At 58.5% G+C, this 57,671-nt stretch carries 51 protein-coding genes and 1 pseudogene (2 of these 52 cut by a window edge); 30 read left to right on the forward strand and 22 right to left on the reverse strand.

Features of this window, described 5'->3' with window-relative positions; genetic code table 11:
• On the reverse strand, nucleotides 1–1,262 hold the 5' portion of the coding sequence (locus D0B32_RS27730; protein WP_259295197.1) for a LuxR C-terminal-related transcriptional regulator. The gene continues 274 nt to the left of window position 1, outside the view; 1,262 of the gene's 1,536 nt are visible here — the first part of the coding sequence; it begins with the start codon at nucleotides 1,260–1,262; the stop codon falls past the left edge of the window.
• An 815-nt stretch (nucleotides 1,263–2,077) separates the two neighbouring features.
• Here D0B32_RS27730 and D0B32_RS27735 point away from each other — a divergent pair.
• From D0B32_RS27735 to D0B32_RS27750, 3 genes are all read left to right on the forward strand, one after another.
• Nucleotides 2,078–3,883 carry an arylsulfatase gene (locus tag D0B32_RS27735; RefSeq protein ID WP_259295180.1) on the forward strand — a complete coding sequence of 602 codons (1,806 nt, stop codon included), beginning with the start codon at nucleotides 2,078–2,080 and terminating at the stop codon, nucleotides 3,881–3,883.
• 170 nt (nucleotides 3,884–4,053) lie between these two features.
• Nucleotides 4,054–5,340, forward strand: coding sequence for an anaerobic sulfatase maturase (locus D0B32_RS27740; protein ID WP_117337533.1), 1,287 nt, complete (start codon nucleotides 4,054–4,056; stop codon nucleotides 5,338–5,340).
• A gap of 775 nt (nucleotides 5,341–6,115) precedes the next feature.
• Complete coding sequence (locus D0B32_RS27750) at nucleotides 6,116–6,526, forward strand: hypothetical protein (protein WP_147329573.1); 411 nt, start codon at nucleotides 6,116–6,118, stop codon at nucleotides 6,524–6,526.
• A 275-nt stretch (nucleotides 6,527–6,801) separates the two neighbouring features.
• Here the strand turns inward: D0B32_RS27750 and tpiA are convergent, their stop codons facing one another.
• The 9 genes from tpiA to D0B32_RS27795 form a co-directional block, all read right to left on the reverse strand.
• Nucleotides 6,802–7,575 (reverse strand): triose-phosphate isomerase, encoded by a 774-nt coding sequence (gene tpiA / locus D0B32_RS27755; RefSeq protein ID WP_117337536.1) that lies wholly within the window; start codon nucleotides 7,573–7,575, stop codon nucleotides 6,802–6,804.
• A gap of 109 nt (nucleotides 7,576–7,684) precedes the next feature.
• Nucleotides 7,685–9,403: a dihydroxyacetone kinase family protein gene (locus D0B32_RS27760; protein WP_117337537.1), complete on the reverse strand. Its 1,719-nt coding sequence runs from the start codon at nucleotides 9,401–9,403 to the stop codon at nucleotides 7,685–7,687.
• Nucleotides 9,404–9,457: 54 nt separating this feature from the next.
• The gene (locus tag D0B32_RS27765) at nucleotides 9,458–10,603 is read right to left on the reverse strand and encodes an ABC transporter ATP-binding protein (RefSeq protein ID WP_117337538.1); all 1,146 of its coding nucleotides are present in this window, start codon (nucleotides 10,601–10,603) and stop codon (nucleotides 9,458–9,460) included.
• 66 nt (nucleotides 10,604–10,669) lie between these two features.
• Nucleotides 10,670–12,085, reverse strand: coding sequence for an L-fuculokinase (locus D0B32_RS27770; protein ID WP_117337539.1), 1,416 nt, complete (start codon nucleotides 12,083–12,085; stop codon nucleotides 10,670–10,672).
• A gap of 65 nt (nucleotides 12,086–12,150) precedes the next feature.
• Entirely contained in the window at nucleotides 12,151–13,110 is a 960-nt protein-coding gene (locus D0B32_RS27775) for an alcohol dehydrogenase catalytic domain-containing protein (protein ID WP_259295181.1), read from the reverse strand.
• A 65-nt stretch (nucleotides 13,111–13,175) separates the two neighbouring features.
• Nucleotides 13,176–14,000 carry a carbohydrate ABC transporter permease gene (locus D0B32_RS27780; protein ID WP_181969930.1) on the reverse strand — a complete coding sequence of 275 codons (825 nt, stop codon included), beginning with the start codon at nucleotides 13,998–14,000 and terminating at the stop codon, nucleotides 13,176–13,178.
• Nucleotides 13,997–14,830, reverse strand: coding sequence for a carbohydrate ABC transporter permease (locus D0B32_RS27785; RefSeq protein WP_259295182.1), 834 nt, complete (start codon nucleotides 14,828–14,830; stop codon nucleotides 13,997–13,999). Before D0B32_RS27785 ends, D0B32_RS27780 begins: the two co-directional genes overlap by 4 nt.
• A gap of 187 nt (nucleotides 14,831–15,017) precedes the next feature.
• Complete coding sequence (locus D0B32_RS27790) at nucleotides 15,018–16,367, reverse strand: sugar ABC transporter substrate-binding protein (protein ID WP_117337541.1); 1,350 nt, start codon at nucleotides 16,365–16,367, stop codon at nucleotides 15,018–15,020.
• A gap of 63 nt (nucleotides 16,368–16,430) precedes the next feature.
• A complete protein-coding gene (locus D0B32_RS27795) occupies nucleotides 16,431–17,207 on the reverse strand; it encodes a GntR family transcriptional regulator (RefSeq protein WP_117337542.1) in 777 nt (258 codons plus the stop codon).
• 210 nt (nucleotides 17,208–17,417) lie between these two features.
• Between D0B32_RS27795 and D0B32_RS27800 the strand changes: the two genes are divergently transcribed.
• Nucleotides 17,418–18,200 carry a class I fructose-bisphosphate aldolase gene (locus D0B32_RS27800; protein WP_117337543.1) on the forward strand — a complete coding sequence of 261 codons (783 nt, stop codon included), beginning with the start codon at nucleotides 17,418–17,420 and terminating at the stop codon, nucleotides 18,198–18,200.
• A gap of 435 nt (nucleotides 18,201–18,635) precedes the next feature.
• On the opposite strand, the gene D0B32_RS27805 is transcribed toward D0B32_RS27800, so the two are convergent.
• Nucleotides 18,636–19,763: a LacI family DNA-binding transcriptional regulator gene (locus D0B32_RS27805; RefSeq protein WP_117337544.1), complete on the reverse strand. Its 1,128-nt coding sequence runs from the start codon at nucleotides 19,761–19,763 to the stop codon at nucleotides 18,636–18,638.
• Between the two features lie 74 nt (nucleotides 19,764–19,837).
• Here D0B32_RS27805 and D0B32_RS27810 point away from each other — a divergent pair, with 74 nt between their 5' ends.
• The 12 genes from D0B32_RS27810 (at nucleotide 19,838) to D0B32_RS27865 (ending at nucleotide 34,244) form a co-directional block, all read left to right on the forward strand.
• Nucleotides 19,838–20,866, forward strand: a complete 1,029-nt coding sequence (locus D0B32_RS27810; RefSeq protein ID WP_117337545.1) for a Gfo/Idh/MocA family protein — start codon at nucleotides 19,838–19,840, stop codon at nucleotides 20,864–20,866.
• Between the two features lie 10 nt (nucleotides 20,867–20,876).
• A complete protein-coding gene (locus D0B32_RS27815; protein ID WP_117337669.1) occupies nucleotides 20,877–22,469 on the forward strand; it encodes an acyl CoA:acetate/3-ketoacid CoA transferase in 1,593 nt (530 codons plus the stop codon).
• Nucleotides 22,462–23,244, forward strand: coding sequence for an enoyl-CoA hydratase/isomerase family protein (locus D0B32_RS27820; RefSeq protein ID WP_117337546.1), 783 nt, complete (start codon nucleotides 22,462–22,464; stop codon nucleotides 23,242–23,244). Before D0B32_RS27815 ends, D0B32_RS27820 begins: the two co-directional genes overlap by 8 nt.
• A gap of 1 nt (nucleotide 23,245) precedes the next feature.
• Nucleotides 23,246–24,787: an aldehyde dehydrogenase family protein gene (locus tag D0B32_RS27825; protein ID WP_117337547.1), complete on the forward strand. Its 1,542-nt coding sequence runs from the start codon at nucleotides 23,246–23,248 to the stop codon at nucleotides 24,785–24,787.
• A gap of 103 nt (nucleotides 24,788–24,890) precedes the next feature.
• A complete protein-coding gene (locus tag D0B32_RS27830; protein WP_117337548.1) occupies nucleotides 24,891–26,147 on the forward strand; it encodes an ABC transporter substrate-binding protein in 1,257 nt (418 codons plus the stop codon).
• 74 nt (nucleotides 26,148–26,221) lie between these two features.
• Nucleotides 26,222–27,190 (forward strand): carbohydrate ABC transporter permease, encoded by a 969-nt coding sequence (locus D0B32_RS27835; RefSeq protein WP_117337549.1) that lies wholly within the window; start codon nucleotides 26,222–26,224, stop codon nucleotides 27,188–27,190.
• A gap of 59 nt (nucleotides 27,191–27,249) precedes the next feature.
• Entirely contained in the window at nucleotides 27,250–28,113 is an 864-nt protein-coding gene (locus D0B32_RS27840; RefSeq protein WP_181969940.1) for a carbohydrate ABC transporter permease, read from the forward strand.
• Between the two features lie 3 nt (nucleotides 28,114–28,116).
• Complete coding sequence (locus tag D0B32_RS27845; protein ID WP_117337551.1) at nucleotides 28,117–29,223, forward strand: ABC transporter ATP-binding protein; 1,107 nt, start codon at nucleotides 28,117–28,119, stop codon at nucleotides 29,221–29,223.
• A gap of 48 nt (nucleotides 29,224–29,271) precedes the next feature.
• Nucleotides 29,272–30,051: a 3-ketoacyl-ACP reductase gene (locus D0B32_RS27850; RefSeq protein WP_117337552.1), complete on the forward strand. Its 780-nt coding sequence runs from the start codon at nucleotides 29,272–29,274 to the stop codon at nucleotides 30,049–30,051.
• Nucleotides 30,052–30,062: 11 nt separating this feature from the next.
• The gene (locus D0B32_RS27855) at nucleotides 30,063–31,685 is read left to right on the forward strand and encodes a GMC family oxidoreductase (protein WP_117337553.1); all 1,623 of its coding nucleotides are present in this window, start codon (nucleotides 30,063–30,065) and stop codon (nucleotides 31,683–31,685) included.
• A 12-nt stretch (nucleotides 31,686–31,697) separates the two neighbouring features.
• The gene (locus D0B32_RS27860; protein WP_117337554.1) at nucleotides 31,698–32,879 is read left to right on the forward strand and encodes a dihydrodipicolinate synthase family protein; all 1,182 of its coding nucleotides are present in this window, start codon (nucleotides 31,698–31,700) and stop codon (nucleotides 32,877–32,879) included.
• Nucleotides 32,880–32,912: 33 nt separating this feature from the next.
• On the forward strand, nucleotides 32,913–34,244 hold the full coding sequence (locus tag D0B32_RS27865) for an MFS transporter (RefSeq protein ID WP_117337555.1): 1,332 nt from the start codon (nucleotides 32,913–32,915) through the stop codon (nucleotides 34,242–34,244).
• A 355-nt stretch (nucleotides 34,245–34,599) separates the two neighbouring features.
• On the opposite strand, the gene D0B32_RS27870 is transcribed toward D0B32_RS27865, so the two are convergent.
• Nucleotides 34,600–38,385: a CheR family methyltransferase gene (locus D0B32_RS27870; protein WP_181969931.1), complete on the reverse strand. Its 3,786-nt coding sequence runs from the start codon at nucleotides 38,383–38,385 to the stop codon at nucleotides 34,600–34,602.
• Nucleotides 38,386–39,203: 818 nt separating this feature from the next.
• On the reverse strand, nucleotides 39,204–39,941 hold the full coding sequence (locus tag D0B32_RS27880; protein WP_259295185.1) for an alpha/beta hydrolase: 738 nt from the start codon (nucleotides 39,939–39,941) through the stop codon (nucleotides 39,204–39,206).
• Between the two features lie 237 nt (nucleotides 39,942–40,178).
• Here D0B32_RS27880 and D0B32_RS32370 point away from each other — a divergent pair, with 237 nt between their 5' ends.
• Together D0B32_RS32370 and D0B32_RS27885 are read left to right on the forward strand one after the other, a co-directional pair.
• On the forward strand, nucleotides 40,179–40,406 hold the full coding sequence (locus D0B32_RS32370) for a hypothetical protein (protein WP_147329574.1): 228 nt from the start codon (nucleotides 40,179–40,181) through the stop codon (nucleotides 40,404–40,406).
• Between the two features lie 84 nt (nucleotides 40,407–40,490).
• Nucleotides 40,491–42,431, forward strand: a complete 1,941-nt coding sequence (locus tag D0B32_RS27885) for a PAS domain-containing sensor histidine kinase (RefSeq protein ID WP_117337558.1) — start codon at nucleotides 40,491–40,493, stop codon at nucleotides 42,429–42,431.
• Between the two features lie 79 nt (nucleotides 42,432–42,510).
• Here the strand turns inward: D0B32_RS27885 and D0B32_RS27890 are convergent, their stop codons facing one another.
• Nucleotides 42,511–43,020, reverse strand: a complete 510-nt coding sequence (locus D0B32_RS27890; protein WP_117337559.1) for a low affinity iron permease family protein — start codon at nucleotides 43,018–43,020, stop codon at nucleotides 42,511–42,513.
• A 205-nt stretch (nucleotides 43,021–43,225) separates the two neighbouring features.
• On the opposite strand from D0B32_RS27890, the pseudogene D0B32_RS27895 reads away from it, so the two are divergent.
• A pseudogene (locus D0B32_RS27895) lies at nucleotides 43,226–43,384 on the forward strand (FAD-dependent oxidoreductase); the annotation flags it as partial.
• A 48-nt stretch (nucleotides 43,385–43,432) separates the two neighbouring features.
• On the opposite strand, the gene D0B32_RS27900 reads toward D0B32_RS27895, so the two are convergent.
• Both D0B32_RS27900 and D0B32_RS27905 read right to left on the reverse strand, forming a co-directional pair.
• The gene (locus D0B32_RS27900) at nucleotides 43,433–44,512 is read right to left on the reverse strand and encodes a catalase family protein (protein ID WP_117337560.1); all 1,080 of its coding nucleotides are present in this window, start codon (nucleotides 44,510–44,512) and stop codon (nucleotides 43,433–43,435) included.
• A 192-nt stretch (nucleotides 44,513–44,704) separates the two neighbouring features.
• Entirely contained in the window at nucleotides 44,705–45,262 is a 558-nt protein-coding gene (locus D0B32_RS27905) for a response regulator (RefSeq protein ID WP_259295186.1), read from the reverse strand.
• Between the two features lie 422 nt (nucleotides 45,263–45,684).
• On the opposite strand from D0B32_RS27905, the gene D0B32_RS27910 reads away from it, so the two are divergent.
• The 8 genes from D0B32_RS27910 (at nucleotide 45,685) to D0B32_RS27945 (ending at nucleotide 50,417) form a co-directional block, all read left to right on the forward strand.
• On the forward strand, nucleotides 45,685–46,017 hold the full coding sequence (locus D0B32_RS27910) for a helix-turn-helix transcriptional regulator (protein WP_117337561.1): 333 nt from the start codon (nucleotides 45,685–45,687) through the stop codon (nucleotides 46,015–46,017).
• Nucleotides 46,014–46,475, forward strand: coding sequence for an ArsI/CadI family heavy metal resistance metalloenzyme (locus D0B32_RS27915; RefSeq protein ID WP_117337562.1), 462 nt, complete (start codon nucleotides 46,014–46,016; stop codon nucleotides 46,473–46,475). The genes D0B32_RS27910 and D0B32_RS27915 overlap by 4 nt, the downstream gene beginning before the upstream one ends.
• Entirely contained in the window at nucleotides 46,472–46,987 is a 516-nt protein-coding gene (locus D0B32_RS27920; protein WP_117337563.1) for an arsenate reductase ArsC, read from the forward strand. The genes D0B32_RS27915 and D0B32_RS27920 overlap by 4 nt, the downstream gene beginning before the upstream one ends.
• Entirely contained in the window at nucleotides 46,980–48,050 is a 1,071-nt protein-coding gene (gene arsB / locus D0B32_RS27925) for an ACR3 family arsenite efflux transporter (protein WP_117337564.1), read from the forward strand. The genes D0B32_RS27920 and arsB overlap by 8 nt, the downstream gene beginning before the upstream one ends.
• Before the next feature lie 11 nt (nucleotides 48,051–48,061).
• Nucleotides 48,062–48,487 carry an arsenate reductase (glutaredoxin) gene (gene arsC / locus D0B32_RS27930; RefSeq protein ID WP_117337565.1) on the forward strand — a complete coding sequence of 142 codons (426 nt, stop codon included), beginning with the start codon at nucleotides 48,062–48,064 and terminating at the stop codon, nucleotides 48,485–48,487.
• Nucleotides 48,484–49,248: an arsenical resistance protein ArsH gene (gene arsH, locus D0B32_RS27935; protein WP_117337566.1), complete on the forward strand. Its 765-nt coding sequence runs from the start codon at nucleotides 48,484–48,486 to the stop codon at nucleotides 49,246–49,248. The genes arsC and arsH overlap by 4 nt, the downstream gene beginning before the upstream one ends.
• Before the next feature lie 108 nt (nucleotides 49,249–49,356).
• Nucleotides 49,357–49,803 carry an arsenic resistance N-acetyltransferase ArsN2 gene (arsN2, locus tag D0B32_RS27940; RefSeq protein ID WP_117337567.1) on the forward strand — a complete coding sequence of 149 codons (447 nt, stop codon included), beginning with the start codon at nucleotides 49,357–49,359 and terminating at the stop codon, nucleotides 49,801–49,803.
• A 332-nt stretch (nucleotides 49,804–50,135) separates the two neighbouring features.
• Nucleotides 50,136–50,417 carry a hypothetical protein gene (locus D0B32_RS27945; protein WP_147329575.1) on the forward strand — a complete coding sequence of 94 codons (282 nt, stop codon included), beginning with the start codon at nucleotides 50,136–50,138 and terminating at the stop codon, nucleotides 50,415–50,417.
• 113 nt (nucleotides 50,418–50,530) lie between these two features.
• On the opposite strand, the gene D0B32_RS27950 is transcribed toward D0B32_RS27945, so the two are convergent.
• The 5 genes from D0B32_RS27950 to D0B32_RS27975 all read right to left on the reverse strand — a co-directional run bounded on the left by D0B32_RS27950 (nucleotide 50,531) and on the right by D0B32_RS27975 (nucleotide 54,478).
• Nucleotides 50,531–50,839, reverse strand: a complete 309-nt coding sequence (locus tag D0B32_RS27950; RefSeq protein ID WP_117337569.1) for a hypothetical protein — start codon at nucleotides 50,837–50,839, stop codon at nucleotides 50,531–50,533.
• A gap of 287 nt (nucleotides 50,840–51,126) precedes the next feature.
• Nucleotides 51,127–51,339, reverse strand: a complete 213-nt coding sequence (locus D0B32_RS27955) for a hypothetical protein (RefSeq protein ID WP_117337570.1) — start codon at nucleotides 51,337–51,339, stop codon at nucleotides 51,127–51,129.
• Nucleotides 51,340–51,950: 611 nt separating this feature from the next.
• Complete coding sequence (locus D0B32_RS27965; RefSeq protein ID WP_117337572.1) at nucleotides 51,951–53,612, reverse strand: ABC-F family ATP-binding cassette domain-containing protein; 1,662 nt, start codon at nucleotides 53,610–53,612, stop codon at nucleotides 51,951–51,953.
• A 308-nt stretch (nucleotides 53,613–53,920) separates the two neighbouring features.
• Nucleotides 53,921–54,145 carry a hypothetical protein gene (locus D0B32_RS27970; RefSeq protein WP_117337573.1) on the reverse strand — a complete coding sequence of 75 codons (225 nt, stop codon included), beginning with the start codon at nucleotides 54,143–54,145 and terminating at the stop codon, nucleotides 53,921–53,923.
• Nucleotides 54,146–54,193: 48 nt separating this feature from the next.
• Entirely contained in the window at nucleotides 54,194–54,478 is a 285-nt protein-coding gene (locus D0B32_RS27975; RefSeq protein ID WP_117337574.1) for a hypothetical protein, read from the reverse strand.
• Between the two features lie 130 nt (nucleotides 54,479–54,608).
• Here D0B32_RS27975 and D0B32_RS33035 point away from each other — a divergent pair, with 130 nt between their 5' ends.
• On the forward strand, nucleotides 54,609–54,920 hold the full coding sequence (locus D0B32_RS33035; RefSeq protein WP_259295187.1) for an SOS response-associated peptidase: 312 nt from the start codon (nucleotides 54,609–54,611) through the stop codon (nucleotides 54,918–54,920).
• Entirely contained in the window at nucleotides 54,826–55,314 is a 489-nt protein-coding gene (locus tag D0B32_RS27980; protein WP_259295188.1) for an SOS response-associated peptidase, read from the forward strand. Before D0B32_RS33035 ends, D0B32_RS27980 begins: the two co-directional genes overlap by 95 nt.
• A 63-nt stretch (nucleotides 55,315–55,377) precedes the next feature.
• Here D0B32_RS27980 and D0B32_RS27985 read toward each other — a convergent pair whose 3' ends face one another.
• Nucleotides 55,378–55,986, reverse strand: a complete 609-nt coding sequence (locus D0B32_RS27985; RefSeq protein ID WP_117337575.1) for a rhomboid family intramembrane serine protease — start codon at nucleotides 55,984–55,986, stop codon at nucleotides 55,378–55,380.
• Nucleotides 55,987–56,324: 338 nt separating this feature from the next.
• Here D0B32_RS27985 and D0B32_RS27990 point away from each other — a divergent pair, with 338 nt between their 5' ends.
• On the forward strand, nucleotides 56,325–57,671 hold the 5' portion of the coding sequence (locus tag D0B32_RS27990) for a recombinase family protein (protein WP_117337576.1). The gene runs 243 nt beyond the window's last position; 1,347 of the gene's 1,590 nt are visible here — the first part of the coding sequence; the start codon lies at nucleotides 56,325–56,327; its stop codon lies off the right edge, out of view.

The following is a 57,671-nucleotide window of genomic DNA, read 5'->3' on the forward strand; positions in this document are numbered from 1 at the left end:
GGTCGCGGCAACAGACGTCTGAGATAGGGCAGCAACTCACGCGCTTCAGCATTGCCGGGAAAGTCGCCACGGTGAATCTGCCTCATCAATTTCCCAACTCGTGGACCGCTATCGACAAAGGTCTGATGAAGTCCCACGTCCGCGCCAAGGTTCAGGGTCCGCAACAGCATGCAGGCAGCGTCCTGCTGCTCGCCGATGGCAAGGAGCGCATCGATCAGGCGCACCGAAACCTGCACCGCGAGATACAGGTCATGCCGGCAGACGGCTTCGTGATGCAATTGGCGCAATGCAGAAACATCGCTGACGCTTGCGCGCGATACGACACCTACTCTGGCGCGAGCAGACACGACGTAGCGCGAAATCCATCCACCCCCGCGGTTGGGCGCCGAACCGTTTGCATGATCCAACGCAGCGAGCCGCGCGAGAAGGATATTTGCTGCACGGATCGCGCGACGCTCGACAAGCAGAGCGATCTGCCCGTCCAGGCTTGCTGCTACCAGCCTTGTCCAGCCGTGCCGCCACCCGAGCGCTTCCGCTTCCTCCAGAAGCAGGCGTGCAGCATCTCTCTCGCCACGCGACGCCGCGATTTTGGCGAGCGTCGGATAAGCGCGCACGGCACTCTCGATACTTCCACTGTTACGAATTTGAGCGAGACGCTGGGAAAGCCACCCATACGCCTCGTCGATAGAGCCTTCTTCATAAAGAAGCTGTCCGATGATCGCGCCCGACAGTGTCGCCGCTGACAGTGCAAGCCCCTCTCCTGCCTCGCACAGGTTGATGGCATCGTCGGCCAGGACACGGGACGAGGAGAAACGCAACTGGTCCATTTCCACGGCAGCCACCAACGACAGATCCAGCACGGTCGCTATTTTTTGCAGGTGTGTTGGCGGGACGCTGGCAGTAGCTATTCCGACCGACATGGATTGCTCCAGATCACCGAGCTTCCAGTACGCATATCGGCAGATTGTGCGGGCAATATTGGCGAGCGATTCGTCCAGGCAGTGGCGCATCGCGGATATGACGAGCGGCAACGCGCCCGCGCAATCGTCCCTTAGAACCATGCTGCCAGCTTGCAATATCGCGATCTCCCAGCGCTTCTGGCAGCGTTCGTCAAACGGCAGGTCGCCGAGTGAAAATGCAAGTTCTTCCGTGGGCGCTCGCGCCCCTCCTCGATCGGAACACAGTAAAGCACGCCACGCACGCGTCATCATCATGGACAAACGCGCCGTACTGATTTCGGTCAGCGCACGGCTCACCCTCACAAGTTGCAAGACTTCTTCGGCTGGGCCGATGTATCCGTAAGCTGTCGTAAGCGGGGATGCGCCGACTCCGCTGTCTCTCCTCGATTGAGCTACTGTATGTAACGAGCTTTCGCTCGCAGACGACCCGGAAACCGCGAATTCATTTGAAGCAGCCGCTTTTACGTTTGTACAACCCATTACCCAGCTCTAATGAAAAAGATTCGCACCCTGTGAAGTAGGGCGCACTTATTCTTCAGGATAAATCGATCAATATTGCAGGGCGTGAAATCGAGGTGATGTCTTCGTAATGGAAACGCTCCGATCCGCGTTACCTTTGCGGGCCGCCGTCCCGGGTCATGCGCGTGTGTCAGACACTCCGACCCTTCCGTTCTCCGGGCTCTTCGATACATGCTCGCATATGTGATCTCGCGAAAAGTCCCCCGACAAAGACAGGCTTCGAAACGAATGAGTACGACGCAACACTGAGGTCAGGCTTTATGGCCGGTAACCGGTGCCCAGTAGTCGCACCAATGTCGAAACGATGATCGCAGCCAGCGCCCCTTCTTGCGCGAGTTTCGTCCGATGCTACTGCCCGGAGTCGACCCATACCGGTCGGCCGCACCCATGCGGGCTTACGTCGGCTTCTAAACTCATTGCGGTCATTCCCAATTTGCTCGCCGATGGAACTCTTAAGTCTCACGCCGCTAGAATCATCATCACGCAAGACACTATCAAATTAAATGGGGACAAATATTTCCCCAAGGGGCAATCGATTTGCACCTAACCCCAATAGTCTCTGGAACGTTTTCGGAGAAAACTATTCACGAGTCACTTTGATGGGAAGGATTGCGCATGACGCGGATTCGATCCCCTCTCGTGTCGAAGTCCTGACCGGTGCGCCACGTTGCTCACGAGATGAGGTCGGGCCAACGTTCAAAGATTTTCAGGGGAATCGTATGCCGCGTTTGCATCGCCTTGTCCAAATTGCGAAACCTGTCGCGCGGGCTCCGTTCACCCTTGCAGCGGTGGGGCTGCTTGCATTGGCCGTGAACGGTCAGGCGCAGACCAATACGCAGCAATCCGCGCATCCAAACATCGTTCTGATCGTCGCCGACGACGTGGGGTGGGGTGACCTGGGCGCCTATGGCGGTGGTGAGGGCCGCGGTGCCCCTACTCCCAATCTCGACCGCATGGCTGACGAGGGCATTACCTTCTTCGACTTTTACGGTCAGCCAAGTTGCACTCCGGGGCGAGCCGCCATACAGACGGGACGGAATCCAAACCGTAGCGGCATGACGACAGTCGCATTCCAGGGCCAGGGTGGTGGCCTTCCGGCGGCGGAATGGACCATCGCATCTGTTCTGAAGACCGCTCACTACAACACCTACTTCACCGGGAAATGGCACCTCGGTGAAGCGGACTATGCGCTGCCCAATGCTCAAGGTTACGACGACATGAAATACGTCGGCCTTTATCACCTGAATGCCTATACATACTCCGATCCCAAGTGGTTCCCAGACATGGACCAGCAGACCCGAGAGATGTTTGCGAAGGTAACCACGGGAATGCTTTCGGGCAAAGCCGGCGAGAAGGCGCACGAGGAGTTCAAGGTAAATGGCGAGTACGTCGATACGCCACAGCAGGGCGTGGTCGGAATCCCGTTTCTCGACAAGTACATCGAAAAAGCGTCACTTGATGATATTGATGAAGCTGCGGCCAAGGGGCAACCCTTTCTGTTGAACGTCAATTTCATGAAGCTTCACCAGCCAAACCTCCCCGAGCCTGACTATGTTGGCAAGTCTCTGGCCAAGACCAAGTTCGCGGACTCGCTTGTCGAGCTTGACGCACGTGTTGGACGCATCCTCGACAAGTTGCGGGAGAAAGGACTCGACAAGAACACGCTCGTGATCTTCACAACGGATAACGGTGCCTGGCAGGACGTGTATCCGGATGCCGGTTACACGCCGTTCCGTGGCACCAAAGGCACCGACCGCGAAGGCGGCTCCCGCGTGCCATGCATTGCGTGGTGGCCCGGCACGATCAAGCCCCAGCAGCGCAACTTCGACATTCTGGGCGGCCTCGATTTCATGTCGACGTTCGCGAAGCTCGCCGGTGTTTCGCTACCGAAGAACGATCGTGAAGGCAAACCAATCGTTTTCGACAGCTACGACATGACACCGGTGCTGTTTGGAACTGGCAAGTCCGGCCGCAACGAATGGTTTTATTTCACAGAGAACGAACTCACTCCAGGTGCCGTCCGCCTCGGCCGCTTCAAGGCAGAATTCAATCTACGCGGCGACGACGGGCAGACGACCGGCGGCCTTGCTGTCGACTCGAATCTCGGCTGGAAGGGACCGGAGAGTTATGTTGCGACAGTTCCTCAGATCTTCGACCTCTATCAGGATCCTCAGGAGCGTTACGACATCTTCATGAACAACTTCACGGAACACTCCTGGACACTTGTGGCATTCAACGCAGCCATTAAGGACCTGATGAGCACATACGTAAAATATCCGCCGCGCAAGATGCAGGGCGAGGGGTATGCCGGACCTATCACGCTCACGCAGTACCAGCGATTCCAGTATGTCCGTGATCAGCTCGGCAAAAACGGCTTCAATATCCCCCTGCCAACAGGGAACTGACGGCTCGATCGATACGGGCAAGCGGTCGCCATGTGCGGCCGCTGCTCCTATCTTTTCGCCTGCCTGAATCGGGAGAGGATCAAAGATGCCACCGTGGTATGAAGCGAATGACGGCACGCAAGGCTGCCATTTGCGGATCGGAAACCGGAAACTGAGGATACGAGAGAGCCATGCGCGAATTCGGCGAAACGACGGTTGAAGTACCTGTCACCTTCTTCGCGGAGCGTCCGGCTGGACCTGAGCCTGTCGCGCCGGCGCAGAAAGGCCGCTTTCATGCCATGGCGAAGCCCATCGGTTCGACGTGCAATATCGACTGCACGTATTGCTACTACCTTCATAAGGAACATCTGCTGGAACAGCATCGCGGGCGACGCATGGGTCCCACGATGCTGGAGCGCTACATCCGCCAGTACATCGAGGCGCAAAACGGCGACGAGGTTATCTTCTCGTGGCAAGGTGGCGAGCCGACCATGCTCGGCCTCGACTTCTTTCGCGACATCATTGAACTTCAGAAACGTTATGCACCCGCCGGCCGACGCATTTCTAACGATCTCCAGACGAACGGCACGCTACTCGACGACGCCTGGTGCGAGTTCCTGAAGCAAAACAACTTTCTTGTGGGCATCAGCATCGATGGTCCGCGCGAACTGCACGACGCGTTGCGCGTGGATCGCAAGGGCCGGCCTACATTCGACCGCGTGATGCGCGGCGTGGCCCTGCTGCGCAAGCATGCTGTGCCGTTCAACACGTTGACGGTCGTGAACCGGTTGAACGCGAAGCGGCCGCTCGACGTCTATCGCTTCCTGCGCAACGAACTGGGTTCGACGTATATCCAGTTCATTCCTTGCGTCGAGCCGAAGGATTTTCACTCGGTCGCACCGCAACACTGGCCTGCTGAAGCACAGCCACTGATGGGCAGCAGCGCGGCAAAGCCGGGCAATGCTGACTCGGTCGTGACAGACTGGTCCGTCGATCCCGACGACTGGGGGTATTTTCTCTCGCGCACATTCGATGAGTGGCTAAAGAAGGATGTCGGGCGCGTGCTCGTGAACCTCTTCGAGACGGCCGTAGTGCAGACGAAAGGACGACCGGCACAAACCTGCGTGACAGCCGAGTTTTGTGGCAAGGCGCTTGCCATCGAACACGATGGCGAAGTCTATTCCTGCGACCATTACGTGTACCCAACCTACGCGCTGGGCAACATTCGTGACAAACATATCGGTGCCATGGCGTTTTCGCCCCGTCAACAGGCGTTTGGGTACGCCAAGCGCGACTCATTGCCGGCATTCTGTCGCCAATGCAAACATCTGAAAGTGTGCTGGGGCGAGTGCCCAAAGAACCGGTTTATCCGCAGCCCGGAGGGTGAGCCGAACTTGAACTATCTCTGCCCGGGTATCCGCCGGTTTCACGACCACGCGGGTCCTGCGCTCCGGAAACTGGCCGCTCATTCGGGCTGAAGCCGGGGACTGCGATGGGTACCAAGGACGTCTTTCGCGTCTTTATCGAACAGAAACGAGTCAACTGCACGATTGTCATGGAAGGCGACTTGTTGACCGGCTTGGCGCCGCTCATGCATTTTGTTCGCCGCTGAGTGGTCGAGTTGGGCGCGGAGACGGCACCGGGATGTCATTGTTTCTGCTAGCCGATAGGCGGCTTTGAAAGTATCCCTGACGTTCGTCGACTCGCGAACTGTGTACGCACAGTCTTTTGCGTACAGACGTAGCTAAGCTGGTGCTCGATGCAGCTACGCAGGTGCGCAGGCTTGAACATTGGGTTTCAGGCATTTGGAGACCGGCCAAGCTGGTCGCTACCAGTTCCCGATCCTCGGCCAAAGTATCCTTCGATGGACGACTCTGGCATTCCCACGTGCAGAAGCGATTGATCCATGGGGACTATCGATGAAAAATCTCAAGGTTGTCCTGATTGCGGGTGTGACGTTGTGGGGCATTGTCAATGTCGAGTATTAGCGCACTGGCACAAGCAGCTCGGAGTTCCGCGGGGCAAGAAGATACGGTCTCGGCCATTGACATCGCACTGGAGCCCGATACGACCATGATTCGCGAGGCGGATGCCGCTAATGCTCGTCTGCGCAAGGTTTTTCCGAAGGGCTTCGCTTTCGACGCGTCACACCGCCCGCACATTACGATATTGCAGCGTTACGTCCGCACAGCGGACCTCGACAACGTCTACAACGCAGCGAACTAGGTATTGATAGCCGAGAACGTTACCCAATTGAAACTGCAGGCGTTCAAATACCACTTCATCCCTGATCATGACATCGGTCTGGCCGGCATCGTTGTTCGACAGGATTCCAATCTAATCAGGCTACAGCAGAAGTTGATCGACGCGATCGCGCCTTTTACGGTCAAGACCGGAACTGCCGCGGCGTTCGTGACTACCCCTGATGATCCTGAAATTAACCATCCAACAATCGACTACGTTGCTACGTTGGTACCGAAAGCTTCAGGGAAGAATTTCATCCCCCACATAACGATCGGGATCGCTCGACAAGATTATTTGAAACGGATGCTCGCCGAACCGTTCCGGACGTTCGAGTTCTCACCTGCAGGCGCGTCCGTCTACCAGCGTGGCAACTTTGGGGCGGCCCGTAAACAACTCAAGGCGCTGGACCTGAAGCCATAATTTTGTCTGCCAGACGACCATCAGATCGATTTGATTACTCACGATCCTTTCGGCAATCGGATGGCCGACTACAGGGTAAAGTCGTCGCTCGAACGTCCGACTGGCGACACATGTGAACGGCGGGTTATGGCCGACTGTTGCCGGAGACTGTGGACCGTCATCGACCCGCTGCGGCCGGACGAGCAAACTCAACGTTTCGGGCGGCTTCTGGAGGTACAACGGCCGTTCGTCGAATTGCGTGCAGAGACGATCGGCCGAAGCCGCCTGAGGTGTGACTACATCGGGGCGACAGCTGGACTCGCTGCCAGATGGACAATGTCGAGAAACTGCGCGGCCTCAAGCGAGGCGCCGCCGACGAGGGCGCCATCAATGTCGTCCTGCGCAAACAGCTCGGCCGCAGTCGACGGCTTAACGCTTCCGCCGTAGAGAATTGTCACGCTCGCAAGCGATTCGGCTCGCGAGCGCAACACCTCACGAAGAAATCCGTGCATCTCCTGCGCCTGCTGCGCGCTCGCACTGCGGCCCGTACCGATCGCCCAGACCGGTTCGTAGGCCAGCACCAGACCGCGTGCCTGGTCAGTGGTAAGCGAATCTAGCGCTGCCACTAGCTGGATTTCTACCGTTTCCCGTGCGCATCCACTCTCTCGCTCCTGTTGAGTCTCCCCCACGCAGACCACAGGTGTGATGCCCGCCTCGATAGCCCGAAGAGCTTTTTCGCCAACTGTCTTTGGCGTTTCGCCATGATAGATCCGGCGTTCCGAATGACCGACAACGGCGTATTGAACACCGAATTCGCCTGCCATATCCGCGGATATTTCGCCGGTGAAGGCGCCATCGCGGAACGCGGAAATATCCTGTACGCCCAACCTAAGTGCTGAGTCCATCAGGATCACTTGCGCTTCGGGTACGTGGAGGAACGGCACGCACACCGCTGCATCGATCTGCGAGGCCTGAATCGTTGAATCGTCCCGGATCTCGCGGAGCAAACGGGTGTTCGATACCAAAGTCCCGTTCATCTTCCAGTTACCGACAATCAGCTTCCTTGCCATTTCGCATTCCTTAGTTTCAATTTTGCTACTAAGCTTCGGTGCAAAGCTTTTCCACTTCGACGTGTCGATCTAGTTGCGCCTCACGACATCGCTTCGCTCGTCGGGCTCGTTAGCGCGTGGCGATAAAAGGCTGTAAGGCGCTCAGCCAGCAGGCAACGGCGACCGCTCCTCCGTCGGGAGATCCCATAGCCCGCTCGCCCAGATAGCTGGCCCGTCCCGCCCGAGGTGCCATTTGCGCTGTGGCTTGCGCACCGGACTTCGCAGCATTAACCGCGGCCTCCCAGGCCTTGGCAGCAGTCAGTCCCGATTCCAGTCCGCTCTCAAACGCAGATGCAGCGGGAATAAGCGCGTCGAGCATGGTCCGGTCTCCGGCCTTTGCACCGCCCAGTTCGCTGATGGCTTCGGCCGCGCCGTGCAGGGCTGCGGCCCAATCTCGCGCTGTCGGATCAAATCGGTCCGCCAGTGTTCGAGAGGCTCGAACCAGGGCCGTTGCGTAAAATGGCCCCGAACTGCCCGCAATCGCCCTGCGCAGTGCGGTAGCGAGTGTGGCAAGCGCCTTGTCCGGGGTGACGAGCACTTCGGCGGGGACGGCAAGAATGGCTTCTGCCGCTCGCTTCATGCTGTTCCCGAGGTCACCGTCACCGGCCTTCGAATCGAGGTCTGTCAGCATGGCTTCGTTGGCTAGCAGCGCGTGGGCGACTGCGTCCATCGCTGGCTTCAGCTTTCTGGGCCAATGTTGAACATCGCCCTGATCACGACTGTCGACAGCCGCTTCAGTGTCGACCGTTGTGGTGGTAATCGGAACGTGGATATGCCGGTTTATCGCCCCAAGTCCCGGCCACGCGCGGGCGGCCGTGGCAGCATCCAGCAACGCCAGCCGTTTATCATCGAGACGAAGAAGAGAAATGGAGCAGCCAGGCATGTTTAGCGCGGAAAGGAACGTCCCGGCCCACCCACGCTCGACCGCGATGTCTCGCCGCCTCAGGCTCTCGAGCGCATCGCGGAGAACAATCGCCAGTTCCATCTCGGGTGTGGCGCCCAGTCCGTTCACCAGAAGGGCGACCCGCTCGCCGCTTTTTATACCAAGGTCTTCGACGATGTTGAAAAGCAATGTCTCCGTCAACTCTTTGGCGCGCATCGGCGCAGTACGTTCGACACCCTTCTCGCCATGGATACCCAGTCCGAGTTCGATCTCGTCCTCACCGAGAGAGAACCCCGCTTTTTCTGCGCCGGGCAACGTACACCCGTCAAGCGCTACGCCCATCGTGCCGAGGTTGGCCGCCGCTTCGCGCCCGATCGCAGCTACCTTGTTCAATGAGGCCCCTTTGGCGGCAGCAGCTCCAGCAATCTTGTGCACCAGCACGGTCCCTGCGATCCCACGTCGTTGATGGCGCTCGGTTCTGCCACGTAGCGATACGTCGTCAGCCACCGTCACAATTTCCACGGGAATCCCTTCAGCTCTTGCCATCTCGGCCGCGAGGCCGAAATTCAAACGGTCTCCGGTGTAATTTTTGACAATGAGCAAGGCACCCTGCGGTCCGGCAGTCGCCCGGATGGCTTCAAGCACAGCATCAGTAGATGGAGACGTGAAGACTTCGCCGCACACGGCGGCACTGAGCATACCGGTTCCTACATAGCCGCCATGCGCCGGTTCGTGACCACTGCCGCCTCCAGAGACAATCGCAACAGGACGTTCGGAAGGCTCTGGAAGGTCCTTACGGACCAGGACGTTTTCATCTCCAAGGATCGCGAGATGCAACGCCTGCCGGGCAAGCCCTTCGAGCATTTCGCGGACGACATTAGTTGGATCGTTGACAAGTTTTTTCATGGCAGTCTACCAGGACGGTTAAAGGCTAACAGTGCGGATCAGCGACGCAATCGCTCATGCAGCCCTGACCAACGGCGCACGAGCCTCTTTTCCGCCAGCGGCAATAACCGACCGTTCAGTGTCCTCGTCAAAGGCGTGCGGCGTATCGACCTTGTGTTTCAGCGTGATGGTCTTGCCCACCTCAAGCCCCGGCTGACGTTCGAATTGCGCAGTGACGACAGAATCGCCGACCGCGACCTGAACCATGACCTGGGAACCCAATGGTTCGATCAGCTCGATGCGTCCCTGTACCCATCCGCTGTCAGAGTCTTTGAGGTTTTCACCTTCACTCGCGGGGAAAAGATGTTCTGGGCGAATGCCAGCAACTACTCTCTTCTTCGAAGTCGCACTGAGCGCGCGAGCAATGCGGTCTGACATCCGCAACTGGAAACCCGTACCACGCAAGAACTGGCCGTTGCTTTCAACGCTCGAGCTCAGGAAATTCATCGAAGGGCTTCCAATGAAACCTGCCACAAAACGGTTCACAGGCTCATCGTAAATTCGCTGCGGCGTATCGATCTGCTGCGCAATGCCATTGCGCATGACGATCACCCGATGGCCCATCGTCAGTGCTTCTAGCTGATCGTGGGTTACATAAAAAGTCGTAACCTTGAGACGTCGGCAGAGTTTGATGATTTCGCCACGCATGTCTACCCGCAACTTCGCGTCAAGATTCGATAGCGGTTCGTCCATGATGAAGATACGCGGCTCGCGGACGATCGCGCGGCCAAGCGCTACCCGCTGTCGCTGGCCGCCTGAAAGAGCGGCCGGCTTACGCTGCAGGAGCGGGGCAAGCGCCAACGATTCCGCGACCTGCCGGACCCGTTCATCAATTCGTGCCTTGGGCCACTTTCTCACCTGTAGACAGAAAGCCATGTTTTCGTACACGGTCAGGTGGGGATAGAGGGCATAGTTCTGGAAAACCATAGCCACATCCCGTTCCGTCGGAGACGAGTCGGTCACATCTTGGCCGTCAATCAGAATCGATCCGGCAGTCGCTTCTTCGAGTCCGGCGATCATGCGCATCGTGGTCGACTTTCCGCATCCGGAAGGCCCGACGATCACGATGAACTCGCCATCTTCAGAAGTAAGGTTGAGCGACTCAACGGCGTCTACACCGTTGAATGATTTCTTGAGGTTTCGAATTTCGACGACGGCCACGATTGTCTCCTGTGTGTACGGTGTGCCGGCCCATTCAGGAGCCAGCGCGACGACCTGCCAAGCGGGTCACTGCTCTGTTAGTTCCTCGAGCCGATTCCGGAAGTCCAGATACTGACGCTCATAAATCTCTTGCCATTCAGCGACCGGCTGGATCACCCGGATGTCACGCTGAAAAACCTGCTGGGTAACCGGACTCTCTATCGAGTCTCTTGCTATCAATGCCGCACCGAGTGCGGTCAACTCATTTTCATCGACCGATGAGACGGGCTCTCCGTACACGCTTGCACGCAGTTGCAGGAGGGCCTCCGATCTGGCCCAACCACCAACCGCGTACATCGGGGTACCGCCCGAACCAGTTTTCCGGATTGCTTCGAGCATCCGTCTTGCATACAGGCATCCGGCTTCGAGCGCGGCCCTCAACTGGTGTGCGTCACCGTATGGCTTCGATGTGATCAGCGGATTCAGCCCGCGTTCCAGTGATTCCAGAGTGTCGGTGATAGGGCTCGGCTTTCCCGGAAGTCGACCGCCCGCAAGGAACGACCGTAAAGCAACACCAGAGTCTCTTGTCCGGAAGGGCTCCAAAGCAGCCGAAAACTCAAACACGCCAAGACAGGCGGTTCCGCCGTTCCCCAGCGCAGGTACAGAAAAAGCGAGGTAAGGATCGCTGCGCGGTTCCGCATTCTTGATCTCGTCGTACATAAGGTTTGCGGTCCCGAGCGAGTCGACCAGCGCATGCTGGTTCAAGCGTCGTACTGCAGAGGCCGCCACGGGATGATCGTGCCCCCCCGCAACGATCAGTGTTCCACCGCACGCTGCGCCACTGTCGATCAACGACCCTCGCTCCACAACACCGACCACCTCGCCGGCCGCTACGACGCGCGGCAATGGCGGTGCACCGCATGTATCAAGCATGGCCGGCAACCATTTGCGGCCAAACACGTCATAGCAGCCCGTACGCGCCGCCAACGTCTCGCTCATGAAGGCCGTGCGGCACCACCAAGCAGCGGGATAGTCCGTGATTGCGAGCCAGAGGCGCGCATTACGCATCGCTTCGGGATGGTATTCCCGCAGCCAGCGCCACTTGGCCGCCGAACGTGAAAAGTCGATCGCCAGACCACTGCGAATTTCCCCGCCTGCGAGTTCCCGGATCTGTGCTGCTTGCTTCTCGGCTCGCCTGTCGAACCACGGAATCGCGAAATCTAGCGGCTTGAGGTCAACTGAAACAGGAATGCCGTCTTCGCCAACACCCGTGATTGCGATCGCACCAAGCGGATTTTTCGCACCGGTGGCGTGCCAGCCTTCGATGATTAGTTGCTCGAGTGTGACAACCAGCGCCGACGCGTCCGTCACGATGCCGCCTGTCTGCTCAATCCTGGGCACAGGAATCGATTTGGTCCAGACGGTATTGGCACTCCTGTCCACGAGGATCACCTTGACATTGGTCGACCCAACATCAACACCGCAAACAAGTGAATCCATCATCAGCGTCCACCTCTCCTCACTTAGCCCATTAGCATCGCGACCCGGCAAGCGCGCTGCGCGGTTACCTAGTCAAAACTCAGCTGCGTTTTCACCGCATGGCCAGCTGCCATGCTCTTCACCGCTGTTGCAAATTCCCAGACGGAAAAAGTGTCACCAATCAGCTGTGCGGTCCGGTCTGAAATGTCAGGCATCAGATCGACTGCGGCCGGAAACTGGTTTGCGAGAGAATTTGAACCCACGACACGCAGTTCATGTTCGTAGATCGTGAACGGATTTACATCGATCGTGGCTTCGACACCATGAACCCCGACCTGGACCAATACGCCGGTTTTACGAATCAGAGCCAGCGCCTGTCGGAGCGCAGGCATTGCGCCTGCAGCTTCGAAGACTACTTCGTATTTTTCATCCGTAATCTGATCTGGCGACAATGCCTTGTCGGCACCGACCTGCAACGCTATCGGATGTTTGGCTGGATTGGGATCGACGACGGTCACCTCAGCCGCACCGAACTGTTTGGAGATGATTGCGATGAGCAGCCCCATCGTGCCGGCGCCCATTACGAGCACGCGCCGGTCTTTCACACCCTGGGACGATTCCACTGCGTGCAACGCGCAGGCCATAGGCTCAATCAGTGCTGCCACACCATGCCCAATACTCTCCGGTACGAGATACGCGTTCTTGCCCGGCACGGCAACCTGCTCTGCCGCGGCCCCCGCGCGACCGACACCGATCGGCGTCAGTGCATTGCACAGATGGGGCTTGCCCTCCCGGCACCACTCACACACGCCGCACGAAACGTTGGGATTGACAGCGACAAAGTCGCCCTCCTTGATATTCGTGACATCGCGGCCAACGGCGACCACATGTCCGGCGAACTCGTGGCCGGGAGTTACAGGGTAGTTCGTGCCCGGGAACCCATGCTGACAAATATGCAGGTCAGTACCGCAAATTCCGCACGCCACTGGGCGGATGACCACTTCGCCTTGCTTCACCGCCGGAGCATCCAGCTCGACGACGTCGATCATGTGGTTACTTCCAATACGGATAGCGCGCATCTTGTGTCTCCAGTTGTTGACTTAGGTCGTGTGAGTTACCGGACAGCACCGAATGTCAGGCCGCGGGTCAGGCTCTTTTGGGCAAGCCACCCGGCTGCGACGACTGGAATATTCAGAAGCGTCGCGACCGCTGCAACCTGAGCTGTGTATAGCTCTCCGAAGCTCAGGAATTTTTGTAGAAAGACCGGCAACGTACTTGATGTTGTGGTGAGATTGACGGCCAGGAAGAATTCGTTCCATGCAAAGATTCCGCACAGCAAAGCGGTAGACGCGAGACCAGGCATGATGAGTGGAACGATGACACGCAGAAGCTCCCGGAAAAAGCCGGCACCGTCAACACGCACTGCGTCGAAAACCTCAACCGGAATCTCGTTCATGAATGACCGAATCATCCAGACCGCGAGCGGAAGATTCATGGACGTGTAGACGACGATCAGCAGCAACGACGTGTTGAGTAACCCGAGGCTTTGCGCGACCAGATAGATCGGCACAATGCCAGCTGCGATCGGCATCATCTTTGTCGAGATAAAGAAGAACAGAACGTCGCGCCATTTCTCCACGGGTCTTACGCATATGGCATATGCCGCGGGTACCGCGAGGCAGATCACAATGGCGGTTGATATCCCGGTAGCAAGTATCGAGTGAATCGCGAAAGCTGCGAAATCTCCGTCAAAAATACGGACATAATGGGCGAGCGTTGGCTTGAAGAAGAGCAACGGCGGCGAACTGATCGCATCCTGCTCGGTCTTGAAACTCGTCAAGACCATCCATGCAATCGGTGCAAACATGAGAAGTGCACCGAGCCAGGTGAGCGCGGACAGCAGAGCGTTCAAAATCGCCTTTGAAGTTTTCCGGTTCATGCCCTACCTCCACTACGAAAGATTCCAGCGACAACTCGTAACATCGGCATCACAAGGGCAATTGCGATCGCAAGCGTGATAACGCCGTAGGCCGATGCCTGGCCCAGGTCAAAGGCGCTAAACGCCTCAAGGTAAACATAGTAGGAAAGGTTCGTGGTCGCATAAGCAGGACCGCCTGCTGTGAGTGTCGCGATTGCTGCAAAGTTTTCGAGGACGTACATGGATGCCAGCAGCGCGGTCAGCTCGATAAACGGTCGCAAGTGCGGCAGCATGAGCCGGCGAAACGAAAGCCACCGCCCCGCACCATCAATGGATGAAGCTTCGCTCACCTCAACCGGGAACGACTGCAAACCGGCGAGCAGTATCAGTAGCGCAAACGAAGACCACTGCCAGGCAGTGAGGATAACAATTGAAACCCGTGGATACTCGCTGACCCAATTGATACGGCCTAATCCCAGTGCCGAGGTTGACCAGCCAAGCAGCCCGAACGTAGGGTCGAACAGTCCTGCCTTCCAGAAGAGCGCTGCCGCAACAGGCATCACGAAGAATGGTGTGACTGCAAGTGTTCTCGCGACGCCGCGTCCAACAAAGCTGCGATGAAGTCCGAGTGCAAGAAGTCCCCCGACCACGATTGCACAAACCACGATGCTTACGGTCATGCCAGCTGTGTTAGCGATTGCCTTGAGGAACACAGGATCCAAAACAGCGTCCACATAGTTCTTGATGCCGACGAATCGCCTCGCGCTTGTTGAGACGAGGTTCCATCGAAACAGGCTATAAAAGACGGTGATCGCAAACGGAGCCTGGGTAACGGCGATCACTACCAGCATGGCTGGCAACAATGGCGCCCGGAGCATCCATATCTTCTTATGGTGGCGTTTGACTAGCGCGGCGGACCTCGCCGCGTCTGGCGGTGCAGCTGACACACTTGAATAGGACATGACAGTTCTTCCCAGGTTGATGCCGCCGGTGCCGCTGGCACCGGCTTACGTGCAGATAAACAGAGGACTGGCCCTGCTATTTGATGTAGCCGCCATCCTGCATGATCTCGACGATCTTTTTCTGGGAAGCGTCGATAGCCTGGTCAACGGTAATCTGCCCGCTGATCGCGCCAGCGATCTGTTGCGAGGTGAAATCACCGACCTGTTCGAACTCCGGGATGTCGACGTACTGTACGCCGGTGTAGGGAACCGGCATAACTGTCGGGTGCAGCGGATCGGCCGAATTGATCGACGCCAGCGTCAAATCACTAAATGCCGCCGTGGCCTTTTTGTAGTCGGGAAGCTGATAGGTCGAGGTGCGTGATCCAGGAGGCACTTGGCCCCAGCCTGCTTTTGATCCGGCCAGCTTGATGTATTCGGGACTGGTCAGCCACGCAATCAGCTTCCACGCCGCATCCTTGTTCTTGCTCGTCGTCGGGATGGACAGGCCCCATGCCCACAGCCAGCCAGAAGCCTTCGTATCTTTCACGGGAGCCATTGCGAAGCCGATGTTGTCACGCAGCCCCGGACCCGCCTGGTCAAGTACAGGGCCAGCGAAGACGGTATCGTCGTACCACATGGCTGCATGTCCCTGCGAGAACAGTTGCAGGCACTCCTGCCAGCCGTCCTTCGCAGCGTCAGGTTGACCGTGCTGCCGGATAAGATTGACGTAGAAGCTGATCGCCGCCTTTGACTTCGGATCAGAAAGCTGCGGCTGCCATTTCTGGTCGAACCAGCGCCCACCAAACGTGTTGATCACTGTGGTCAGCGACGCCAGGTTCTGCCCCCAACCCGGCACACCGCGCAGGCAGATACCAGACACGTTCGCGCTCTTGTCGTCGAGTTTGGCCGCGTATTGCGCCACCTGATCCCAGGTTGGCGTAGCGGGCATGGTCAAACCCGCCTTTGCGAAAAGATCCTTGCGGTAGAAGAGGAAAGACGACGACCCATAGAAAGGCGTCGCGTACATCTTGCCCTGGTACGAGACCAGGTTACGAATCGGCTTGAGGAGATCGGCTTGGTCCCATGCCGTGTCGGAATTCGCGTAAGAACTCAGATCGACGATCCATCCTTTTTGCGCCCACAATGGGACCTCGTATGCGCCGATCATGACAACGTCGTATTGGCCAGACTTGGTTGCCACGTCTTTGAGAACCGCCGGGCGCAGTTGATTCTCCGGGAGAGTCTGAAACTGCACCTTGATGTCCGGATACTTCTGTTCGAAATTTCCGATCAACTTTGCTGCCGTCTGCATTTGCGGGTTCGCCGCCAACGCAACCGTAAGTGTCACCGGATCGCTGTACGCCGGGGCGCAGAGGCCCGCACCTGCCAAGGCGACAAAGCAGCTCGAAACCGCGAACGAACCAAATCTGGCTTTGCTATACATTTAAGTCTCCTAACTGTTCTTTGTGGATACGTTGAATGAATCAACGTATAACAGGAATCAATTTCAGTCGTTACTTACGGCCGTCTGCGCTTCTACCGTTACTTTCACCACGTCACTGCGCAACCATGACGTGTAAAAATCAAAAGGCTTGTTATCGCGTCCCCATGAGACAGACGTGATAAGCAGAAGGGGCGAGCCCGCAGGTACAGCGAGCAGCCTCGAAAGCTCCTCAGTGGCAGCGACTGCCTCGACGCTTCTCCGCGCACGGAAAACTTCGAATCCGGCGGATTGCAACGTTCTGTTCAGTGAGCCACCTCCGCTCATTACCTCGCTGGATCGCACGGCATCTTCGATCTCGGGAAGCATGTAGTTGACGGAGTAAAGCGCAAGATTTCCGTCGAGTCGACGGACCCGGGACAGCCTGAACCCGTTCGCGCCACTATCTAGTCCGAGGGCAACTGCTGCTGCTCCGGGCAACTGGCATCTGGTGGCTTCAATCACCTGGGTTTCAACAGCGCGGTGGTGATGATCCACTTCCGCTTCGAAGAAGCCCTGTGCGACTTGCAGTAACCACCCAGACCCCGTTTGCTCGGAGACAAATGCGCCCCGGCGAGGCACTACCTTGATTCGTCCCTGATCGGCCAAATGACGAAGCGTCTCGCGGACGGTAGACCGCGCGAGATCGTAATCGCGGCAAAGATCACTTTCCGTCGGCAGCCGGTCACCGGGACCGTAGTCACCACGGTCAATCGCCTGCTCTATCAGTTGGGACAGTTGCAGGTAGTACGGAGTCGGGGATGACCGGTCAATTCCCGACTCAGGGCGGAAGGCTTGGTTCATTGCTGTAGGTGTTGTACGTACAAGACGTACCAAGTATAAGCACGTCTTTGTACAGTTGGAAGGGAGGTAGTTACCCTATCTTGGTGCAAAACTGGAGAATTGTGTATGCTCTTGTACGTCTTGTACGTACAGTGCGTATAAGTCAGGCAAATTTATCGACGGGTTGCCGCGATGAACGCTATCGACCCACAAACTTGTAAGGAAATTGTCATGTCCATGGAATATCGCCTGCGCCGCACGCTCCCCAGCGATCGAGTCGCCATCATCATGCCCGTTGACCACGGCCTTATTTTTGACCGGATCGAAGGTCTGGAAACCCCGTCCGCACCATTTTCCTCGTGGGGCGAAGGCGACGTGACTGGCTTCATGATGACGCCCGGCCAGGTCAGGCAGTCAGCAGGTTTCTTTGCGGCCCACCCGCATTTGACCCGCGTGCTGACCATCGATACGTACTACGACTACCGGCAACAGGATGGGCTCGGCTCGCACGGGTTGATCACGACCGTCGAGGACGCGGTCCGGATGGGCGTCGATGCGGTCAAGATGCTGTTCCCATGGAACATGTCGAACGCGGAGCGCGTAGCAATGTGTACCCGCGTAGGTCAGGTTGTTAACGCATGCAACGAGTGGGAAATTCCGCTGGTTCTTGAGCCGGTACTGATCGGCGCGCCGCGGACCGAAGAAGTGATCGCGGAGGAAGAAAAGATCGCGCGCATCGCCTACGATCTCGGCGCGCATATTATCAAGATCGCGTTTCCCGGCGAGGAGCGCACGAAGCGCCTAGTTGAAGAACTCAAGGTTCCGCTTGTCATTGCCGGTGGCCCGCTGGCGGGAGAGCCTTCTGACACCGTCGATGCGGTCGCGCAGACCATTCGAGCTGGTGCCCGTGGAGTGATCGTTGGTCGGAACATCTGGCAGCGCGAACGCAACGCCGGACAAAAGGTTCTGGCCGATATTGCAAAGCTCACGCGGGCCGTGAAGTTCGACGACTGATTCATCTTTCGCAATGGTGGGATCACGCAGGCAGCAGTTGCCGAAGAGCGCTGCGTGACCACACCCATCTTTCTCCGGAAGCCTTCGTGGCGATCGGTTACGTTCAAAGCTACATGAGATACGCGAGCCAACTCTCATCGACTCATATTTTTCGCGATCGATCGCTTCGGTTGGAGATGCGACCAACCAGATCGGTGGACGGAGCGGCTCTTATCTAACTGCAGCGGACCCTCGGATGTCCGACCGCATCAGTGGCAGAGCGGTCATTCGCGTGCCGATATTTCAATAGCCCCCCCCTTTGCCGCGGGAGTTACAAGAAAAAAATAGCTAGGCAAAGGTACCCGATGTTGACACTCCTTCAAATCCCGATACGACAGATGCGTCATCATATCGACCGGACAGCAACCGAAGTTCAAACGCGCCTGATCATCGGTCTCACCGACCTTTGACGATAGACTCCGTTTTCTCTCCAGCTTTAATGCCCGCTTTCGCATGATCATGGCGGGCTGCGCCAACGCTTGACTCTCGCACAACAAGATCAGGCACCGCAAAATATTGAACGGTTGGCTCTTCGTTCTCGGGGGTTTCGTCTAGTCGAGCCAACAATGTTTCGCTTGCAATGGTCCCGAGCCTGTCGGCACCCGCAGACAGAGTCGTGAGCGGCGGGTTGGTATGTTCCGCCGCGACGACATTGTCACAGCCGACTACTGCCAACGCTTTACCCGCGCGCTTGCCCATCCGGTCGAGTTCATGCAGAACACCCACAGCCACCTGATCGTTGTAGCAGACCACTGCGGTCGGACGAGGTTTCATTTCCCAAATGGCCCGGAGGGCGTTGCGGCCACCATTCGGTGTCAACTCGGCGTCGACCAGCCAGTCATCGCTTACCGGCAAAGCGTGTTTCGCCATTGCAGCAACGTATCCCGCCCTTCGCTCGTTTGCCACTGTGTACCCTGTGCGATTTCCCACGAATGCAATGCGCGTGTGGCCCTGCTCGATGAGATGCTCAGTCGCCAAGGAAAATCCGTAATTATTGTCAACGCCAACTGTGTCGACATCAGGACCCATAGGGCGCATGACAAGCACCAGCGGTATGCCCCACGCCTGGATCTCTCCCGGCAAGGAGTCCGGCGTACCTAATGCAGGCGACATAATCAGGCCCGCTACGTTTTGCTCCCGCATCGATCGAAGCACGCGCGTCTGTGTTTCCAGGCTTTCAGCGGTATGCGCCATCAGCGTTGTGTAACCCGCCTGTGCAAGCACGCGCTCGATCGCAACCAGCAACTCCACGAAGAACGGGTTAGTCAGGTCATTGATCACCATGCCAATGGTGGTGCTGCGTCGCCCCCTGAGCGCCGCGGCTCCCCGGTTGTAGACGTAGCCCAGCGCCCGAGCGGCCACGCGTACCTTCTCGGCAGTCTCGGCCTTGATGCGCGGACTTTCCTGCAAGACCAACGAAACAGTTGATTTGGAAACGCCGGCACTCGCGGCAATGTCCTGAATCGTCGGACCAGATTTTATGTTGCTATGCACAATTGGAACGTTCCAAAAAGTGTTTGACATCGCGATTTGAGTCTACTACAGTTTGTTGGAACGATCCAACGAACTGTAATTGGAACGTTCCAATGGAGAGAGACATGACACAAATTCGCTGGGCGCTGATTGGCGCCAGCACCATCGCCGACGAGTGGATGGTCAACGCGATCTGCTCGCAACCTGACGGTTCGATCAAAACGATCGTGAGCGGCAACGAAATCCGCGCCCGTGAATTCGCACGGAAACATGGGATTCCGTCGTCCTCGACGGATCTGGCCGCCGTCCTCGCCGACCCCGCCATTGATGCGGTCTACATCAGCAGCACCAACGAAAAACACCTTCCCCAGGTTCTGGCCGCAGCGAACGCCCGCAAGCATGTCCTGTGCGAAAAGCCTCTCTCCCTTTCACAGGAAGAGGCCGCGCAAATGATCGAAGCTTGCGCGGCCAACAAGGTGACGCTCGCCACTAACCACCACCTGCGTTGCGCCGCATCGCACCGGAAGATGCGCGACCTGATCCGCGAAGGCGCAGTTGGAACTCCCCTCTATGTGCGCGTCTTCCACGCTGTGTCCCTTCCGCCTCATTTGCGTGGATGGCGGATCGAACGGGCGGATGCCGGCGGCGGCGTGATCCTCGACATCTCCGTCCACGACGTCGATACGCTGCGATTCCTTCTCGATGACGAACCGTTCGAAGTGAGCGCGATGACGTCTTCTGGAACGCTAGGAGCGGCGGGACTCGTCGACGGCGTGATGGGGATCATCCGCTTCAAGCGCGGCGTACTGGCCCAGATTCATGATGCCTTCACTGTCCCCTACGCACCTACCGGTCTCGAAGTTCACGGTACGGCAGGTTCTCTGTTTGCGCGGGACGTCATGACCCAGCACGCGGTGGGGCAAATCGAGTTGCGCTCAGCCGACGGTGTCAGGCAGATCGATGTCGCGCACCGCGATCTCTACGTCACGGCAGTCGCCCAATTCCATCGCGCAATCACGGACGGACAAGTGCCTGCTGCAACGGGCATCGACGGCTATCGCTCCCTCACGGCGGCCCTGGCGCTGGTGCAGTCCGCCCAGACCGGTGAGCACGTCGCTGTGCCATCGCAATACGCGCAACAAAAGAGTGTTTGAGGAGATCACCGTGATTTCTAGCAAGGTAGTGTCACTCGAGACAGCCGCCGGTCTGATCAATGACGGCGACGTGGTGACCGTGAGTTCATCAAGCGGCCTGGGATGCCCCGATGCGATGCTGGCCGCAATCGGCGCGCGTTTCGACACGGAGAATCATCCGCGCAACCTGACAGTGCTTCATCCCATCGCCGCCGGCGATATGTATGGCATCAAGGGCATCGATCACATCGCGAAGAAGGGGCTGATCGAAACCGTCATCGCCGGGTCGTTTCCTAGCGGTCCGTCGAGTCTGCCCATGCCTGATATCTGGCACATGATCGTGGACAACGACATCCGCGCTTATAACCTGCCGAGCGGCGTGATGTTCGATATGCATCGCGAAGCAGCTGCGAAGCGTCCAGGTGTATTGACGAAGGTCGGCCTGGATACGTTCGTCGATCCCTCCCGCCAGGGCGGCGCGATGAACGCACGCAGCGCTGAGCACCCGATTGTCGAGAAAGTGTCGTTCGGCGGTGACGACTGGCTGCACTATAAAAACTTCGTGCCGCGCGTCGCCATCGTGCGTGCCACCACCGCCGACGAGCGCGGCAACCTGTCGTTCGAACACGAAGGCGCACTGCTCGGCGGACGTGACCAGGCGCTCGCTGCCCGCAACAACGGCGGCATCGTGATCGCGCAGGTCAAGCGCGTCGTCAAGGCTGGCTCGCTGCGTACTCAGTCCGTGCACATTCCCTGCAATCTGGTCGACTACGTGGTGGTCGATCCTGAGCAGAAGCAGACCACCCAGATCGACTACGATCCGGAGATCAGCGGTGAAGTGAAGTTGCCGGATAGCGCCTTTGCGTTCGCTGAATGGAACGCAGACAAGATCATTGCACGGCGTGCAGCGATGGAGCTTGCGCAGAACGACGCGGTGAATCTGGGCTTCGGTATCTCGGCGAATGTCCCGCGCATTCTCCTCGAGGAAGGCTACCGCGACGACGTCACATGGGTCATTGAACAAGGCGCGGTGGGTGGCGTTCCCCTCCTCGGCTTCGCATTTGGCTGTTCCGGTAACGCCGACGCGATCATGCCGTCGCCGTCGCAATTCGTCTATTTCCAGGGTGGCGGCTTCGACGTTTCGCTGCTCTCGTTCCTGCAGATCGACCGGTTCGGCAACGTCAACGTTTCGAAACTGCCGAGCAAGCCTTATCTGACCGCAGGATGCGGCGGCTTTGTCGATATCACCACGCATGCGAAGCGCCTCGTGTTCAGCGGCTACTTTACCGCCGGTGCGAAGCTTGAAGTGGGTAACGGCCGGCTCACGATCCTGAAGGAAGGCAAGAAGAAATTCATCGCGGACGTCGACCACGTGACGTTCAGCGGCCGTATGGGCAGACAGCGTAATCAGGAGGTGCTTTACATCACTGAGCGCTGCGTGGTCCGTCTTGGTGCCAACGGACTTGAAGTCACCGAAATCGCTCCCGGTATCGATCTGCAAAAGGACGTGCTGGATCAATCCGAGGTCGAACTGACCGTCTCGCCGACGCTCAAGACCATGGACGCCTCGATTTTCACGGACACGCCCTTTGGCCTGCAACTCAAGGAGGCGCGTCATGGCTGACCAGCCCCTCATCCAGATCGAAAAAACAGGAGCGGTTGCCGTCGTCACGCTCAGCCGTCCCGAGAAGCTGAATAGCCTCACGCCAGGCATGCTCGAACAACTGGAAGCCGTCGCGGGAACGCTCGAGGCCGACATCACGTTGCGCGCGGTAGTCCTCACCGGAGCCGGAGAGCGGGCATTCTGCGTCGGCGCCGACATCAACGAATGGTCAGCGCTCGCCCCGCTCGATATGTGGCGCGTCTGGGTCAATCGTGGGCATCGCATCTTCGACCGTTGGGCTGCGCTGCGCTTGCCGGTGGTGGCCGCCATCAACGGCCCTGCATTTGGTGGTGGTCTGGAACTTGCCGCGGTCGCCGACGTGCGTGTCGCTGATCCTGCTGCAACCTTCGCGCTGCCTGAAGCGAGCATCGCGACCTGTCCGGGCTGGTCCGGCACGCAGCGTCTGGTCTCGCTGATCGGCCCAAGCCACGTCAAGTCACTCGCGCTGACCGCGCGGCGAATCGATGCGCAACGGGCCCACCAGATTGGCCTGGTTGACGAAATCGCCGAATCAAAACAGTCACTGAACGCAGCTCTGGCCGTCGCCGAAAAGATCGCGTCTCTCGCACCGGTCTCCGTTCAACTCACCAAGCAACTGATTAACGCGGCCTCTGGACACGGTGCCGCCGCCGCGCTGGAAGCAATGGCTGGCGCGTTGTCAGCCACGACGAGCGATGCCCAGGAAGGCATGGCCAGCTTCCGCGAACGCCGCAAGGCGCATTACGAGGGTCAATGACATGACAAACCAATCCGCAATCCCCGCTGCCCCTGCCCTGCTGACCGGTGTCAACGCGCCCGCACAGGACGCCTATCAAGGCAGGATGTACATCAATGGCGAGTGGAGCGAATCGTCAGATGGCACTCGCTTCGAACGACGCAGCCCCGCGCATGGACATGTCGTCAGCTCGTTTCCCGAAGCGACTCCTCAGGACGTTGAAGCCGCGATCAAAGCCGCCGACACCGCTTTCCGGCACGGCCCCTGGTCCAAACTCAAGGGCGTTGACCGAGCCCGGATTCTGCTCGCGGTCGCCGAAGGCATAAAGGCGCGCGTTGAGAAGATGTCGCTGCTCGAGTCGCTCGAAACAGGCAAGCCGCTGACCCAGGCACGCGGTGAAGTCTCGGGGTGTGTGGACCTTTGGCAATACGCCGCCAGTCTCGCCCGCACCATCAGCGGCGACGCCTACGATTCGCTGGGCGAAGACATGCTCGGTATCGTGCTGCGTCAGCCGATCGGCGTCGTCGGCCTGATCACGCCGTGGAACTTTCCGCTGTGGATTCTTTCGCAAAAGCTGCCCTTTGCACTTGCCGCGGGTTGCACATGCATCGTCAAACCCAGCGAACTGACATCCAGCACCACCGTGATGCTGATGGAAGTGCTTGAGGAAGCGGGCGTGCCGGCGGGTGTTGTCAACGTGGTGACCGGTAAAGGCCCAACCGTCGGCCAACCGCTCGCCGAGCATCCCAACATCGACATGCTGTCGTTCACCGGTTCCACACGAGTCGGCAGTTTGCTCGGCGGCCTCGCCACAAAGAATCTCAAGAAAGTCGCACTGGAACTGGGCGGCAAGAACCCGCAAATCGTATTCCCCGATTGCGACTGGGACGCGATGGTCGACGCGGTTGTGTTTGGCGTGTACTTCAATGCGGGTGAATGCTGTAACAGCGGCAGCCGCGTGCTCGTGCATGAGTCGATCGCAGAGCGTTTCGCGCAAGCTGTTGTTGAGCGTGCACGACAGGTGGCGGTCGGGGATCCGCTGCACCCGGATTGCAAGGTCGGGGCGATTGTCAGCGAGAACCAGCTCGGTGAAATCCTCGGCAACATCGGCAAGGGCGTGGCAGCAGGAGCACGGTTGCGCCTGGGCGGTAGACGATACGACGCGAAAGGGCTGTATCTGGAGCCAACCATCCTCAGCGATGTGACACCCGACATGGGCATCGCCCGCGACGAAATCTTCGGTCCGGTCCTCGTAATCCTCCCCTTTTCCGACGCGCAGCAGGCCGTCGATATCGCCAACGACACCGCCTACGGACTGTCCGCTGCTGTCTGGAGCAGCGACATCAATACCTGTCTCACCGTCGCACGCGGTGTCGATGCCGGAACTATCTGGGTCAACACTTTCCTGGATGGGTATCCGGAGTTGCCATTCGGCGGCTTCAAGTCGAGCGGCGTGGGACGAGAGTTGGGTAAGCAGGCCGTCGAAGACTACACCGAGACCAAAACCATCCAGCTTCACATCGGAGAGCGGAAGAACTGGTGGTTGCCGAAGCCCACGACCTGATCAATGTCTCACTTACTTTCAGCAAATTAGCCGGCTGTAGCGATTCATCGCGATGCCACCGAGAAGAAAGCCCATCAAAGGGAGCCTCATCATGGAGACGAAAATGTTCAAGAAACGCATTGTTGTGATCGCAGCCGCGCTGCTTGCCTGCCAGGCGCTTTCCGCTGTCGCTGCAGATACCAAGCAGGTCGAAGTCATGCACTGGTGGACCTCAGGCGGCGAAGCCAAGGCCCTGAGCGTGCTCAAGGATCAACTCAAGCAGGAAGGCTACGCCTGGAAGGACAGCCCGATCGCCGGTGGCGGCGGTGAAGCTGCACGTACCGTGCTGCGGGCACGCGTCGCGTCTAACAATCCGCCCGATGCCATGCAGATGCTTGGCTTCAGCGTGCAGGACTATGCGCAGCAAGGGCTCCTGCTGAATCTTGACAACGTGGCCGCTAAAGGCGGATGGGCCACGCTCATTCCCGCGCCGATTCAACGTTTCTCGAAGGATGACGGTCACTGGTATGCGGTACCCATCGACGTACACAGCACCAACTGGATCTGGGCGAACAAGAAAATCTTCGATGAACTCAAGCTGACCCCGCCCCAGACGTTCGACGAACTGGTGGCCGACGCGGACAAGATCCGCAAGGCTGGTTACATTCCGCTCGCGCACGGCGGTCAACCGTGGCAGGAAGCGACGATCTTCGACAGCGCGGTGATGTCGGCCGGCGGCCCGAAGTTCTACACGGATGCCATGGTCAATCTCGACCCCAAGGCCCTCGGCTCGAAGACGATGGAAAAGGCCTTCGACCAGATGCGCGCCTTGCGCGGCATGGTTGATCCGAACTTCTCCGGCCGCGACTGGAACCTGGCCACCTCGATGGTGATCAACGGCAAGGCCGCGATGCAGATCATGGGTGACTGGGCCAAGGGCGAGTTTGCCAATGCCGGCAAGAAACCCGGCGTCGACTACCTGTGCATGCGGTATCCCGGCACCCAAGGCGACTTCATCTTCGTGACTGACCAGTTCGCCACCTTCAAGGCAGGCGACGACCGTCAGGCAGGCGAATACGCGTTCGCCCAAGCCGTGATGGACAAAAACGTACAGGCCAAATTCAATCAGGTAAAGGGTTCGATTCCCGCCCGCCTCGACGTTCCTTCAGATGGCTTTGACGAATGCGGTGTGAAATCGATGAGCGACATGCGCGCCGCTCTGAAGAGCGGAACGATGGTAGGTAGCTTCGCTCACGGCCAAGCCATGCCGGAAGCATCAAAGACCGCCGTATACGACGTCGTGACTCACTTCTTCAACTCGAATCAGTCGTCCGCCGATGCGGTCAAGCAACTGGTGACGGCTGTGGAGAATTCAAAGTAGTCGACTAGTCAGCTTCACGGGCGGTAGCTGTATCTGCCCGTGTACTTCGTTGTACTTGACGTACAGGTGATGCCATGCTCCTAAACCATCGTGCCCATGCTGTTGACGCGGCCGACCCTTTGAACCAGTCCGGCGAACAGCGTGCTAAAAAGCGATCTTTGCGTAACCAGTTCGAAGCTATTCTTCCGAAGCTCGTTCTGAGCCCAACGTTAATCATTACGTTTGTCTTTGTGTACGGCTTTATCGCATGGACGACCATCCTGTCGTTCACCCGGTCCCGTGCATTTGCCAATTTCAACTGGGCGGGCTTCCAGCAATATGCGCGCGTATGGGCGCACCCGCGCTGGCATGTGGCGGTGACTAACCTGGGCATTTACGCATCGCTTTACGTGGTGCTCTGTCTCGTGATCGGTCTCGCGCTGGCAATCCTTCTCGACCAGCGTATCCGGGCCGAAGGCGGTCTACGCGCGATCTTTCTTTATCCGATGGCGCTGTCGTTCATTGTCACGGGTACGGCGTGGAAATGGATTCTGAATCCGGGGTTGGGACTTACCAAGCTGTTCCATGACTGGGGCTGGGCCAGTTTCCAGTTCGACTGGATCATCAATGACGATATGGCGATCTACACCGTGGTGATTGCCGCGGTGTGGCAGGCCTCGGGCTTTGTCATGGCGATGTTTCTCGCCGGCTTGCGCGGCATCGACCAGGAAATGATCAAGGCCGCGTCGATCGACGGTGCACGGATGCCCGCGATCTACCGCCGAATCATCATTCCGCAACTACGTCCGGTATTCATTTCCGCACTCGTCATCCTCGTGCATCTGGCCGTCAAGAGCTATGAACTGGTGATCGCGCTCACGGGCGCAGGACCGGGCTACTCCACCGAGCTGCCGTCGACTTTCATGTACTCGTTCACGTTCACCCGGAATGAGCTTGGCATGGGAGCCGCGAGCGCCGTGATGATGCTGTGTACCGTCGCGGCCATCATGGTGCCGTATCTCTATTCCGAAATGCGCCCCCGCCGTAGCGCGGGTGGGCACTAGGCGATTCATCGAGACTGAAGGAGACAATGATGGCTGCGAAATCCTGGGACTCACCGCAGATGGTGGTGGGCAAGCATAACTTCGTCTCGCGTATCGTGATCTACACGATGCTCGTGATAGTCGCGGTGGTGTATCTCGTGCCGCTGGTCGTGATGCTGCTGACCTCGTTCAAACCGCTGTCCGAGGTTTATGCCGGCAACATTCTCGCGCTACCTCATCAATGGACGATCGAAGCGTGGGGGAAAGCATGGGGATCTGCGTGCGTGGGGCTGGATTGCTCGGGCGTGAAAGGCTTTTTCTGGAACTCGTTCCGGATGGTTATTTCCGCAGTGGCAATTTCCACGCTAGTCGGTGCACTGAATGGCTATGTGCTGACCAAATGGCGCTTTAAAGGCGACAACATCCTGTTCGCGCTCGTGCTGTTCGGCTGCTTCATTCCGTTCCAGATCGTGCTGATTCCGATGGCCACATTCCTCGGCAAGGTCGGACTAGCCCAGTCGATTCCAGGGCTCGTGTTCGTCCACGTGGTGTATGGCCTTTGCTTCACGACGCTCTACTTCCGCAACTACTACATCGCCTTTCCTGATGAGCTCGTCAAGGCAGCGATGATCGATGGTGCGCGGTTTTTCCGGATTTTCTTCCGCATCCTGCTGCCAAATTCCGTGCCGATCATCACCGTCACCGTGATCTGGCAGTTCACGAATATCTGGAACGACTTCCTGTTCGGTGCGTCCTTCACGACCGGCAGCACGGCGCCGATCACAGTCGCGCTCAACAACATCGTCAACACGTCCACCGGTGTGCGGGAATACAACGTCCAGATGGCAACGGCGATGATCGCCGCCCTGCCTACGTTGCTCGTCTATGTGATCGGCGGTCGCTACTTCGTTCGCGGTCTGATGGCCGGTTCGGTCAAGGGGTAAATCATGGCTTCTCTATACGTATCGAATGTCCGTAAAGCCTACGGCTCTACTGAAATCCTCCGCGAGATCAACATTGACGTCCAGGATGGCGACTTCCTCGTGCTCGTTGGACCTTCCGGATGCGGAAAGTCGACTCTTCTGTCACTGATCGCAGGACTGGACACGCTGAGTGGCGGTGAGATCCGGATCGATGACGACAAGGTCAACGATCTCCATCCCAGCGAACGCGACATCGCGATGGTGTTCCAGAGCTACGCGCTGTATCCGAACATGACCGTGGCTCAGAACATCAGCTTTGGTCTCGAGATGCGCAAGGTGTCGAAAGTCGACCGCGAAAAGGCCGTGCAGGATGCGGCTCGCCTGCTTCAGATCGAACACCTTCTGGACCGCCGTCCCGCCCAGCTTTCCGGTGGTCAGCGGCAACGGGTCGCCATGGGCCGCGCACTGGTGCGGCATCCAAAGATCTTCCTCTTCGATGAGCCGTTGTCGAATCTCGACGCGAAGCTGCGTGTCGACATGCGTACCGAAATCAAGAAATTGCATCAGCGGCTAGGAGCCACGATCGTCTACGTCACGCATGACCAGATCGAGGCAATGACGCTTGCCACACGGATCGCTGTGATGAAGGGCGGCATCCTTCAGCAGCTCGGCACGCCGGCGGAGGTCTACAACACACCCGCCAACACTTTCGTGGCTACCTTCATGGGCTCGCCGTCGATGAACCTTATCCCCGCCCGCATCGAGCTGAAAAACGGTTCACTCAATCTCCAGGTGGGCAGCGGAGGCACGGCGGTCGATCTGGCTTTACCACCCCAATCTGCCTCAGTGGACCGGTATATCGGCAAAAGCGTAATCGCAGGCCTGCGGCCCGAGGCAATTGGAGTCGAGAACGAGCGCGCCACATCGGCGCTGCGCACTGTGCCGGTGAAGATCAACGTACTGGAACCGACCGGGCCCGACACGCTCGCTGTGCTGGAGTTTGGCGGCATGGAAGTGTCGGCGCGGCTCGGCGCGGATATGCCGCACCAACCGGGCGAGCGTTGCGAACTGCTGGTCGACCTCTCGAAACTGGTGTTGTTCGACGCTGAAACAGAAGCGCGGATTCACTGACCCGCAGACGGCGCGACGACGCCTAGAGCATTCCTTGATGGTGTAGCCATGAACAAGTCAGACGGAAAGTGCCCGACCGCACTGGTCACGGGCGGCCGACGCGGCATCGGTCGGTCAATCTGCATCGCACTCGCACGGCGTGGGTTCGACGTTGTTTTGACCGATGTCGTCCGCGATGAAGAGGTCGAACAGACGTGCGCGTTGATCCGCGACGAGGGTCAGGATGTCCTCTTCGTGCAGAGCAACCTGAGCGAGATTGATTCGCACGCAGCGGTCGTTAGCGAGGCCACTCGCTTCAAAGGAAGCATCGAATGTCTCGTGAACAACGCTGGCGTAGGTTCGCCCAGCCGCGGCGATCTGCTTGACGTCTCGTCCGCGGCATTCGATGCGGTCCTCGGCATCAATCTGCGCGGCACGTTCTTCATGACGCAGGCTGTTGCCCGTCACATGCTTATCGGGCCCTCCGATTTCAGCCGTTCCATCGTCACGGTCTCCTCCGTGTCGGCAGAAATGGCGTCGCCGGAGCGCGCGGAATACTGCGTGTCGAAGTCCGCTTTGCCCATGATGACGCGTCTGTTTGCACTCCGGTTAGCCAGAGCGAACGTGGGCGTCTTTGAAGTAAGACCTGGAATCATCCGGACACCGATGACAGCAGGTGTCGCACAGAAATATGAGGCGCGTTTTGAAGAGGGCCTCGTTCCAGCCGGCCGCTGGGGCGAAAGCGATGAAGTAGGAAAAACAGTGGCCACACTCGCCGATGGATCGCTGCCCTTCTGCACAGGAAGCGTTCTGCATGTGGACGGCGGCCTGTCCATTCCCGCCTTTTGAAGGCGATTACCATGAAAACGACAACATACGACTATGTGATAGTGGGCGGCGGCTCGGCGGGCTGCGTGCTTGCCAATCGCCTGAGCGCTGATCCTTCCGTGAAAGTGCTATTGCTCGAAGCAGGCGGCTCGGATCGCCACCCGTTCTTTGCGATGCCCGCAGGGTTCGCCAAGATGACCAAAGGTATCGGCTCGTGGGGCTGGTACACGGTCCCGCAGAAGCATCTGAACAATCGGATTCTGCGCTTTACGCAGGCGAAGGTGATCGGCGGCGGTTCATCCATCAACGCGCAGCTATATACCCGAGGCGTTCCTGCTGATTACGACGACTGGGAAAGCAAGGCCGGCGCCACGGGATGGTCGTATCGTGACATCCTTCCGTACTTTAAGCGCTCGGAAAACAATCAGCGCTTCGCGAACGAATATCACGGCTATGGCGGCCCGCTTGGTGTATCGAATCCGATCAGTCCTTTGCCCATCTGCGAGGCGTTCTTTCAGGCTGGGCAGGAACTGGGCATTCCCTTCAACGCCGACTTCAACGGCGCCTGTCAGGAAGGACTCGGCTATTACCAGCTCACCCAACTCGATGCGCGCCGCTCGTCGACGGCCACAGGTTTCATCAAACCGGTGCTCTCCCGTTCGAATCTGACCGTATGGATGCAGGCTAGAACGTTGCGCGTGCTTGTCGAGGCGAATCGCGCCGTGGGCGTGGAGCTTGTGATGGGCGATAGCCGCGACCTGCAGACGGTCCGTGCGACTCGAGAGGTCATCGTATCGTCAGGCGCAATCGGCTCACCCAAGCTGTTACAACAGTCTGGCATCGGGCCGGCTGCGCATCTTGAATCGGTCGGTGTCAAAACCGTGCACGATCTCAAAGGGGTGGGAGAAAATCTTCAGGATCATCTGGACCTCTTCGTCATCGCCGAGTGTACTGGCGATCACACCTACGACAAATACAACAAGCTGCATAACGCGGCGTGGGCCGCGTTGCAGTACCTGGTACTGAAGAAAGGTCCCGTCGCCTCCAGCCTCTTCGAAACAGGCGGCTTCTGGTACGCGGACCGTGATGCGCCGTCGCGCGACCGCTCACCCGATATCCAGTTTCACCTGGGGCTGGGCTCAGGCATCGAGGCTGGCATGGCGAAGCTGAATAACGCGGGCGTTACATTGAACACCGCCTACCTTCGGCCGCGCTCGCGAGGCACGGTTCGCCTGTCGAGCGCCGACCCTGCCGCCGCTCCGCTGCTTGACCCGAACTACTGGTCCGATCCTCATGACCGCGACATGGCGATCAAGGGTTTGCGACTCGCACGAGACATCATGAGCGCGCCGGCGATGAAGCGGTATGTGCAAAACGAAGTGCTTCCAGGTTCTCGCGCAAATACGGACCAGGAGCTCTTCGACTACGCCTGCGCCAATGCGAAAACTGATCACCATCCGGTGGGCACGTGCCGAATGGGTCCAGCGAACGACCCAGACAGCGTCGTGACGCCCGACCTGCGTCTGATCGGACTCGCAGGATTACGCGTGGTGGACGCGTCCGTCATGCCCTTCGTGCCGTCGTGCAACACCAATGCACCGACGATCATGGTCGCCGAAAAGGCGGCTGACATGATCATCCAATCCCGACAGTAACAGGACGTCATCATGAAGATCGATCTGCCGACCCTTGACGGGGCGATTCAAACCTACAGCATGCAGCATCTCGAAGATACCGTGCCGCCGGCAACTGTTCCGTCGTTTAACCGCATTGCCTATGCGGCCGCGCACGTTGTAGTCGATCCGCGCTCGGCATATGAACCGTGGAGCGATACGCCGCGTGTCGATTGGGACACGACGCTGGCGTTTCGGGAATATCTGTATGGACTCGGCTTCAAGGTCGCTGAGGCGATGGATACGGCGCAACGCGGCATGGGTGTCGGATGGGCCACCGCCGCGGAACTGATTCGCCGCAGCATCGCGCATGCTCGCACGATCCCTGGCGCCGATCTGGCGTGCGGCGCGGGTACGGACCACCTGGACAACGGGCGCCGCCATAGCCTGTCGGACGTCATCAACGCCTATAACGATCAGTTTGAGGTTATCGAGTCTGCGGGTGGCCGCCCCATCATGATGGCAAGCCGCGCGCTCTGCGCAGCAGCGCGCTCTGCTGACGACTACAAGAATGTTTACGACGCGGTGATTTCCGGGTCACGCAACAAGGTCGTACTGCACTGGCTCGGCGAAGCCTTCGACGCCTCGCTCGCGGGTTACTGGGGCAGCAGCGACGTGGCCACCGCGATGTCAACGGTCCTCGACATCATCAGACTTCACCAAGGCAAGATCGAGGGTATCAAGATCTCGCTGCTCGACGCGGAACACGAGCGTCAGTTGCGCTCCCAGCTTCCCGATGGCGTACTGATGTTTACCGGCGACGACTACAACTACGGCGATCTGATCGCCGGCGACAGCACCGGTGAATCACACGCGTTGCTCGGCATCTTCGACCCGATCGCCCCGGTTGCATCCCGGGCACTCGTGGCGCTTGCAGCCGGCGATCAGCAAAGCTACCACCGCCTGATTGCCCCAACTGTGGATCTGTCGCGAGAGTTGTTCGTTGCGCCAACGCAGTATTACAAGGCGGGTGTGGTTTTTCTTGCATGGCTCAACGGTCATCAAAGCCATTTTTCGATGGCCGGTGGCATGCAGTCAGCCCGCTCCGCCCTGCACTACTCTGAAGTGTTCAGAAAAGCGGACGTGGCAGGCGTTCTGATTCGTCCCGAACTGGCGCGCCGCAGGATGGCTGAATTTCTTCGCCTGAATGCTGGTATCGAACAGCAGGCAACGTAAGCGCGATCTTTCTTGAGGCGTACGGAGTTAAAAATGACGGGACAGTTAGCCAGCGGTATCTCGGCGTCACGCGGCAGTGATCTTGCGGTCACAGGCAAGGACCTCCGCAGGGTGATCGGTGCCAGTGTCGCCGGTAGCGCGATGGAGTGGTACGACTTCAGCATCTACGGTACGGCCTCGGCATTGATCTTCTCGGATCTGTTCTTCCCGGGACTCAGCAAGGCTGCGGGCCTGCTGGCGATTTTCGGCGCCTATGCGGCCGGGTTCCTTGCGCGTCCCTTTGGGGGCCTCTTCTTCGGTTGGCTCGGCGACAAATATGGACGCAAGAGCGTGCTCGTCGCGACTGTACTACTCATGGGTGGGTCGACGTTCTGTATTGGTCTTTTGCCCACATATGACGAGGTAGGTGTCTGGGCAGCCGCGCTTCTTGTCGTGCTTAGACTCCTGCAGGGGTTCGGCGCCGGTGCGGAGCAGGCGGGTGCATCCCTGATCGTGTCAGAGTTCGCTCCGCCCGCACGGCGAGGGTTCTACGCGGCGCTTCCGTTTGCCGGATGCATTGTGGGCATCCTGTTAGCTAATGCGATTTTCACGGCGGTGCAGCATTTGCCCAAAGAGGCGTTTCTTAGCTACGGATGGCGCATACCCTTTCTGTTCAGCGCTGCCGTCGTCGTAGTGGGTATCGTGATCCGGATGCGGGTTAAGGAGAGCCCAGTTTTCGAAGAAATAAAAAAGACAGGTCATGCGAGCAAGCGTCCTGTGCGAGACCTGATGACTGAGGCCCGCGGAACACTGCTGGTCGCGTTCTGCCTTCGCGTTGGTGAGAACGGCTCGTCGTATCTTTACCAGGTGTTCGCGTTGAGCTACCTGACCAAGGTATTACTGGTCGATAAATCGGTCGGCACGATTGGCATCACGATCGCTGCTGCGCTCGCAGTGATCACCATTCCGCTGATGGGCTGGCTCTCCGATCGGTTTGGACGGCGCCTCATGTACAGGATCGTTGCACTGTTTACCTGCCTGTGGGCCTTCCCCGCGTTCTGGTTGTTCAGCACCCAGGATCCGGTACTGATTGTGTTGAGTATGGCTATTGCGATCGGCGTCGGCGTATTTGGTATGTATGGCATTCAGGGCGCCTATTTCCCCGAGCTTTTCAGCGCGCGGTATCGCTACACCGGTATCGCGGTTAGCAAGGAATTCGCGGCGGTCGCGTCTGGCGGCATTGCGCCGTTTATTGCAGCCGCCTTGCTGTCCTGGGCGCACGGCGCATTCTGGCCGATTGCGACGTATATCGTGGTGCTCGCAGGCATCAGCTTCATTGCCACGTTTTTCGCGCCAGAAACACGTGGGATCAGTCTGAGAAAGTGAAGAGCGACTCCGAACTGTAGGGGCTCGATCTCAGTGAACGTAAGTCGATTGGGAATGCAGCTGAATCGGTACGATTGATCAAAGGCCAACGTCTGCAATCGAGCGATCTTCAGCCGTCCGGCTGCGCTTCACCGATGTCAGTTCGTGGCCGAGCGCAGTCTGATGGCGAGGGGCTCTGTCCGACCCATAGCGGACGTTGACAAGCGGTCGGCGCATATGGCCGCTTTGTGGCCAAAGCAGTCAGCCGCCTCGGTTTCATCAGCGGCCCAAATTTGCACCTGAGCGGCCATTCACGGTTGCAAACTCTGAGTCGAAAACCGTTCAGACTTGCTCGCTGCTTCGAAGCCGGGAGTGTCTACTGATCCTTAGAAGACGCGATCAACTCATTCAGCCGTGCGATGTTCGCAGGCTTGATCAAATGATGGTCGAAGCCCGCCTGCTTCACGCGCTGCAAATGCTCGTCTCCTGCGTACCCGCTGTGTGCGATCAGCATGACGTGCGCAAAACCCGAAGCTGCTCGCAGCCGGCGGGCGACCTCGTAACCGTCCATGCCAGGCAATCCAATGTCGAGAAGCACGACGTCGGGACGGAACTCACTCGCGCGGACCAGTGCGGTCGGTCCGTCGACAGCGACCTCGACTTCGTGATTATCCAGGCGAAGCAACATTGCGCTACTCTCTGCGGCATCCGCGTTGTCGTCCACGATGAGAATGCGCCGTGGTGCAACAGGGCATGCCGCGATCGGATCGACCACGACATCAACAGAAAGACTCGCCTGCGCGTTCGTCAACGGAAGCGCTGGAAGCTGAACTATAAACGTGCTTCCATGCCCCAGCCCTCTGCTCAACGCACGTACCGTACCGTGATGCAGCCCGACAAGCCGATGAACCAGCGCGAGCCCCAAGCCGAGGCCTGCGGACTTTCTGTCAAGGGAGCGCTCCGCCTGAACAAAGATGGTGAAAACCGTTGGTATAAGGTCTGGCGCCATGCCGATACCGTTATCCGTCACAGTCAACGTCGCTTGATCGCCGTCGCGCGTCAGTGAGATTGAAATCGTCCCGAGTGGCGGGGTGTACTTGATCGCATTGCCGAGCAGGTTCGTAACAATCTGCTCAAGCCGTAATGCATCGCCTTCGACCATCAGGGCCGCCTTGGGGAGTGCAATCGACAGCTCATGTTGACGGGCGTCGTTTTCTGGGCGAATGGCGGCAATGCCGTGCTCGACGACCTCCACCAGATTCACCGGTTCAGTCCTGAGGTTGATAATGCCGCGCGTGATGCGCGACACGTCGAGAAGATCATCAATCAGACCAATCTCATGCTGCAGCTGCCGTTTCGCTATGGCTCGCGCACGCTGCTCAGTCGAGGCGTCTCCATTTTGCCGATCCCATACCTCGAGGCTGTTGCTGATCGCTGTGAGCGGATTGCGCAGTTCGTGGCCTAGCATCGCCAGGAAATCGTCCTTCTGACGGTCAGCGGATTCCAACCGGTCTACGAGAAGCTGATGCTGCGTAATGTCTTCAATGGTGAGCACGATCAGTTCGTTTGCAGGCCCGGCAACGCGGGCCGCATTAAGCCGCATGGTGCGCTTTCCAATATCCTCGAAAACATGCGTAATCTGAAAATTTCTAACGACTGCTTCATGCGGGAGCGCCTGTTCGAGCAACTCGCGCAGGCTCGGAATGTCCCACTGCCGGTTTCCCAGCGAAAAGAGCATCGTGCCGATCGTATTCGCGGAGGTCGTCTGAAAAGTCTGGTAGAACGCACGGTTGGCCCGCGCAACGCGCAGGTCTGGCTCGAGCACAAGCAGCGGCTCGGACATTGTGTTGATGATTGCATCAGCATAGTCACGTGCCCCGACAACTTCATCGTGCGCCGTCTTTAGTTCCTGATTCCGGTAACGCAATTCGTCGTTGGTGGTCGAAAGCTCTTCGTTCAACGACTGCAACTCCTCCTTGGCCGCCTCAAGTTCTTCATTGGTGCTCTGGAATTCTTCGTTACTCGATAGCAGCTCTTCTTCGCTTGACTTGAGTTCTTCGCGCGCGCTTTCATGTTCTTCCAGCATGGCGCGAAGCTGCGTTCTCATCGCGCCGATCTCGGCATTCAGCCGAGCGATTTCCTCGTCTTTGGGGTCCGTTTCCTGTGCGCTGACCTTGCGTCCAAGGCGGTGGCGTACTGCCTGCAACAGTAGGGCCTTTACCGTCTCTTCTTTGGGATTCAGCCGCGCATCCGTAAGTTGTCGCGAATTTTCGAAGAAAATCAGAAACCAGCGGCCTTCCACGCCAGCAGCTTGCACCGGATGCACTTCAAGGCTGGCAGTCGTCGGCGCGCCGACGCTCCCGACCTCAATTTCGGCTTTGCGAACAGCCAGGCCCTCCCGACGTGCTTGCCTGATCGCGTCGTTAAGGGCAGGAAAAACTTCAGGCTTCGCGAGTCGTTCGAGGTTTGTGCTCGGAGGGCCGCTCGGATTGGCAAGATAGGCGGAAGTGTCACCTCGATATTCGATGACGTTCAGATCATCGTCACATAGAACCGAAGGTGGTACATATCGAACCATCGACACGCGATCCACTTCGGCGCGAAGTAACGTGGCGTCATCGGGGCCTGGCTGTTCGCCAGATACGCTGCGCGCGCGGACTCTGACCGCTGGCACCAGGGTGGGAGACAGACGCATCTCTGCAGGCGGCCCGATGCGGGGCTTTTTGCTGTACAGCTTGGTGCGCTTGTTGTCGATGACGCCAAAGAGTTCGGAGAACGCGCCAACCGTCTCCGATGGGCCCAGCATCAGCACGCCTTCGGGCTTCAGCGCATAGTGAAACAGTGGCATCACACCGCGCTGAGCCGGCGGGCTTAGATAGATCAGCAGGTTGCGGCAGCTGACCAGACTCATCCGGGAAAATGGCGGATCGCTCACCACGTCGTGTCGCGCAAAGGTGCACAAATCTCGTACGGACTTATCAACGCTGTAGTATTCGCCGTCGCGCACAAAGAAGCGCTCCAGGCGTTCGCGAGACACGTTTCGCGCAATGTTTTCAATGTACCGGCCAGTTCTGGCCGTCTCCAGTGCTTCCGGACTGATATCCGTGCCGAAGATCTGAATGGACGCGGTCTTTGCATCAGCGCCCAGGTATTCGAGCAGGCAAATAGCGATCGAATACACCTCCTCACCGGTTGCGCATCCTGGTACCCAGATTCGCAGCGTCGCGCCCGTGTCGCCCTCGCTTACAAGACGGGGAAAGACGTTTTGGGTCAGCGCTTCAAATGTTTCTGGATCGCGAAAGAATTCCGTGACATGGATAAGCAGGTCGCGCCCGAGTGCGAGCGTTTCCGCGGGCTCCGCTTCGAGCACGGAAATATACTCGGTCATTGAGGCGAGTTGCCGCAGTGCCATTCGACGGGATAGTCGGCGCTGGATCGTACCAAGTTTGTAACGGGTAAAGTCGATATTGCATGCGTTCTGCAGCAGGCGGAAGATCGGCCGCAGATTTGATTCCGCCTTTTCGACCGCTTCACCTTTAAGTCCACGCACCGACCGTAGATTAGGGTGTCGCCCTATCCATATTATTTCTTTTGCGATTTCACGCGGTGCGAGGATGCGATCCACGCAGCCCAAACCAATCGCCGCATGGGGCATGCTGTTAAAGAGCGCCGAGGCGTCCTGAGCGAAGGTAATGCCTCCTTCAGCCTGCATCGACTGAAGACCGAGCGCTCCATCCGAGCCGCTTCCAGAGAGAATGATACCGACGGCGTCAGAGCCTCGATCTTTGGCCAGCGAGGTCAGCAGATCATCGATCGGCATTGGAGGTCCGAGCGATTCATCGCGCGGCTCGAGGCGGATCTGCTGGTCGATCACGAACATGCGTTTGTTCGCGGGGATCGTGTAAAGGTGGTCTACCTCGATCGCCATACCATCAGCGGCTTCCAATACCGGCATCGCCACACGCTTGGCCAGGATGTCAGGGAGCAGGCTGTGGCGAGACGCGTCAAGATGCTGTACGACGAGAAATGCCATGCCGCTCGCAGCGGGCACTTCAGACATCAGATCGGAAATCGCCTCGAGGCCGCCAGCTGAAGCGCCGATGCCTACTATCGTAAAGCCTCGTGGAACTGGATCGCTCTCTGGCCGCGAAGGATGGCTCACAGTAACTCCGATTGTGCCGGATAGCTGCAATCAGCAAACGAAAGATACTTGACCGGCAGACTATTCATTTTACATTTTGAAGGGATGTCACTGCTGTGGGCGCTGCCTGCAAAACGCCATGGTACCCGAGCTGCGTTCGACATTAATTGCAGGCCGCTGATTTTCTACGCGGCTGTATAGCTCTTTCCTGCGGTCGCTAGCCTTCAGATTGTGCACAAAGTTTGAGCAAGCGCCGAGCCCGCAATTATTGGCCACGGCGCAAGGCGCATTTCCCTCCACCTGAGGCGGCACGCCGCTTGCTCAACCCACCAAACCTGCTGCGAACCACGCGGCACGCCAATCCACCCGATCGAGCCAATCATGATTGCCACCGAGTCGAACTCCGGTATCTTTGTAATTGACGGCGTAGCCGTGTCTCTCACGTTCTATTCCGACACAAAGGTTTTACGCATGCACAACCGTGCTGGGAGATTTGTACGGGAGTCCCGTTGGTCGGGCTCATGGGACGCGCTCGTCGCCTTGCTCGAGCCAGAAGGCGGATGCAACTACGCTATCGATGCGCGGCCTTCGCGCCGCAAAATTGCATCCGGGGACGCTCTCGTTGCGTGATGAACGCGCGCAGTTACTTCATTTTTCCACCGCCGCAAGTACAGTCGACAATAAGATCGGCCAGACCGAAGAGTTCGTCATTACTTCGTCGAAGTGCCCGGCATCAGGAACCGTTATGACCTTGGCGAAATCGCCCGCGCGATTGGCAGCGGTCGCGTAGCAGCGTGCCAATCGCGGTGGTGCGATCGTGTCGTCGTCACCGTTGATTGCTACAGTGCGGATCCTGCGGGCAGCAGGTCGATAGGCGACGTGTCCGCGAAAACGTCTCGACGGGCTTCGTCAGGTTCGCCCGTGAGCATTTCAGCGCTAACGCCGCACGACCTCCGGATCACGTCTGCATCGTCGCGAAGATCGGGCAAACCGCCCAGGCTCACGACCGCCGGAATCCGCAAGGGGGCGTTCACCCAAAGCGGACTGCTTTCCGGTATTCGACTACGCGACGCCGCCCAAAGCGCCAGTTGCGCCCCTGCTGAGTGTCCCACTGCGACGACGCGCGTCAGGTCGACGTGCAATGTTTCTGCGTTCCGGGTCAATTCGTTGATAGCACTGCTGATGTCGTTATAGGTCCCGGGAAATCCTCCGCCTATTTCATCTACCCGACGGTATTCGATGTTCCACGCCGCAATACCGTGCTGCGCAAATGCCGCAGCCAGCGAGCGGAATTGCGCCAGTCCACCGTATCGGCTTTGCCAGCAACCACCATGAATGAGGATGACCACAGGCGACCGGCCTTTCTTCTCGCCTGATGGCGCGAAAAACTCGGCGCGCTGTGAGGGTGCTGGTCCGTAGGGAAACACCGCGTCGGCGTACGGCCCTTCCGTCGAAAGATAGGTTTGCAGATCGACGGGTTCCGCAATCGCTGCGCAAGCGGTAGTCATTAACAGGGTGCCTAACATTTGAATGGGACGCCTGAGAATAACGGCGGAAGCTTTTGACCAGCTTTTCATTGTTCAATCCAGAGGCACGGCTCATCGTTGGAGAGCATATTGATTGACGCAGGGTCCCGAGTGTAGTGCTTCATGAATCTGGCCGGCCGCAATGTTAGTATCTGCGAGGCAGCGTTCGGGCAAAAGGCCATTCGACTCGACTTGCTCCTGATTCGGCCGCCAGAGAGTCGAGTCAATGCAAACGCGCTGGGTGTACGGTGCCTGGCTTCGAACCGGCTATCCTCAGTGAGCGATTGAATGCGGTTTCAATATAGACGCTGGACGATCAATGCAACTCCCGACATCTCGGACGGCGGATTTCGGGCACACGCGCGTATCTCACCAGGAATGTTGAGCGGTGAAGAATACCTGCCTGTCATCGACCAGGCTGACTTGGGGCATTTCTCGCGCGAGGCTCTCGCAGTCGAACATGCCATTAACTGGGCAATGATCTGGATTGATACCCAGGAGGGCGAGCGGCCCTGATCGCCCGGGCATCGGGGCTCTAGCCAGGGCATCGGCCGGTTCCAGAAACGCCGACCAGTTGTTCCGCCCTTTACTTTCCGCCAGATGAACGAACAATTCCGCGATGGTTCCGAGCCTGAGCAAGATCCCTCTCCCGAGCGCACGGATAGGGAAGTCGCGTGGTACATGAGCCGCGATTTGCTCGCGATTCTCGATCGGCAAGGGATCGTGTGTGACGTCAATCCTGCCTGGCCACACATTCTCGGGCGGCAACCCTCGCACTTTATTGGCCAGCATCTGACGGATCTTGCCGGTCCTGCCGACGTGCAATCCATTAGCGAGGCGCTAGCTTCCCTGAAGGAGGCCGGGGCAAGTGCAGCGTTCGAGGCCCGGGTCAAGGCGTCCGACGACAGCTATCGGTTTTTTAGCTGGTCGGTCACGCTGGTCCGCGGGCAAATTTTCTGCGCGGCGCGTGACATTACGGTCGAGCGCAGACATCAACTGGCTCTGGAAGATTCCCGCGATTTCGCCCGGCTTGCACTGTCGGCGGTCAGCGGCGTGGGCGTATGGACCTACGAAGTGTCAAGCGACTGTTTCTTCTGCGACGCAGCGATTTCTGAGGTCTACGGCATCGATGCAGAGCAGGCCGCTAGCGGGATTCGGCGTGACCATTTCCTCGCGAATGTGCACCCCGACGACCGCGATAGCTTGCGCAATACCATGTCCGGCGGCCTTCTCCACGGCGGCGACCTGGAACTGGAGTACCGCATCTGCCATCCCGACGGTTCTGTCCGGTTCGTTCTTTCCAGAGGGCATACCTACTTCAGCGACGACGGTTTGCCGGTACGGCGGACCGGCGTGGGTATCGACATGACCTCGCAGCGCGAACTGGAGCAGCAACTGCGGCAAAGCCAGAAGATGGAAGCCGTCGGGCACCTGACGGGCGGCATCGCCCATGACTTCAATAATATGCTTCAGGGCGTAATCGGCCCGCTCGAACTGATACAGCATCTTATCGCCCGAGGCAAGCCGGGCGAGCTTGATCGTTTTATTGCCATAGCCGTGTCGTCGGCGCGTCGGGCAGCGGCGCTCACTCACCGGCTGCTGGCTTTCTCGAGGAGGCAGCCTCTCGCACCGCAGTCAGTCAACATCAGGGAACTCATTCCCTCCCTCGATGACCTGATTCGCCAGACAGCAACTGAGAACGTCTCGGTTTCGTTCGTGACTGAAGCGCAACCGTGTATGGTTCGCTGTGACCCGAACCAGCTTGAAAGCGCATTGCTCAATCTCGCCATCAACGCGCGTGATGCCATGCCGAACGGGGGAAGACTGATCATTGCCGCTTCATCGGTCTGGATCAGCGAAGCGGAAGCGCTCTCACACGACGGCGCACATGCAGGACGCTACGTGCGAATCTCGGTCTCCGACACAGGACTGGGCATGACTCCGGACGTGGCAAAACGCGTACTAGAGCCGTTTTTCACGACCAAGGCGGTTGGCCAGGGAACTGGGCTGGGTCTTTCGATGGTCGACGGCTTTGTGCGGCAATCCGGCGGTTTTGTCTCGATCAAAAGCACTGTCGGCAAAGGCACTGAGGTTTCCCTGCTTCTACCGCAAACGGCTGAAGTGAATCGCACGGCCCGCGATTCTGGCGCGAAGATCGGCGCGTTTTCTGAAGGCGCCGGTGAAACGCTACTGGTCGTCGACGACGACGAGACGATCCGGTTGCTTCTCGCCGAGCTTTTCGTGCAGTCGGGTTACAAGGTAATCAGCGCACATGATGGCCCGTCGGGTCTCGCCCTTCTCACCTCTGATGCCCACATCGATCTGCTAGTTTCCGACGTGCGGCTGCCAGGGCTGAACGGACGGCAGATGGCTGACGCTGCGAGGGTGGGGCGACCCGACCTGCCCGTGTTGTTCGTGACCGGATACGCTGAAGAAGCGGCATCGGACGGATTTCTGGATCGGGGCATGCAGATGCTCACTAAGCCATTTTCGATCGAATCGGTTCTTACACGCGTGCGCGGCCTGCTTGGATCACGATAGGCGGCCCGGTTTCTCCGGCTGCGTCTGTATCAATCAGCATCGACGCTTGCCTCGTCAGAAAAATGGGTTGTTCACAGTATCAGCCTTCGACGGTCTTTCTAACGGAGTTCGGAACGACGACAGGCTCGCCACGACCTGCCTCGCCAGATTGCGAAGACAGTCGTAGGTAGGCGGCAGCGAGACTGCGCAGTTCCTCTTCCGATGCATCCTCGATTCCTATCAGGTGATTGTTCGCGGCACGATGCGAAGAAAGCAGTTCATTTAGCTTCAAGTGCAACGCAACGCTATCCTTGTTCTGACTCTGCTGAATCAGGAAGACCATGAGAAACGTGACGATCGTGGTGCCCGTATTGATCACGAGTTGCCACCCGTCCGAAAAATGAAAAATCGGGCCCGTGACGATCCACGCAACCACCGTTAGCACCGCGAGGCAGAATGCTGCAGGAGAGCCCGCCCAACGCGTCACCAGGCTCGCGAACTGGTCAAACAGGCGCGTTAGTGGGTGACGGCCGGCATATGCCGGGCTCGAGGTATCGGGGACGGTGCCCAACTCGTCGGTCGACGAAGGTGCGGAAGGCTTGACGATCATGGCCGACTCCAGAGAAAGATTGTGTCATCGGCGCAATTTTCGTGCCGCTGCCTCTTCACGCCCGTTTCGCCTGCACGGCAGGTGCTACACCGTGCTCGTTCGCCCGGACCATTCCGTTGGCTAATCGACGCTTGTCCAGCGGACCGCCTCCCTGCTGGGCACACCCTTTGCGCGCGCGTCTGGATGCGAATGCGTGGAGCGCAAGATGAAAACACAGTATGTGGATGTCGCCGTAATTGGTGCGGGAACCGCAGGCATGGCCGCGTGGCACGCCGCCACACAAGCCGGCGCGAGCGCGGTACTGATTGAAGCAGGCGCGTTCGGCACGACCTGCGCACGCGTTGGCTGCATGCCCGGTCGAGTCACATGGCGTGACTCATTGAACCCGCAACAAACGGACCTATGCGCGGTGTTATCCGTGCACCGGGCAGCCATTGACGCGCCCCCGGAATTCCGAAGACATTTCATACGCTGGTTTGCGCGCCCGCATGACACCGCCTATGGGTCGATGCGCCGCCAGTCCGTGCCACGGGCTGAAGCTCAGGCCATCGTCGATGGCAGCCGCGCGCGCTTCGGTCCATGCGGGTTGAGGCGCTACACGAATGCGCGCGACCGTCACGTAAGGGCTGTCTTCTTCGGGCCACTCCACCGATGCATCCTCGACCGGCATCTTTTCGATGTCCGTGGCGAGTTGCACGCGTACCTCCCATTCACCCCCCTGCGCGGCGAAAAATTCGTTGACTGCGTCGCGCAACGCGTTCGGATGACCATTGACGTCTAGCGGCGCGCCGGTCAGCGCGGAAAGTTCAGGCGAAACAGGCACGACGCTTAGCTTGGCGAAGTACGGGCCATAAAGGAACGGCACAACCGTGTAAAAGGTCTCGCCGAGGATATGGGTCTCCGCATGGCCGCCGAGACTTTTGAGCGTACCGCTTTCGCCGCCCACGGCTTCGACCACCTTTTCGGCACCGCGTAGCACTGCCGAGAGGACTTTTTTGCCGGTCGGCGCACGGTCGGTGGTCTTGGCGAGGAGTTTGAGACTGGCAAGAAACGCTTTGGGCGTGGCCGCCGTAAAAGCAGGCGCGTTGATCATGACGAAGTCTTGCGTGCGCTCGCTTTCGCTGCCGGGAAGGCGCTCGCCGTCCACGTCCGTAATCTTGAGCGCGAGCCCGCGCGGCGTCGAAACACTGTCGTCGAGGAGGTCGCCCGGATTGGTCGAGAGCCGCATCACAACCCTATGTATGCCCGCTCGTGCGAATACGCCTTGTGCCAGCTCTGGAGGAAGATCGTCCAGAACCGTCAGTTCTCCATCCAACAGGCCGTGACTCTTCGCATGCACGCTACGCACGCCGTGCTGATAATGCTCCGACGTCGTCTCCAGAATGCTGCGCATCGTATCGACCAGTTGACGGGTCGTATCGGCTTCATCCTCGGGAATCTGTTCGAAGGTTGAATCGAACGGCAACGGACGGATCGGCAGAGGCGTAGGCATGAAGGGCTCCGGGGTGTGGGTGGTACACAGGTCTGCGTGTATGCCGCAATGGGCGTGCCCATCCGGTTTGCCGTAATTAATCACACCTCGACCGTAGAGCTCCGTTGCCAGCGCCGCTTCCGCTTTCGACGTGGGCGCCGAAGTGAAAGCCTCGACACGCCGTGTGGATCCGACCGGGGCTAGAACCCGTCTTTATTGCAGAAATGACTTGATTAAATCGAGAAGCCTGGCCAACGGCTGGCCTTTCTGGCTGTAGCCATCGAATTCCGAATCAGACAGGTGACTTCTAACTTCTGCCTCATCGAGCGCCGTGTGAGCAACGATCGCAATGTGACTCGTGCGCTTGTCATTGCGCAACGTCAGCGAGGCTTCGAAGCCATTGCATTCCGGCATCGATATATCCATAAGGATAATCTGTGGCTTCCATTCAATCGCCTTTGCTACCGCCTCGGCGCCGCCGTACGCAACCCGGCTGTCAATGTCCTCTGACATAAGATACGCAGCCATCGCGTCGGCGGCGTTTTTGTTGTCATCAACGACAAGCAACCGCAACTGATGCTGCGTAACGTTAATGGACCGTCCCGTCCAGTTACGGACGGCCGGCCAAACGCGATGTCGACTCATAGAATCCTGGTACTTGAGTTGCAAACTGTTTGCATCGCGCAAAGCGAAGATACGCCTCTCCATCGCAGACTGCGATACGAGCCGAATCGTCAGCAATTTGTGAGCCGCGTCAGGCAGTTCAGGCATATGCGGATCGCTGTAACCTGTGGAATCGCTTCTGTCGGACGTACAACGAACCACATATCGACAAACGGTGTGTCTCTTTCCTGAGAAAAGCGGACGCTCAGGTGGCCGGGCAGCGGTGTGGACGAGTGACTCTTACTGGCCGCACTCTGCCCGTCGGTGACACGCCTTGGTCAACCCACAAGGGACGGTCACAGCCGTTCCCTCGAACGACCGTTCTCAGCGTGATGATGGACAAAATGCGCGGTAACCGAGCGTACCAAGGCTTGTGCATGATTCCGATCAACAGAAGAAGAGCGGAAAGCCAGCGCGACGCCCTCGCGAGCCTGGCTCAAACGTCGCGCGATGGATTTCGACTAGGCACGCTTGTTGTCTACATTTCGATATTTGTTGAAATATAGAATTGGTAGCCTTATCCTTGTCCTATGGACTCAAATCTCGTCGTACGCGCCCTGAGCGCACTTGCACATGAATCCCGGCTCGCGATATTCCGGGCGCTGGTCGTTGCCGGGCCCGACGGCATGTCTGCAGGCGAAATCGCTCAGCGCGTTGGCCTGGTGCCCTCAAGCCTTTCCTTCCATCTGAAGGACCTGTCGCACGCGGACCTTGTAAAAGGCCGCCAGGAGGGGCGATTCATTTACTACTCGGCTAACTTCGATGCCATGAGTGGGCTCATTGGCTTCCTGACTGAAAACTGCTGCGCCGGCGCGCCATGCTCCGCGACAGACAGCACCCAATGTTGCGGAGAATCCTCATGAAGCGCATGCACGTCCACGTCTCGGTCGAAAGCCTTCCCGAAAGCATCCAGTTCTATAGCACGATGTTCGGCGGCGTCGAGCCAACCGTGTTGAGGGAAGACTACTGCAAGTGGGAACTGAAGGACCCGGCAGTGAATTTCGCCATCTCGTTGCGGGGTGCAAAACCTGGGGTTGACCACCTTGGCATTCAGGTCGAGACGGACGAAGAACTCGGAGAGATGAACGCCCGCTTCGCGGCGGCCAATCTGCCCGTACTGGAGCAGGCCGGCACGACCTGCTGCTACGCGAAATCGGACAAGGCGTGGACCGTCGACCCGCAGCGAGTTGCCTGGGAAACGTTTCGGACGCTGGAGACGGCGCCGACATACGGCCAGTCGCGACCTACGGCTGAAGAGCAGTCGTCGGCTGCTTGCTGCGCACCGTCGACGTCGGCCATTAATTTCCGGAGGCACGCATGAGCGAACGCCCCTTCTCTGTGCTCATCCTATGCACCGGTAACAGTGCACGCAGCGTGATGGCTGAAGCACTCTTCGATGTTTTGGGGAAGGGCCGATTCGTTGCATACAGCGCAGGCAGCCACCCGAGTGGCACGGTCAATCCATTCGCTGTTGAACGGTGCGCGACGCTGGGCTACGACACCTCGAAGTTGCGAAGCAAAAGCTGGAACGAGTTTGCGACACCCACTGCCCCACTTATGGATTTCGTCATTACCGTGTGCGACAACGCTGCAGGCGAGGTCTGTCCGCAATGGCGCGGCACGCCAATGACAGCGCACTGGGGATTTGAAGACCCGGGAGCCTTTGAAGGTACAGATGAAGAGAAGCGCAAGGTCTTCGACAAGGTGTTCCGGCAAATCCTGAATCGCGTCAGTCATTTCGCAAATCTGCCGCTTCATGTCCTGGACAGAAATTCGATTCAACAGGAGATGCGAGCAATCGGCGAAAGGCCGGCGTCTGAAACAAATGAATAGCACTGAAAACGTAATTGCGGATCCGCGCCCGGTATCAATCGGCTTTTTCGAGCGCTACCTGACAGTGTGGGTCGCGCTATGCATCGTCGGCGGCATCCTGCTGGGACAAGTCCTGCCCGGCCTCTTTCAGGCGATAGGCGCCATGGAAGTCGCGCACGTGAACATTCCGGTGGGCCTGCTCATCTGGGTAATGATTATCCCGATGCTCGTCAAAATCGATTTCGCGGCGATGTCGCAGGTGAAGAGCCAGTGGCGTGGCATCGGCGTCACGCTGTTCGTGAACTGGCTGGTCAAGCCTTTCTCGATGGCTTTACTGGGCTGGATTTTCATACGGCACGTGTTCGCGGCATGGTTGCCGGCCAACCAGCTGGACAGCTATGTGGCGGGCCTCATCCTGCTGGCTGCCGCGCCTTGCACGGCAATGGTGTTCGTCTGGTCCCAGCTGTGCAAGGGCGACCCGTACTTCACGCTATCGCAGGTCGCGCTGAACGACTCCATCATGATTGTCGCCTTCGCGCCCATTGTCGCGTTGCTGCTCGGACTATCAGCCATCACGGTGCCGTGGGACACGCTCATCACATCTGTTGCACTGTACATCGTCATTCCCGTCATTCTCGCCCAGCTCATCCGGCGTGCGCTGCGCTCCAGGGGTGATAAATATTTCCAACGGGTTGTGTCGGCCCTGGGTCCGTATTCGATTTGTGCCTTGCTGGCGACACTCGTGTTGCTCTTTGCGTTCCAGGGCCAGGCCATCGTGAAAGAGCCGCTGGTAATCGCGATGCTTGCGGTACCTATCCTGATTCAGGTGTTCGTCAATTCGAGCCTCGCTTACCTGCTGAATCGTAAGCTCGGCGTCGCGCACTGTGTCGCAGGCCCTTCAAGCCTCATTGGTGCGAGCAATTTTTTCGAGCTGGCCGTAGCCACGGCCATCAGTCTGTTCGGTTTTGAGTCTGGTGCGGCTCTGGCCACCGTTGTGGGCGTACTCATTGAAGTGCCCGTGATGCTGGTGGTTGTGAGTGTCGTCAACCGCTCGCAGCACTGGTACGAATCCGCCAGGACATAGGAGCACTGCAATTGAACGTCACTATCTTTCACAACCCTGAGTGCGGAACGTCGCGTAACACCCTCGCACTTATACGGAACGCGGGTATCGAGCCCGAAGTCATCGAATACTTGCTGCAGCCGCCGAGCCGCGAGCAACTCAAAGAGATGATTGCAAAGGCGGGACTAACTGTCCGTGGAGCTCTGCGAGAAAAAGGGACGCCCTACGCGGAACTCGGTCTGGTGGCCTCGGGGTTGACGGATGAACAATTACTCGACGCGATGCTTGAGCACCCCATTCTGATAAACAGGCCTTTCGTCATCAGCCCAATTGGGGTGCGCCTGTGCCGGCCGTCCGAGGTCGTACTGGATATTCTGTCCGAACCGCAACGAGGCCCATTCATCAAGGAAGACGGTGAGGTGGTCATTGACGGACAGGGTCGGAGGGTCCGTCGATGACACAGGACATGCCGAGTGTCAGCGCGCCGCATCTGGATGTCCCGGACTTGTCGAAGCTTGAACCACGCTCAGTTTCAGCGCACGCGCCAAGAATTCTGCTGCTCTATGGCTCGCTCAGGTCGACTTCGTACAGCCAGTTGCTGACGCTCGAAGCAGAACGCCTTCTCCGGCACTTTGGTGCGGAGACCCGAGTGTTCGACCCTCACGGCTTGCCTATCGCGGACAGCGTGCCAGCGGACCATCCCAAAGTGGTGGAACTGCGCAAGCTCTCGGAATGGTCGGAGGGGCAGGTGTGGTGCAGCCCGGAGCGACATGGAACGCTGACCGCCGTTTTCAAGAACCAGATCGACTGGCTCCCCCTCGAGCTCGGTGGCGTCCGTCCCACTCAGGGACGGACGCTTGCTGTCATGCAGGTATGCGGGGGCTCTCAATCGTTCAATGCCGTTAACGCGCTTCGCGTGCTCGGGCGGTGGATGCGTATGGTGACTATCCCAAACCAGTCGTCAGTAGCCAAAGCCTGGCAGGAGTTCGACCCTGACGGCCGGATGAAGCCGTCGTCATATTACGACCGGGTCGTGGACGTGATGGAAGAACTCTACAAATTCACTCTGTTGGTCCGCGACCGTTCAGAGTATCTGACCGACCGGTATAGCGAACGCAAGGAAGCGACACCCAATCTGGCGACCAGCCTGGCCGAGGCAGCGATGGCTCATGAAACTGCCGACCGGAATGCAGACGCCGATGATGCTGAAGTTGAATGAGGATGTAAGCCGAATCTTGCCGGCGTCAGTTTCGTGGTACTTCCTAATATGCTCAATAAGCAAAACGGCAGCCAGCGAGTGTACCTCTATCGAACGGGGACCTGAGTCATGGAGATTCGCTTAGCGCGCGAGGAAGATATCGAGACCATCCGGTCCTTGCTGATAGCAGCTAATCTTCCAGCGACGGATTTGAGGAAAGTGTCACTCGCCGCGTTTTTCGTCGGTGACGACGACCCGCAGATGATTGTCGGATGCATAGGATTAGAGGCGTATGACGACGTCGGCTTAATACGCTCTCTCGTCGTTCGGCCGCACGCTAGAAGCGCAGGAATTGGCAAAGCTCTAGTTTCGACGGTTGAAGAAGTCGCGGCGTTGCGCGGAGTGAAAAGGCTCTATCTCCTGACGACAACGGCGCCGCAATTTTTTGAAAGGCACCGATATCAAACGGTCGAGCGCGATTTGGCGCCGGATGCGATTCGAAAAACCACACAGTTCGTCGAACTGTGTCCAGCGTCGGCGACGCTGATGGCTAAATACCTGGATTTTTCAGGATGAAGAACGAATGTCGTCTGTGGCTGATCGCCTTCTTTCGACACGCGGCGATGCGCGATGACTGCCTGCCCAAGCTATTGGTTCCTGTATGTTGGACTATTTCTATACGTACCAGTCAACTGAACATAATTGCGAAGATTCGGATAGTTGCAATCGACGGGCACTTGACTGCTACGTTCACAACAACGTCTTTGTCCCATCTACATGATACTTGTTAGCACTATTGATTTTTTCAATTTCAAAACTGCGAATAGCGTGGCAAGACACTGGATTTTCTTGACGACGTCCCGCGCCGACCTACAATAAAAATCAACTAGCCTCGGTCGCCCGACAAAATGAAGATGCCACTCAGACAGGATTTGCGCGCACAGGCCGAATTGCTCGCTTACCTTGTCATCTCGCAACTTGTAACCCGGCACGCGACTGGGAACTGGATGTCCGTCGAGCACACGGTCGAGTCAGTGCAGATGTGGGCGAAGTCGACCAAACAGGATGGAGATTTGCGACGGCGAGTCATGGTCGCAACTCGCGCATACGATTTTGCCGTGCGTATCGAATCGGATATCCATTTGACGCTCAATGGTAGCGCCGTTGCTTCGATGTTTGATGTCTGCTAACCCGATGGTATAAATAGCGAATCGAAGTGCTCTACGAGGCACGCATCCTCACAAATGCTCTACGCATCTTTCAGCACGGTCACCGCGCTCGCGTGTGGTTCGAATCTCTGCGGCTAAAATCCAGCGAACGCAGCGACAGTGGGACGACCTGTCGCGTCTGTGACATCGACATCACGCTTTAGCTGGACTCCGCCGGCATTGCGCGTATGCATCTCTCCAAGCTGCTTTTCGATTTCGACCAGTTCATGGGCCAAGCCTTGCAATGCATGGAGCTGACACTCGGTGAGGTCACCTGCCGCCATCAAGTACGAAAGGCGACCACGCCAGTAGTCGGCAAGCATAAACTCGGAAGTGCAAGACACCATGGACGCACGCATGATGCGGCCGACATGCACGACGTCGCGCTCAATTACTGGATTCATTTCTATCCTCGGAGTCTCTCAGGTTCCACTTGTTCCTGGGCGTCTTCAGACACCTCTGCGGGCAACTTAATATCAAGGCATTTATGAAGCAACACCTGGCAATCTGAGGATTTCCCTGGCTACAGTCTTCTATCGATGCAACCGTAAAAAGCCGGCTTTTAGCGGTGACTCGCATGTACGCGAACTGACATCGATCCAACTCGACCTGTGAAAAGTCTCACATCGTCTCGTTAGATAAGACGCAGTGCAGCCTCGGTTATGGCCTTTTCGTTTCTTCCCGTGACCCCTCAATACCGACGATGTTTCACGAGCAGCTTCACCGCCGCCAACGTTTCTGTCGCAGCTAGCGTGTCCGCAGATTTGCGCATGTGTCGAATGGCACGTTGTGCTTGCTCGATCGCTTCCACGATGCACTGAAACTCAGCGTCAATTTCGACGAGTTCTCGATCCGTGGCAGGGTCTCCGTGAGCGGGTTTGTAATCGCTTTCTTCGCTGCTCATGATTTATCAGGACGCCAGCGTCTTTCTGGCCAATAACGTAATGCCGTTGTACCGCACCAGCCGGTACCGAATACGTGTTGTCGGACTTAGTTCGTACACCACCGCCCAGCCGATCAGTTCCCTCGCGGCGATGCTGTCGGGCAGACTCCAATACAGTTCGTATCCCTCATCGGTTAGGCGCCGCTCAAGTTCGGACCTGATGAGCCAATCCTTATCTATCCGCTTTTCCCGCGGCTCCCAAGCGAGATATCCTCGTAGGTCACTGGCGACCACATACAAAGCGCCGGACATCTCAATCACGTTGCACCCCGGTTATTTTTGGGCAAATCATAGCAACAGACAATTTCGGGTACCTTAAGGCTTGCTTAAGGTCAGAAAAATTCCGCTCAGCCGGAATCGACCTGCAAGAACAAACACCGAAGGGGGTGTCCGAAAGAACCGATGCTTTTTCAACCGTTGCGGCCGGTGGACACCATAGCTTTGGATGGCCGATATCTGGCATCGGGGGGCGCTAGTCTGCACGATTGCAGGCGCCTTTGACGAACATCCGTGTTTCGACTCACATGCAACGCCCGCCCTCTCCCGTCGGGATGCAAGTCGAGGACGTTCTGCTATGCCGCAGCCTGCTCACGCATGCGACGGGCTTCGTCGCGCAAGAACTGCTGATAATCATCCAGATCACCGTCGAAGGGTTCGACACCGCCTTGGGTGACCAGCCAGAACTCATCACACACGGCGCGCAACAGGGCCCGGTCGTGACTGACCAGCATCACCGTGCCTTCGAATTCGTTCAACGCCATGCCTAAAGCCTCGCGTGTAGCCAGGTCGAGGTGATTGGTTGGCTCGTCCAGCAGCAGCAGATTGGGACGCTGCCACACGATCATGCACAACACAAGCCGCGCCTTTTCGCCGCCGCTCATCGTGCTGACAGCCTGATGAACCATGTCCCCACTGAAGTTGAAGGTGCCGAGGAACGTACGCAGCGATTGTTCGGTGCCACTCTGGCCCGGCGCGCGCATGTGCGGCGGCGTGTCCCTGGCAAGGCGGATCATGTGCTCCATCGGCGTATCGAGCGGCCGCAGCACGTCGAGTTCCTGCTGCGCGAAGTAGCCAATGTTCAGACCCTTGCCTTCGCTGATTTCGCCAGCAATCGGCGCCACTGCATGCGCCACTGTCTTCACGAGCGTGGACTTGCCCTGTCCGTTGGCACCGAGGATGCCAATGCGCTGCCCAGCCAGCACTGACCGGTTGATGCCGCGTACGATGACCGTGGGCGGCGCGCCCGGCGGTGCGTCGGTCGGCGCAGGGTAGCCGAAGCTCGCGTCCAGCATGGACAACAGCGGATTGGGGACGTTCAGTGGCTCCTTGAACTCGAACGTGAACTCTGCGTCAGCAAGCACAGGGGCGATTTTTTCCATGCGTTCGAGCGCCTTGACCCGACTCTGCGCCTGCTTCGCCTTCGAGGCCTTTGCCTTGAAACGATCGATGAATTTCTGCAGGTGGGCGATCTTGTCGGCCTGCCTGGCGACGGCAGCCTGCTGCAGCGCGAGCTGCTCAGCGCGCATCTCTTCGAACTTGCTGTAATTGCCGCCATAACGCACGAGCCTGGCGTTGTCGACGTGCACCGTCACCTGCGTCACCGCGTCGAGAAATTCACGATCATGGCTGATCACTACCAGGGTTCCCTGATAGCGCTTGAGCCACGCCTCAAGCCAGACCAGCGCGTCGAGGTCGAGGTGATTGGTCGGCTCGTCGAGCAGCAGCAGGTCGGAGGGGCACATGAGCGCTCGCGCCAGTTGCAGTCGCATGCGCCATCCACCGGAGAAACTGTTAACCGGTTGGCCAAGCTGCGCATCGCTGAAGCCAAGGCCCAGGATCAGCGCCTGGGCACGTGCTGCGGCATCGTGCGCCCCGGCGTCGTGCAGATCCATGTAGGCGTGCGCCATGCGCATGCCGTCGTCACTGGCCTCTGCGGCGGTTACTTCGGCCTGCGCGGCCAGCAGCATGGTGTCACCCTCGACGACGAAGTCGGTCGCGCTCTGCTCGGTCTCTGGCATCTCCTGCGCGACCTGGCCCATCTTCCACGCAGCGGGAATAGAGAACTCGCCGCTATCTTCGTGCAGCGTGCCGTTGAGAAGGCCGAAGAAGGACGATTTGCCAGCGCCGTTGCGTCCGACAAGACCGATCTTTTCGCCGGGCGCGAAGGTGATGGACGCGCTATCAAGAACGACATTGACGCCGCGGCGCAGCGTAAGATTACGAACGGAAATCATAAGAGGCTACTTCAGAGAGGACTGGCATGATAGCCGACCGGACGTGCACGCCTGTTTCTTTTCTCCTTCAGGCATAGGAGCGCGGCGACCACGGGTGTTATCACGGCCAGTTCGGGCTCTGCCTGCAGCACGCCATTCGCCCGTCCGCGCCCTGCCGGATCTGGACTGGTCCGTAGAAACAGCTGCTCCGGCAAGTGCGCCACCACGCGGTGGGGCTTCTGCCGCCCTTGCCATATCGTCTGCAATCGAAAGCCGAACAACGTGGGGCGCATCGATGCCACGCTGGTTCTGCTACCGTCGGCGTCACGCTAGTGCTGGCCAGCGTTCAGCAGCATCCAGATCTGTTTTGCCGGTGGGCCCGCCAGGATGCGCGCGAACACGGCCCGGCAATGAACGCAGGTGTAGTGCTCTTCCACCCGTGCATCTTTCACGCCACCGGCGCCATTGAGCGTGAGGTGGCGGTGAGGTGGTTCAGCCGCGGACTTGCCATACAGGTCCGCGCACGGCGTGCACGGTTGAATCCAGAGGTCCATTAGCCGGTAGCCAGTTTTCTGAAACGTTCGGGCCGACGGTCTCGCCCGTCAGTCGCATGATTTCCGCGCTTTCCGAACTGCGACGACGAGCGCTGTGAGAAGAATCGAGAGTCCGGGTCCGTATGGGGAAATCCGCAATATCCACGCTTCGGGTGGCGTAATGTAGGCAATCGCCGGGCCACGGGTGACCGGAACCGTGTGCCAGGTCGATGCATCCGGGACAGAGGGCGCCATCTGCGTGGTGATGCAGCCCACAATGAACCAGGCAGCGAGCACACCGGCCACAAGAACGGCCAGCGCCTTTTTCAGCAGCAGCGAATCATTGTCGGACATTGGTGCCCCCTGTTACTTCTAGCCGTGTTTTAGCACGGGTACAGTTTCGACACAAACCGGTTATGCCTGCGGGTGGCGGCCCGGCGTCGTCCGAGTCGGGTATCCTGTTTTAACAGGGAGGGAAACTGAGATGTGCACAAGCTACGAGTCAAACAATCCGGCGGAACGCTTCGATGCCTTCAGTATGTTTTCCAGGCCGGAATTTGACTACAAAAACGAGATATACAAGGATTACGCTGCGCCGATCTTCAGGCGCTTCGGGGATGACTGGTCGACCGATCCAGCGACGTTCGGCATGGTTCCACGCAAGCGCATTCCCCCGCACATCAAGCCGTACGACACGATGAATGCCCGTGCCGAGACGATCGGCGAGCGGCGCAGCTTCAGCGGCGCATGGAATCGCGCAGCAATTGTGCCTCATTCCGTGCCGCACTTTCTTTGAACCCAGTTACGAGACGGGCAAAGCTGTGCGCTGGCGTATCCGTCTCGCTGGCGATCACCCAACCGCGCTTGCCGGCCTATGGCGTGCGTGGGAAGAGCCCGATGGTGGCACCTCTCTCTCGTTCACCATGCTGACGGTAAATGCCGACGAACACCCTCTGATGCGGCGTTTCCACAAACCGGACGACGAAAAGCGGTCGGTCGTCATCATTCGACCGGACGCCTATCAGGACTGGCTGTCGTGCCGGAACACCGACGAGGCCCGGTCGTTCCTGCAGTTGTATCCGGCCGACGAAATGCAAGCCGAGGCGTTTCCGATGCCACCGAGAGTACCGAAACCGAAACAGCCGGAAGCAAGGTTACCGGAGGACGGGCAGCAGTCGTTGCTCGATTAGAGTCACGCGCGCGGCGGACCAATTGTTTCCCTGAAACTCACTGAATCTGCTGCAAGCGGCAAATTATTTCCCATGGGCTGCGGCACGCGCTGCAAGGACGCCACCCAGCGCGCCGCCGAGGTGGCTCTGCCACGAGACGCCCGGGTAAACGGGCATCAGGCCCAGCAGCATCGTCAGCCCATAGCTTCCCGCGACGAACAGCGCCGCCAGCACGGCCATAATGTGCCGCGTGTAATAGCCTCGGGCGACGAGGTAACCCGCGTAACCGAACACGAGACCGCTCGCGCCAATATGCACCGTGCCGGGGGCGCCGAGAATCCAGGCGCATAGCCCTGCTCCGAGCATCGCACCCAATGTCGCCTGCCAGAAATTCCTGATGCGCGGCCAGGTGCATAGCCAGCCGAGAATAAGCAGTCCGCCCGTGTTGGCTGCCAGGTGCATCACGCCCGCATGAAGCCATGGGGCAAACAGGACGCCCTGCAGGCCGCCGAACGTACGTGGAACCACGCCGTGCCTGGTCAGATGCAGGGATGGCAGCGCGGATGACAGAAGGAGCACGACCCACATCGAACCGACAAAAGCGGCGAGGAGCATAAAACGCGCCTTGATCTGTGCGAAGAGCGCGTCGCCCGTGGACCTCGCGCCTGCGAGCCTTATCGGGTCTTGCGGCATTGCCAGTCACTCTGTATCCAGATTTGATTTCAGCGGCACTGGTAGTCCTGTCGTTCGCAGGTAGATTTCGTCCCGCTGGCCGACCGGCGCCCTGTCGACGGCGCCCTGAACGTGCCATCGGGGCCCAGCCGTTATTGCAGGGGAAGATTCGCAGAACGGCGAAAACAGGCCGCAGCGCCACACCTCAGAAGGATCGAGACTGGAACAGTCTCTCACCGGTTGTTGCCGTGCCATGCCCGCTATTCGATGGGATGGTCTTGTAGCTGATCCCGCGTGTCCGGCTTGACTTCCATCACGGAAACACTACCACTTGCTTGTGCAGTCACAGGATTGTCCATATGGATTCCGCACGGCGCCGACGACCCGGCCCATCTGCGCCGCTTCGCGCCGTGCAGTACATCCGTATGTCAACGGACCACCAGGAATACTCTCCGGTCTTCCAGCGACAGGCTATTGCCGAGTACGCGGCGGCAAATCATTTTCGCATCGTGCGCGATTATGAGGACGCCGGTATAAGCGGCCTGACACTACGGGAGCGCCCGGCACTTGTCCAGTTGCTGCTGGACGTCGATGATCCGCAGCGCAGGTTCAACACCGTACTGGTCTATGACGTGAGTCGATGGGGCCGGTTCCAGGACGTGGACGAAGCGGCATTCTATGAATACGCGTGCCGGCGTTCCGGCGTCAATGTCGTCTACGTTGCAGAACCCTTCGACAATGACGGGAGCCCTGCCACGTCCGTGCTGAAAGCGCTCAAGCGCGCCATGGCCGCCGAATTCAGTCGCGAGATGTCGCGCAAGGTTTTTCTTGGGCACTGCCTCAATGTTGAGCGCGGCTTCCATTCCGGCGGACCACCCCCGTATGGCCTGTGTCGTGTGCTTCTCGATGCCGGCCATCAGGCGAGGCGCCCTCTCAAACCCTATGAATACAAAAGCGTTCAGACGGACCGTGTGGTCATCGCACCGGCTCCAGGTGCTGAACCCGCAATCGTGCGGAAGATCTACGAGTGGTACGCAACGAAGGCGGTCTCTGCCACCGCGATAGCAAGACGCCTCAATGATTTCGGAATCTGCAACCGGTTTGGACGCCCCTGGCAGGGCCAAAACATCACGAACATTCTCCAGAACGAGATTTATATTGGTACGAATGTCTATAGCCGGACCACATCCAAACTGACGGCCCGGTGGGAACGGGTTCCGCAGTGTGACTGGATTCGCGTCCCGGATGCGTTTGAGGCTATCGTCGACAAACGCATCTTCGCGGCCGTTCAGCAAAAAATGGAGCGTGCCCGCAGGAAGCCAACACGGGACGAACTGCTCGACGGACTGCGTGCCATCGTCAGGCGATGCGGTAAAGTCGACCAGGCGACATTGAATCATTACCGTAGCGGCCCCTCCGTCAAGCAGGTTATGCACGAGTTCGGAAGCCTTTACGAAGCGTACAGCGCAATCGGTTACACACCAAACCTTGGCCCTGAGCGTTCCGGAAACCGCGCGACCGAGCGACGCCTGGAAGAACAGATCGCTGATATCACCATGGAGGTTTTACGCAGTCGTGGTCATGCGGTGCGCTATGAGAAACACACCGACACCCTGTGCGTCGACGGCGGCCTGAGATTCAAGCTCGTCGTGCGTGGCCCGTGGCTGGTACATAGTTACGTGCCCTACTGGGTTGCACGCTGGCCA

This window comes from Paraburkholderia sp. DHOC27 (assembly GCF_003429005.1).
Lineage (GTDB): Bacteria > Pseudomonadota > Gammaproteobacteria > Burkholderiales > Burkholderiaceae > Paraburkholderia.

Coding starts and splice junctions, on each gene's coding strand:
- D0B32_RS27775 (WP_259295181.1), bottom strand. CDS start 13,110: ATGATCGACGTCGTCGAGCTGGATGCTCCGGCGGTGAAGCAAGGCGAA.
- D0B32_RS27845 (WP_117337551.1), top strand. CDS start 28,117: ATGGCTTCTCTATACGTATCGAATGTCCGTAAAGCCTACGGCTCTACT.
- D0B32_RS27980 (WP_259295188.1), top strand. CDS start 54,826: ATGCCCGTGCCGAGACGATCGGCGAGCGGCGCAGCTTCAGCGGCGCAT.
- D0B32_RS27860 (WP_117337554.1), top strand. CDS start 31,698: ATGAAGATCGATCTGCCGACCCTTGACGGGGCGATTCAAACCTACAGC.
- D0B32_RS27920 (WP_117337563.1), top strand. CDS start 46,472: ATGAGCGAACGCCCCTTCTCTGTGCTCATCCTATGCACCGGTAACAGT.
- D0B32_RS27850 (WP_117337552.1), top strand. CDS start 29,272: ATGAACAAGTCAGACGGAAAGTGCCCGACCGCACTGGTCACGGGCGGC.
- arsH (WP_117337566.1), top strand. CDS start 48,484: ATGACACAGGACATGCCGAGTGTCAGCGCGCCGCATCTGGATGTCCCG.
- tpiA (WP_117337536.1), bottom strand. CDS start 7,575: ATGGCAAGGAAGCTGATTGTCGGTAACTGGAAGATGAACGGGACTTTG.
- D0B32_RS27810 (WP_117337545.1), top strand. CDS start 19,838: ATGACACAAATTCGCTGGGCGCTGATTGGCGCCAGCACCATCGCCGAC.
- D0B32_RS27805 (WP_117337544.1), bottom strand. CDS start 19,763: ATGTCAAACACTTTTTGGAACGTTCCAATTGTGCATAGCAACATAAAA.
- arsN2 (WP_117337567.1), top strand. CDS start 49,357: ATGGAGATTCGCTTAGCGCGCGAGGAAGATATCGAGACCATCCGGTCC.
- D0B32_RS27795 (WP_117337542.1), bottom strand. CDS start 17,207: ATGAACCAAGCCTTCCGCCCTGAGTCGGGAATTGACCGGTCATCCCCG.
- D0B32_RS27890 (WP_117337559.1), bottom strand. CDS start 43,020: ATGATCGTCAAGCCTTCCGCACCTTCGTCGACCGACGAGTTGGGCACC.
- D0B32_RS33035 (WP_259295187.1), top strand. CDS start 54,609: ATGTGCACAAGCTACGAGTCAAACAATCCGGCGGAACGCTTCGATGCC.
- D0B32_RS27955 (WP_117337570.1), bottom strand. CDS start 51,339: ATGAGCAGCGAAGAAAGCGATTACAAACCCGCTCACGGAGACCCTGCC.
- D0B32_RS27905 (WP_259295186.1), bottom strand. CDS start 45,262: ATGCCTGAACTGCCTGACGCGGCTCACAAATTGCTGACGATTCGGCTC.
- D0B32_RS27800 (WP_117337543.1), top strand. CDS start 17,418: ATGTCCATGGAATATCGCCTGCGCCGCACGCTCCCCAGCGATCGAGTC.
- D0B32_RS27965 (WP_117337572.1), bottom strand. CDS start 53,612: ATGATTTCCGTTCGTAATCTTACGCTGCGCCGCGGCGTCAATGTCGTT.
- D0B32_RS27780 (WP_181969930.1), bottom strand. CDS start 14,000: ATGAACCGGAAAACTTCAAAGGCGATTTTGAACGCTCTGCTGTCCGCG.
- D0B32_RS27880 (WP_259295185.1), bottom strand. CDS start 39,941: ATGAAAAGCTGGTCAAAAGCTTCCGCCGTTATTCTCAGGCGTCCCATT.
- D0B32_RS27985 (WP_117337575.1), bottom strand. CDS start 55,986: ATGCCGCAAGACCCGATAAGGCTCGCAGGCGCGAGGTCCACGGGCGAC.
- D0B32_RS27885 (WP_117337558.1), top strand. CDS start 40,491: ATGAACGAACAATTCCGCGATGGTTCCGAGCCTGAGCAAGATCCCTCT.
- D0B32_RS27790 (WP_117337541.1), bottom strand. CDS start 16,367: ATGTATAGCAAAGCCAGATTTGGTTCGTTCGCGGTTTCGAGCTGCTTT.
- D0B32_RS27735 (WP_259295180.1), top strand. CDS start 2,078: ATGGGAAGGATTGCGCATGACGCGGATTCGATCCCCTCTCGTGTCGAA.
- D0B32_RS27900 (WP_117337560.1), bottom strand. CDS start 44,512: ATGCCTACGCCTCTGCCGATCCGTCCGTTGCCGTTCGATTCAACCTTC.
- arsB (WP_117337564.1), top strand. CDS start 46,980: ATGAATAGCACTGAAAACGTAATTGCGGATCCGCGCCCGGTATCAATC.
- D0B32_RS27910 (WP_117337561.1), top strand. CDS start 45,685: ATGGACTCAAATCTCGTCGTACGCGCCCTGAGCGCACTTGCACATGAA.
- D0B32_RS27945 (WP_147329575.1), top strand. CDS start 50,136: ATGAAGATGCCACTCAGACAGGATTTGCGCGCACAGGCCGAATTGCTC.
- D0B32_RS27820 (WP_117337546.1), top strand. CDS start 22,462: ATGGCTGACCAGCCCCTCATCCAGATCGAAAAAACAGGAGCGGTTGCC.
- D0B32_RS27950 (WP_117337569.1), bottom strand. CDS start 50,839: ATGAATCCAGTAATTGAGCGCGACGTCGTGCATGTCGGCCGCATCATG.
- D0B32_RS27740 (WP_117337533.1), top strand. CDS start 4,054: ATGCGCGAATTCGGCGAAACGACGGTTGAAGTACCTGTCACCTTCTTC.
- D0B32_RS27865 (WP_117337555.1), top strand. CDS start 32,913: ATGACGGGACAGTTAGCCAGCGGTATCTCGGCGTCACGCGGCAGTGAT.
- D0B32_RS27830 (WP_117337548.1), top strand. CDS start 24,891: ATGTTCAAGAAACGCATTGTTGTGATCGCAGCCGCGCTGCTTGCCTGC.
- D0B32_RS27975 (WP_117337574.1), bottom strand. CDS start 54,478: ATGTCCGACAATGATTCGCTGCTGCTGAAAAAGGCGCTGGCCGTTCTT.
- D0B32_RS27825 (WP_117337547.1), top strand. CDS start 23,246: ATGACAAACCAATCCGCAATCCCCGCTGCCCCTGCCCTGCTGACCGGT.
- D0B32_RS27785 (WP_259295182.1), bottom strand. CDS start 14,830: ATGCTGGTAGTGATCGCCGTTACCCAGGCTCCGTTTGCGATCACCGTC.
- D0B32_RS27840 (WP_181969940.1), top strand. CDS start 27,250: ATGGTGGTGGGCAAGCATAACTTCGTCTCGCGTATCGTGATCTACACG.
- D0B32_RS27915 (WP_117337562.1), top strand. CDS start 46,014: ATGAAGCGCATGCACGTCCACGTCTCGGTCGAAAGCCTTCCCGAAAGC.
- D0B32_RS27835 (WP_117337549.1), top strand. CDS start 26,222: ATGCTCCTAAACCATCGTGCCCATGCTGTTGACGCGGCCGACCCTTTG.
- D0B32_RS32370 (WP_147329574.1), top strand. CDS start 40,179: ATGCGGTTTCAATATAGACGCTGGACGATCAATGCAACTCCCGACATC.
- D0B32_RS27770 (WP_117337539.1), bottom strand. CDS start 12,085: ATGATGGATTCACTTGTTTGCGGTGTTGATGTTGGGTCGACCAATGTC.
- D0B32_RS27855 (WP_117337553.1), top strand. CDS start 30,063: ATGAAAACGACAACATACGACTATGTGATAGTGGGCGGCGGCTCGGCG.
- D0B32_RS27970 (WP_117337573.1), bottom strand. CDS start 54,145: ATGGACCTCTGGATTCAACCGTGCACGCCGTGCGCGGACCTGTATGGC.
- D0B32_RS27760 (WP_117337537.1), bottom strand. CDS start 9,403: ATGAAAAAACTTGTCAACGATCCAACTAATGTCGTCCGCGAAATGCTC.